The sequence below is a fragment of the Devosia soli genome, assembly GCF_000970455.1.
Taxonomy (GTDB): Bacteria; Pseudomonadota; Alphaproteobacteria; order Rhizobiales; family Devosiaceae; genus Devosia; species Devosia soli.
Genome location: NZ_LAJG01000048.1, coordinates 284,512 through 341,930, shown reverse-complemented (window position 1 = coordinate 341,930; position 57,419 = coordinate 284,512). Strand labels below are relative to the sequence as shown.

The following is a 57,419-nucleotide window of genomic DNA, read 5'->3' as shown; positions in this document are numbered from 1 at the left end:
GGCTACGCGATGCCGGCGCCGACATCGTAACGCTCGGCGATCACGCCTTCGATCAGCGCGAGACGTTGAGCTATATCGAACGCGAACAGACCCTGATCAGGCCGATCAATTTCGCTCCCGGCGCGCCAGGACGTGGCGCCATGATGGTCGAGGGCCGGAATGGTCATCGCGTCCTCGTCGTCAATGCCTTGGGCCGCGTGTTCCTGCAGCCGGTGGATGACCCTTTCCGGGCCGTCGAGGCCGCGCTTGCGGCAGCGCCACTGGGGGAAGTGGTGGACGCCGTCATCGTCGACTTTCATACCGAGGCGACCTCGGAAATCCAGGGCATGGGTCATTTTCTCGATGGCAAGGCGACACTGGTCGTCGGTACCCATACCCATATCCCGACTGCAGATCACCGCATCCTCAAGGGCGGTACGGCGCTCATGGCCGATGCCGGCATGTGCGGCGACTATGATTCGATTATCGGGGTCGATGCCGAAGAGCCGCTCAACCGGTTTCTGACGGGCATCCCCAATGGCCGGTTCACACCCGCCGAGGGGGAGGCGACACTCTGCGGGATCGCGGTCGAGACCGATCCCAAGACCGGACTTGCGAGCCGGGCCCTGCCAGTGCGGATCGGCGGCACGCTCAACCAGGCCTTCCCGGCTTTTTGAGCCTCTTGTCTCCGGGGGCGTTAACATCGCTAAGCGTCAGCTGCAGTCATGAAATGACGACACAGGCCCTGCGCGCCGCTTGTGCACACCCTTCCATTTTGCCCTGCCGCCCCCTATAAGCCCCATCAAAATACGAAAATCCGAGGTTCCGAATGGCTGGCCATTCCCACGCCAAGAACATCATGCATCGCAAGGGCAAGTCCGATGCTGCCCGCTCCAAGGTCTTTTCCAAGCTCGCGCGCGAAATCACCGTGGCGGCCAAGATGGGCCAGCCCGACCCGGCGTTCAACGCTCGCCTGCGCCTCGCGGTGGCCAATGCCCGTGCCCAGTCTATGCCCAAGGACAATATCGACCGCGCCATCAAGAAGGCCTCTGGTAGCGACGGCGAAAACTATGACGAAATCCGCTATGAGGGCTATGGTCCCGGCGGCGTTGCCGTCATCGTCGAGGCACTGACGGATAATCGGAACCGCACCGCATCCAACGTGCGCTCCTATTTCTCAAAGAACGGCGGCGCGCTCGGCGAAACCGGTTCCGTTGGCTTCATGTTCGATCGCGTCGGCGAGATCACCTATCCAGCTTCGGCTGGCTCGGAAGACAAGGTCATGGAAGCAGCCATCGAGGCTGGTGCCGATGACGTCGAGAGCGACGAAGAGGGCCACTACATCTACACCTCCTTCGAAGCGATGGCCGAAGTCTCGGCTGCGCTTGAAAAGGTGCTGGGCGAAGCAGAATCTGTGAAGGCCATCTGGCGTCCACAGAACCAGACGCCGATCGACGCCGAAAAAGGCGCGACGCTGATGAAGCTGATCGCCACGCTCGAAGAAGACGACGACGTGCAGAACGTTTATTCGAACTTCGACATGAGCGACGAAGACGCGGCCAAGCTCGCCAGCTGACCGGTGCCCTCAAATGCATGCGAAGAAAAGGCGGCCCAGGCCGCCTTTTTTCATGCCGTTTTTCTCAATGCGATGGATGGATGATCGAGGGCATGGACGATCACCGCCTGGTTGCGCCCTGAATGCTTGGCGCCATAGAGGCGCTGGTCCGCGATGCGGAAGAGTTCGGCAAAGCTGGTGCGGTTATTAAAGACTGCGCCACCGATGCTGACCGTCAGTGGATAGGCCTGGCCGCGTGGAGCGAACTGGGCCAGCTGGACCACCCGCCTGATCCTTTCGGCGATCGCCTCGGCATTTTTCTGATCGACGCGCGGCAGGAAGACGGCAAACTCTTCGCCGCCCATGCGGCCGATGAGATCCCCGGCCCGCAGAACGGAACGGATCGAGCGGGAAAGAATGGTTAGCGCCTCATCGCCGGCATCGTGGCCGAAGAGGTCGTTGATGGCTTTGAAATTGTCCGCATCGATCATGAGGAGCGCGCCGGCCTCGAGGGCGGCTTCCCCATCGAGCACAGTCTCAACGCGTGCCGTAAACGCACCCCGGTTGAGACATGAGGTGAGGCTATCGGTACGTGCCACGAGCCCCAGCCTCCGGTTAGTGATGGCGAGGTTGCGCAGACGCACTGAAAAATAGAAGAACAACGGGCTCGCCACAAGGGCCGGCAGAATCGTTGCCGACAACAGGGATCGCCGCAACGCTTCGGGGCCAAGGTCGGCAAAGGCGATGGCATTGTAGACCAGCGCGATAACCATGCAGGCTACAGGGCCGAACACTGTCCACTTGGCAACGCTGGACCAGCCCTGCAGTGCATGGATCGTGCGTGGTGACGTCATGGTGTGCCCTGTCCTCGATACTGCAAAATGGCGAAGCTGGGCCGAGGCCCCTAGTCAGATAGTGCAAGACTGAACCGGCGATCGCCAAGGCGATCCCCATCTACTCCCGACGATTTGAGAAGTGTTGACGAGCGAGCCGAGGCCTTGCGCCATCGACTCGTTGCATCATCCGTCCCTGCGTCCCGGAAGCGACGTTAGGCGGCAGTTTATGAAATACGGGTTTCGCCGATGCGTAAACTTGCAGATATCCCCAGACCATGCTGCCATCGGGTTTCTGCTTTGTTCACTTAAGTCTTGGTAGGTTCGGCGAAGCTGATAGAAAGAGCCCCATGAGCAGAACCGTTCGAATCATCGGTATCGACCCAGGCCTGCGCCGCTGTGGCTGGGGCGTGGTCGATGCGCAAGACAATCGCCTGAGTTTCGTCGCCGCCGGAACCGTGACCCCGCCGACCGATGGCGCGCTGGCCGATCGGCTTGTGGCACTTGCAGCAGGGCTTGCCGAAGTGCTGATGGCCCATCGCCCCGATGAAGCAGCGGTGGAAGAAACCTTCGTCAATGCCGGTCCGCGCTCGGCGCTGATTCTGGGGCAGGCGCGTGGTGTGGCGCTGGTGACGCCGGCCCAGCACGGCCTGTTCGTTGCGGAATATGCGACGAACCTCGTAAAGAAATCCGTCGTCGGCACCGGCCATGCAGAAAAGAACCAGGTGGAATTGATGGTGCGCACCCTTCTGCCGACCGCCAGTTTCAAAGGTGCCGACGCTGCCGACGCGCTGGCCGTTGCGATTTGTCACGTTCACCACCGCGTATCGTTGAAGCGGATGGGAGCGGTGGCATGATCGGCAAGCTCAAGGGGCTGGTAGACGGTTTTGGCGACGATTGGGTGCTGATCGACTGCGGCGGCGTCTGTTACCAGGTGCATTGCTCGACGCGCACGTTGCAATCGCTGCCGCGCGTAGGCGAAGCAACAGTCGTCTTCATCGAAACTATCCTCCGCGAGGATCTGATCCGCCTTTTCGGCTTTGCGACCGAGGCGGAAAAATCGTGGTTCCTGCTGCTCACCACCGTCCAGGGTGTCGGCGCGCGCGTCGCTCTTTCCATCCTTTCGGTCCTGACGCCATCCGAACTATCGAGCGCCGTGGCGCTGCAGGATAAGGCCATGGTCGGCCGCGCCAATGGCGTCGGGCCAAAACTGGCTGTCCGCATCGTTACAGAACTCAAGGGTAAAGTCCCCGCCATCGGTGCGGTCGACGCAGGGACGCTGGGGCTGCAGAGTGCTCTTGGCGAAGGCGTGGCATCGAGCAATGTCGCCGATGCCGTTTCGGCGCTCACTAACCTTGGCTACTCCAGTGCCCAGGCTTCGGCTGCGCTTGCCCGCGTCGTCGCCAAGGAAGGTGAGGACACCGCCACTGAAAAGCTCATTCGCCTCGGGCTGCGGGAGCTTAGCCAGTGACGTCTTTCACCTCTCCTGCCGCGGGTCGCGATGAGCCGCTCGATGTCGCACTACGCCCTTCTGGGTTTTCCGATTTCGTCGGGCAGGCTGATGCGCGCGCCAATCTCGAGGTCTTCATCGAGGCAGCAAAAAAACGCGGTTCGGCGCTCGACCATGTGCTTTTTGTCGGTCCGCCGGGGCTCGGCAAGACCACCCTGGCGCAGATCATTGCCAAGGAGCTCGGCGTCGGGTTTCGCGCCACGTCTGGACCGGTTATCGCCAAGGCGGGCGATCTTGCTGCGCTGCTGACCAATCTTGAAGAGCGGGACGTGCTCTTCATCGACGAAATTCATCGCCTTAATCCCGCGATCGAGGAAGTGCTCTATCCGGCGATGGAGGATTTCCAGCTCGATCTCATCATCGGCGAGGGGCCTGCTGCCCGCTCGGTGCGGATCGATCTCGCCAAGTTCACGCTTGTCGGCGCGACCACCCGCGCAGGCCTCCTGACGACACCCCTGCGCGACCGGTTCGGCATTCCTGTCCGGCTCAATTTTTACACGCCGCAGGAGCTGGTGCAGATCGTTACACGCGGCGCCCGGCTGATGGGCATGCCCATGGCGCCTGATGGCGCACTCGAAATTGCGCGCCGATCGCGCGGCACGCCGCGTATCGCCGGACGGCTCTTGAGGCGCGTTATAGATTTTGCGACGGTCGATGGCGCTGCGGAGGTCAACAGCAAGCTGGCCGACAAGGCGCTGCTGCGCCTCGATGTCGATGCGCGTGGCCTCGACCAGCTCGACCGGCGCTATCTGACGACGATTTCCGATTTTTATAATGGCGGTCCTGTCGGGATCGAGACCATCGCGGCCGCGCTCAGCGAGCCTCGGGACGCCATCGAGGAGATCGTGGAACCCTATCTGCTTCAACAGGGCTTTATCCAGCGCACGCCTCGCGGGCGTATGTTGACCGCCATCGCCTTCCAGCATCTGGGCAAGGCGGTGCCGCAAGGATTTGTCGGGATGCAGGCCAGCCTCTTTGAGGGCGAAGAGGGGCAGGACTGACCCATGGGGCATCCCATCCAGCGCCTTCTTCACCTTTTCGGGGCGCATAGCTGGATCGAAAACGACGGCATCAGGATAGTGCGCTATGCGCCTTCGGTCTTTAACTGGCCATCCGATCTTCCCTTGCGCATCGCCATGTTGAGCGATTTTCATGTTGCCGAACCCTGGCTCGGTGTCGATGCCTTGGAAACAATCGTCCGAAAAACCAATGCGCTTGGAGCCGACATTGTCCTGCTCCTCGGCGATTTCGAGGAAGGTCCACGGTTCAGCCGCCATCTGACCGCCGATGCCTGGGCCAAGCCATTGGGCGGCCTCAAGGCGCCACTTGGTGTCCATGCGGTTCTCGGCAATCACGATTATCCGCGTATCGCGCGAAAGCGGCACCGTGTGCTCGAACGTCCGGAGGCGCTTGTTGCGCTCGAGAGCGTCGGCATCCCTGTCTATGTCAATCAGGCCGTCCGTCTTGGAACAGGCGAAACGTCCTTCTGGCTTGCCGGCCTTGGCGATCAGATCGCCGAACATGAAGATGGCCGTCGCCTCGCCGATCTCGATGGTACCCTGGCCAAGGTTGGTGACGATGCGCCCGTCATCCTCATGGCGCATGAGCCAGATATTTTTCCCGAAGTGCCGGAGCGGGTGGCGTTGACCCTGTCGGGTCATGTTCATCATGGGCAAATCCGCTTTTTCGGATATGCGCCAGTCGTGCCGTCGCGCTACGGGCGCCGCTATCTGCATGGCCATATCGTCGAAGAGGGCCGCCATCTGATCGTCGGCGCAGGCCTCGGGCATTCCGGGCTTCCGTTGCGTTTCGATGCGCCACCCGAAATCGTCCTGATCGAACTTGGAGCCCGACATGGTTGAGCGGCACGTCATCAGCTTCCCGCTCTCGCATGGTCGCTTCAATTATCGCGTGGCGGCAGTCATTGTTGTCGACGGCCATGTGCTGATCTGCCGGGAAGATGACGACGATTATGCCATGCTCCCAGGCGGGAGAGTCGAACTGGGTGAGGATAGCCGGCTGAGCCTCACCCGCGAGATTGCCGAGGAAATCGCTCTGCCGGCTGAAATCGGCGCTATGCTGGCTACGTCCGAGAGTTTCTATCGTCGCGAGGGCGAAGATTTTCATGAGCTCGGTTTTTTCTACGCCGTAACCTTGCCGGGAGAGGGGCCGAACGGCGCTTCCCCGTGGCTCGAGCGGCGTGACGAGGGGCATGACCTGTACTTCTACTGGGTACTACTGGAGGGCGATGCTCTGGAGAAAGCGAATCTCCTGCCGCGCTGGCTGCCCGAGTTTTTGCGTAAGTTGCCATCGGGGCATACCCATATCGTCTTCGACGAGCGCTCGGCATGACAATCCACGCCTTTCCGGTGCGCATCTACTACGAAGACACCGATTTCTCGGGAAATGTTTATCACGCGGCCTATTTGAAATTTTTCGAGCGCGGCCGCACCGAGTTCTTGCGCGATCTCGGAATCCACCATTTCGAGTTGATTGAGAAGGGCATCGCATTTGCCGTGCGGTCGATGGAGATCGATTTCCTCGGCGCCGCGCGTATTGACGATCTTCTCACTGTGACCACTGAAGTCACGGACACGAGCGGCGTTCGCCTATCGCTCAAGCAGACAATTCTGCGTGACCAGACGGTGCTGACAATAGCCAAGGTAGTGGTCGTGGCGATCAAAACCAGCGGTGGGCCCGCGCGTCTTCCTGCGGAACTGCGTGCACGTTTCGCAGGCGACCATTGACTTCCTTGTCAGCGGAATCTGTTTCTTAACCACTTGGTCACCATAATCGAGTCAAAGGAGCGATTGCGCTGAGGGCGGGGCCGAGAAGCCCGGCTTTCAGGGCATTTCTCTTAATTTTGACAGATTCCGCCCCCATCGCACCAATGTATGGGGCCGGGCGCTTGGGCCAGGCCGAAAGGATCACTTCATGGAAGCCATGGATGCAGTGGGAGCGGCGGCTCCGCATGCCGACCTGTCCATTTGGGGACTGTTCTGGGCGGCCGACATCGTCGTCAAGTCGGTGATGCTGGGCCTGCTCGGCGCTTCCGTCTGGTGCTGGGCCATCATTGTCGACAAGTCGATTGCGTATCGCCGGACGCAGGCCGAGATGAATCGCTTCGAGCGCACCTTCTGGTCGGGCCAGTCACTGGAAGAGCTTTACCAGCAGCAGTCTGAAAAATCCTCGGGTGGCATGGGAGCAGTGTTTGTCGCTGCCATGAAGGAATGGAAGCGCAGCCACGAGCAGAATGCGGCAAGCTTTGTCGGCATGCAGCAGCGCCTTGATAAGGTGCTCGATGTCGCCATCGCCCGCGAAAGCGAATTTTTGGAAAAGCGCCTGGGCTTTCTCGCCACGGTCGGATCTGCTGGACCCTTTATCGGTCTTTTCGGGACAGTCTGGGGCATCATGAACGCTTTTACCAATATCGCGGCATCGTCCTCGACCAATCTGGCGGTTGTTGCCGGGCCGATCGCCGAAGCGCTCTTTGCGACGGCTATCGGTCTTGTCGCGGCTATCCCAGCCGTTATCGCCTACAACAAGCTTTCTGCTGACGCCGGCAAGATGATTGGCCGCCTCGAAGGCTTTGCCGACGAATTTTCGACCATTCTGAGCCGCCAGCTCGAAGCCCGGAGCCGCTGATATGGGCATGGGTGTAGCAGGCGGCGGAGGCGGGGGCGGCGGACGCCGCCGTCGCGGTCGCCGGAAAGCGGTAATGAGCGAAATCAACATCACGCCGATGGTCGACGTGATGCTGGTGCTGCTCATCATCTTCATGGTTGCCGCGCCCATGATGACGGCCGGCGTGCCGGTCGACCTGCCGCAATCGGCGGCGGCAGACATGCCAAGCCAGACCCAGCCGATCACCGTGGCGGTGACGCCGGAAGGCGCCATCTATGTCGATGAAACGCCGGTCGACGAAGCCAACCTCATCACCACCGTTTCTGGCCTAGCGACGCCTGAGGATCGCATTTTCCTCCGCGGCGATACCACGGCCAATTATGGGGCGGTAATGCGCGTCATGGGGCTACTTTCGGCGGCAGGCTATTCAAAGATCGGGCTCGTCACCGAACGCGGCGAGCAATAGGCCGATGCGGACAGGCGTTGTCGTCTCAGCTTCAGTCCACGTGCTGCTGATCGTGCTTGGTTTGATCAATCTTGGATCGACCGAGCCGCTGACGCCTGTCGTTGAATCCATCTCGGTCGATCTCGTGCCGGTCGAGGAATATTCCAATATCCGCGCCGGCCAGCTCGACAGCACCGTGGTCGATACCGAAACGCCGTCCATCGTCGAGAGCGATCAGCCCGCCGAACTCGCCCAGCCAACGGGCAATACGGAGCAGGACCAGCCGACGCCGTCGCCTGCGGACGTTCCGACGCCTGCCCCGGTGACCGAATCCGCACCGGCGCCCGAGCCTACCCCGCAGCCCCAACCCGTCCCCGAGCCGGCGCCCGAACCTGAACCGGCGCCAGAGCCTGATCCGGCGCCAGAGCCTGAGCCCGCACCTACACCCACGCCGGCACCGACCCCAGCGCCGACGCCGGCGCCACCGATTCCACAGACTCGCCCGACGCCGGCTCCCGCTCCCGAGCCAACCCCAACGCCTGAGCCGACGCCGGCGCCGACACCTGAACCTGCGCCAACGCCTGAGCCGGCGCCAGAGCCAGAGCCCCAACCGACGCCCGAACCCGAGGCGCCCGCCGTCAACGCGCCGACCCCGGCTGCGCGTCCAAGCAATCTTGCCCAGTTGCGTCAGCAGTTTGCTGCCGCCGAAGCGGAGCGCAAGAAGCGGGAGGAAGAAGAGCGCAAGCGCCAGGCTGCTGCCGCGGCTGCACAAAATACTGCCCAGAACGATACGCCAACGCCGACCCCGTCTGGCCCGACCGCCCTTAACTCTGACCTTGCCGACGACATCAGCGCCATCATCAACAATGCGCCCACCACCGGTGGCACGACGGGGCAGGGTGGTTCGCCGACGCTTGGCGACACGACCGGCACCTCGGCGCGCCTTAGCCAATCGGCGATCGACGGGCTCGTCGCCAAGATCAAGACCTGCTGGAATCTGCTCCCGAGCGATTTCAACTCGGGCATGAACGTGACCCTGCGCATGTCGATGAACCCCGACGGCAGTGTCAACGGCACGCCGCAGATCGTGTCGGCTGACCCGACGCCGGCGGGCCAGGGCATTGCCCGCGCTGCTCAGCGCGCCGTTGTCCAGTGCGGTCCATATTCCATGCTGTCCTCGGATTCCTACAACGAATGGCAGTCGATCGAGGTGGAGCTTCGTCCATGACCCGTCTCGCCCCGCTAACCGCGCTCGCCATCGTCGCGCTGTTGTCTCCTGGCGCTGAAGCTCAGGAGGTAAGCCAAGTTGAACTCGAGGCGTTTGTCGAACAGGTGAAATCCTGCTGGACGATCGCCCCTGCCGATATCGGCAGCGGCCGCAGCGTCAAGCTGCGCGTGGCGCTCGCGCTAGACGGCGCAGTGACCGACGCCTCGGTTATCGATCCGGATAAATCCGAAGCCGCGCAGCGCCTCGCGACCGGTGCCATTCGTGCCGTGGAACGTTGTGCGCCTTATTCCTTTTCCGCAGAGAGCTACGACGTCTGGAAGACGCTCGAAGTCGACCTGCAACCCTGACCTTGAATTTGCCTTTGTGCTGGCCACAATTCGGCCAACAGCGAAATTGGAGACAACAAAGACCATGACGCTTCTTACCCGGCGTTCTGCACTCAAGCTTGGCCTGGCCGGCAGCGCTCTTCTCGCCACCTCGCAAATGACCATGGCGCAGTTGCGCATCGTCGTCGAAGGCGCCAACTTCCAGCCGCTGCCGATCGCCATTCCCGATTTCGCTTCGTCCGACCCCAATTTCGGGCGCGAAATCGCCGATATCGTGCGCAACAATCTTCGCCGGTCCGGTCTTTTCCTGCCGCTCGATCCGGCCTCGCTGCCGGTGCAGGTCGGCGACGTCAACGGGACGCCGGATTTCAACGTCTGGCGCACGGCAAATGTCGATGCGCTCGTCATGGGCTCGGTCGAGCGTGGTGGCCAGATTTCGTCTTCGGTGCGCGTCTGGGATACGCAGCAGGCCGCGCAGGTTGTCGGCAAGAGCTACAATACCGATCCCAATTCGGCGCGCCGCATTGCCCATATCGTGTCGGACGCCATCTATGAGCAGCTCGCCGGCGGCACGGGCTATTTCGATACCCGCGTCATCTACACCGCGGAAAGCGGCCCCAAGGCCAACCGCACGCGCCGCCTTGCGATCATGGATCAGGATGGCGCCAACGTGCAGTATCTGACCGATGGCTCGACCATGGCGCTGACGCCACGGTTTGCGCCCAATGGCGATCTGGTCACCTATATGAACTTTGCCGACGGCAATCCGCAGGTCTATCTGCTGCAGCTTTCTTCGGGCCAGCAGCAGCGCCTCGCCAATGTCGGCGCCATGACGTTCGCGCCACGCTTTTCTCCCGATGGCGGCACCGTCGCCTTTTCGGTCGAACAGGGTGGCGCGACCAACCTCTACGCCATTTCCACCGGTGGCGGTTCGCCCGTGCAGCTGACCTCCGGTGCTGCGATCGATACCGGCCCATCCTATTCGCCCGATGGCAGCCGCATCGTCTTCGAGAGCGATCGCGGCGGCTCGCCCCAGATTTACATGATGGGCGCCGGGGGCGGAAATGCGCAGCGCATCAGCTTTGGCCAAGGCAGCTATTCGACGCCAGTTTGGTCGCCCAAGGGTGACCTTATAGCCTTTACGCGCCAGTCGGGTGGGCAGTTCCATATCGGCGTCATGGCACCCGACGGTTCAGGCGAACGCCTTCTCTATTCGAGCTTCCACGCGGAAGGTCCGACCTGGGCACCGAATGGTCGCGTCATCATGTTTTTCCAGGATCCGGGTGGCAATGACGGCCCGCGCCTCATGAGCGTCGATATCTGGGGTCGTAACCCGCTGACGATTGCAACTGAAACCTACGCTTCGGACCCATCCTGGTCCAATCTTCGCAGCTAGCACGAAAGGGGGGCTTCAGCCCCCCTTTTTGTCATCTGTTGCCGGGCGAGCTTAACCTTAACGTGATTGATGCCAAAACCTGTTGCGCTTTGGCAACGCCACGGAAAAGCCCGGATTTCTGCCACATTCGCGCCGCGATAGGCAAAGATTAACCATGCCGACAAACCCGGCCTTAAGATTAAGCGCGGTAAATGCTGCTCTTAAGATTGTTGCCTTTTCTGGAGCTAACCGTGGCCCTTCCCGCACCCCTGAACACTGCGTTGCGCGCTGCCGCGATGCTGTTTTTCGTCGTCGTCGTCGCTGCTTGTTCGCGCAGTTCCAATGATGCCGTTGGCCTGACCGGCGCCGGCAATCTGGGACCTGGCGGGGGTGCGCCGGGCAGCCAGCAGGAATTCATCGTCACGGTCGGCGATCGCGTGTTCTTCGAAACCGATTCGAGTTCGCTGACCTCGGAAGCCATGGCTACGCTCGACAAGCAGGCAGCCTGGCTCAACCAGTATCAGAACTACCGCATCCTCATCGAAGGCCATGCCGACGAGCGCGGCACCCGCGAATACAACATCGCGCTCGGCGCCCGCCGCGCGTCGGTGGTCGTGAACTACCTGACGTCCAAGGGCGTCAATGGTGGCCGCATCACCAGCCAGTCCTTTGGCAAGGAACGTCCGGTGGCCATCTGCAACGACATTTCCTGCTGGAGCCAGAACCGCCGCGCCGTTACCGTGGTGCAATAACCAGAATTTCCAGTCGCAAGAACTGGAGGCAAGAACGCCCGGCGCCACGAAAGTGGGCCGGGTGGTTTGTTTTGGCCAAAATTGGCCTTTATCGGCAGGCCAATGATACCCATGTAGGCGCGGTATCATCGAACGGAGGCAGAGGCGTGCAGCTTGGAACGTTGAACAGAAAGGCGCGCGCCGGTTTGTGCGCCGTGGCGATGGGATTGGGGCTCTATGCGCCAGCGGCCAATGCCCAGAGCATGATCCTTCCCGGCGAACTGGGCGGCTTGGCCCTCAACAATACCCAGCCGGACCGGATGCTGGTGGCGCAGGCCGATCAGGCACAATTGCTTGTCCGCATCCAACAGCTCGAAGAGCAATTGCGCGTCCTCAACGGCCAGGTCGAAGGCCTGACTTTCCAGCTCACGCAGATGCAGGAAATCATCAACCGCATGCAGGAAGACAATGAGTTCCGCTTCCAGCAGCTGGAAGGCGGTGCTGGGGGAAAAACTGATGCGGTGACCCAATCTGGCGGCGCGACGCCGCCCGAGGCGTCGCCGCAGGCCCAACCCCAAATCCAGACCCCGGCCCCAACGGGCGAAGACGCCGTGCCTCTGACTGACATTCCCGAGCAGGGCGTCAAGCCGCTGCCCGGCGAAGTCGAGTTCGATCCGACTTTCACGGACACAAATGCCGCGCCGATGGACGATCTCGGCCAATCGGGCGATCCGCTGGTTGGCACCGGTCAGGCCGGCGGTATCGATCTTGCCACCGGCCAGCCGCTGGACCTGAGCTATAATCCTGGCGCAACGCCTTCGGGCAATGCCGATGCCGATGCGCAGTTTGCCGCTGGCTATGAAGCCATGGTTTCTGGCGACTATGCCTTTGCCACCGATCAGTTCGAGCAGTTCGTGTCGCTTTATCCGGACAATCCGCAAGTGACCGACGCGGCAAACTGGCTTGGGGAATCGCTCATTTACCAGCAGCAGTACGACCAGGCAGCCGAGGTACTTCTCGATGCTTTCCAGAAGCATCCTGATCATGCCCGTGCCCCGGACCTGTTGCTCAAGCTCGGCATGGCTCTTTCTGGGGCCGGCGAGCGCGAGACGGCCTGCCGCACCTTCTCCGAAGTCGATAAGCGCTACACCACCCTGCCACCGGCCTTCCTGACGCGGTTGGGCGAGGAGAAAGCCAAGGCCGAATGCCCGCCGGCTTGACCCCGGACCTCGCAGATCCCGCGGCGCTTGCTGCGCTCTTTGCCCCGGTCGCCGGCGATGCCGTTATCGGGCTTGCCGTTTCGGGTGGACCCGACAGCCTGGCGCTGATGCTGCTGGTTCGGCGCTGGACGGAGCAACTGGCGCAGGGTCCAGTCATCATCGTCTACAGTCTCGATCATGGCCTGCGGCCCGAAGCCGCTGGTGAAGTCGCCATGGTTGGCGCGGAAAGCGAGCGTCTCGGCTTCGCCTTTCGTGGCCTTGTCTGGGACGGTGACCATCCCGAAAGCGGATTGCAGGAAGCTGCGCGGCAGGCGCGCTACCGGTTGATCGGCGAGGCCATGGAGCGCGATGGCGCCAAGGTATTGCTGACGGCGCATCATCGGGCTGATCAAGCCGAGACCATTCTCATGCGCCTTGCTCATGGTAGCGGGCTTGATGGCCTGAGCGGAATGAGCGTCTTTTCCGAAGTCGAGGGGGTGCGCGTCTTTCGCCCGCTGCTCGATGTGGAGCCGGCCATGCTCGCTGCAATCGTCAGCGACGCTGGCCTCACACCGGTGCATGATCCATCCAATGACGATGAAAGCTACGAGCGCGTCCGCTGGCGGCGCCTCCTCCCGGCTCTAGCGCGCGAGGGGCTCGACGGCGCTGCATTGGCCCGCTTCTCTGCCCGCATGGCGGAGGCCGATGAGGCGCTATCCCAGCTTGCCGATGGCGCCTTCGCTGAACTTGTGACGCTCGATGGTTTCGGGGCGGCCTCCATGTCTCTTGCAGCGCTCGGCCAACTCGGTCCTGCCGTCGGCCGTCGTATCCTGAGCCGGGTGCTCGCCGTTGTCGGTGGCCGGCAGAAAACCCGGGCGCTGGGGCAGGTCGAACGGCTCTTCGAGCAACTGACAAGCGGGACGCTGCCCCGCGGCACGACGCTTTTGGGCACGATCATTCGTGTCAAGGATGGATCAGTGCTCGTGGCGCGGGAGCCGGGCAGGGCGCTGCCCGAGCAAAAGCTCCTTACCCCTGGCGAACCGATCGTTTGGGACGAGAGGTTCCGCATCACCAATGTTTCGGCCGAAACCGGCCTCTTTGCCGCCCCCACCGACTTCTTTCCACGTCACCGGCTCGAGGAGGTTTTGGGCTTCAAGGTGACGACGCCCGCAGAGGCTATCCGCACAGCGCCGATCGTGCGCGACGCGACCGGAGCAGTTCTCTCTTTGGGCGGCTGGTCGTTCGACGAGCGGATCACGGTGACGCTGCTCGTGGATTGATGGCGCGAAATCGTTGAACGTCGCCATCTCACCGGAACCGGACACGCTACATCCCGTTAACCCCGTCGCGACAATATGACTGGACGTTGCGCCCTGAACGCCGCAGGTCTTGCCCTTGTAACGCCCCAATAGGGGTCTTACATTCGGCCCAATGCTGCCGCGTCGCGCGCTGGCTCCCTCCGGGACAGGATTGATGAACGGAAATTTCCGCAACTTTGCCATCTGGCTCGTAATTCTTTTTATGCTGATGGGCCTGTTCCAGGTCTTCCAGTCGTCGACCCGGACAATGTCGGTCGGTGAAAAAAGCTACAGCCAGTTCATGAGCGATGTCGATGCCGGCCGCGTGTCGAGCGTGACGATCACCAACGATATCGTTTCTGGCGTGCTGCAGGATGGCACCCGGTTCGATACCGTCATTCCCGATGGCGCCGATGTCGTCTCGCGGCTTGAAACCCAGAACGTGTCGATCACGGCGCGCGCGCCTGAATCGAGCCCGTTCTGGTCGATCCTCCTGTCGTCCTGGCTTCCCTTTATCGTCATCATCGGCGTGTGGTTCTTCTTCATACGCCAGATGCAGGGCGGTGGCCGTGGCGGCGCGATGGGCTTTGGCAAGTCGCGCGCCAAGCTGCTGACTGAGACCCAGGGCAAGGTGACGTTTGAGGACGTCGCCGGCGTGGATGAGGCGAAGCAAGATCTTGAGGAGATCGTCGAGTTCTTACGCGATCCGGGCAAGTTCCAGCGTCTTGGCGGCCGCATTCCGCGCGGCGTTCTGCTTGTCGGTCCTCCGGGTACCGGTAAGACGCTGCTTGCGCGTTCGGTCGCCGGCGAAGCCAATGTGCCGTTCTTCACGATTTCCGGTTCTGACTTTGTTGAAATGTTCGTCGGTGTCGGCGCGAGCCGCGTCCGCGACATGTTCGAACAGGCGAAGAAAAATGCTCCGTGCATCATCTTCATCGACGAAATCGATGCCGTCGGTCGCCAGCGTGGTGCGGGCCTTGGCGGCGGCAACGATGAACGCGAACAGACCCTCAACCAGCTCCTCGTCGAGATGGATGGCTTTGAAGCCAATGAAGGCATCATCCTGATCGCCGCGACCAATCGCCCCGACGTTCTCGACCCTGCGCTCCTCCGTCCCGGCCGTTTCGACCGTCAAGTCGTCGTGCCGAACCCGGATGTGTCGGGCCGCGAAAAGGTTCTCAAGGTTCACGTCCGCAAGGTGCCGTTGGCTCCTGACGTCGATCTGAAAGTTCTCGCTCGTGGTACGCCTGGTTTTTCGGGCGCGGACCTGATGAACCTTGTCAATGAAGCCGCCCTGATGGCGGCGCGCAAGAACAAGCGCTTCGTCACGCACCAGGAATTCGAGGACGCCAAGGACAAGATCATGATGGGCGCAGAGCGCCGCACCATGGCCATGACTGATGACGAAAAGAAGCTGACTGCCTATCACGAAGCTGGCCACGCCATCATCGCGCTCAAGGTTGCCGGCATCGACCCGATCCATAAGGCGACGATCATTCCGCGCGGCCGCGCGCTGGGCATGGTGATGACCCTACCCGAGAACGACACCTATTCTTTCAGCCGGGAAAAGGCGCTGGCGCGTCTGACCATGCTGTTCGGTGGTCGCGAAGCCGAGATCATCAAGTTCGGCCCCGCAAAGGTTACTTCGGGTGCATCTGGCGATATCCAAATGGCAACGAGTCTTGCCCGTTCGATGGTAATGGAATGGGGCATGAGCGAGCGTCTCGGCCGCGTGCGCTACAAGTCGAACGATCAGGAAGTCTTCCTTGGTCATTCGGTGACCCAGTCGACCAACATGTCGGATGAAACCGCCAAGCTTATCGACCAGGAAGTGCGCAAGCTCATTGAAGATGGTGAAGCCTCGGCGCGCGATATCCTGACCACTTACCACGATCAGTGGGAAGCGATTGCGCAGGCGCTGCTCGAATATGAAACGCTGACGGGCGACGAGCTGCGCGCCCTTATGGATGGCAAGCAGCCGATTCGTCCGGACGATAGCGGTCCTGCTGTTCCCAAGGCGACGGGCGTGCCCACCGCCGGCAAATCCGGGAAGAAGCGTCCCGACGCCCCGCCCGAGCCAGGCATGGAACCGCAGCCTGAGAGCTGAAGGACTTCGTTAGGGCCACCCCAGGGTGGCCCTTTCCTTATGCTGCGGCATGCGCTACTCCGGGCAAAAGTGGTATTAGCCGCATGAGACCATTTCTCGGGAGACCAAGATGGCGCGCAAGTATTTCGGCACCGATGGCATTCGCGGCATGGCCAATGGCGAGAAGCTGACGCCAGAGCTCGCTATGAAGGTCGGCATGGCTGCCGGCACCAAGTTCGTACGCGGCGATCATCGCAATCGGGTCGTCATCGGCAAGGATACGCGCCGCTCCGGCTATATGCTCGAGAGCGCGCTGGCGGCTGGCTTCACAGCCGTGGGGATGGACGTCTACTTCCTTGGTCCCATGCCGACGCCTGCCGTCGCCATGCTGACGCGCTCGCTGCGCGCCGACCTTGGCGTGATGATTTCGGCGTCGCATAACCCTTACGAAGACAATGGCATCAAGTTCTTCCGCCCGGATGGCTACAAGCTCAGCGACGAGATCGAGGCCGAAATCGAGCGGCTGATCGATACGGACATGACCAAGCTTCTTGCACATGGCATGCAGATCGGCCGGGCTCACCGCGACGAAGCCGCTAGCACCCGCTATATCGAATATGCCAAGCGCACATTGCCGCGCAGCATTGACCTTTCCGGCCTTCGCGTCGTTGTCGATTGCGCCAATGGTGCGGCCTATAAGGTTGCTCCGGTCGCCCTCTGGGAACTGGGCGCAGAGGTCATTGCCATTGGCGATGAGCCGAACGGTTATAACATCAATCACAAGGTCGGCTCGACCGCGCCGGAAGCGGTTTCGGCCAAAGTCAAGGAAGTGCGTGCCGATATCGGTATCGCGCTCGACGGCGACGCGGATCGCGTCATCATCATCGACGAGAAGGGCAATGTGGTCGACGGCGACCAGTTCATGGCCGTTATCGCACACAGCTGGCTTGAGCGCGAGATGCTGGTCGGCGGCGGGATCGTTGCGACCATCATGAGCAATCTCGGGCTCGAACGCTATCTTGGTGGCTTAGGTCTGACACTCGAGCGGACGCAGGTGGGCGATCGCTACGTGCTTGAGACCATGCGTAACAAAGGCTTCAATGTCGGCGGTGAACAGTCCGGCCATATCATCCTTTCCGATTTCACGACGACGGGCGACGGTCTTGTTGCGGCGCTGCAATTGCTGGCTGTGCTCAAGCAGCAAAATCGCCCGATCTCGGAAATCTGCCACCGCTTCGAGCGCGTGCCGCAGCTCTTGCGCAATGTCCGCTTCAAGTCCGGCAAGCCGCTCGATGACAAGCACGTCAAGCAGGCCATCGCCGACGCACAGTCCATGCTCGGCGCCGCTGGCCGTATTGTCGTTCGTCCGTCGGGCACGGAGCCGGTGATCCGTGTCATGGGCGAGGCCGATGATGCCGCGCTGGTCGAAAACGTGGTCGGCCAAGTCGAGGCAGCGATCCTCAAGATCGCCTGAGATGCGTATCAATCCTATTAGGGTTAAACAGGAGGGTTAAGCCGGGCTTAGGGTTAAACGTGCTTTAACGAGTTTGCCCGATATTTGCCGTTAATCGACGAAGAGTCGTGGCAAATAAAGGACTGAATTCATGCGCAAGCTCATTGCTGCGTTCCTGCTGGCGGGTTCAGCAGTCGCAGGCCCGGCAATTGCCGCGGACCTCGTTCCCTATTATCCCCCCGTCATCGAAGTGCCGGATGTGGATTATGGCGTCTCGGGCGGCCTCTACCTCCGCGGCAGCGTTGCCGGCGGCGCCTGGACGGCCCAGGACGCGATCTATTGTAACTGCGCGACCACCACGTTCGACAAGTGGGGCTACGGCTATAGCGTCGGCGCTGGTGTCGGTTACGATAGCGGTCACGGTATTCGTGCCGACGTCACCATCGACTACCTCAACTATGGTGGCCTTGCGACCACCAACGGGTACTCGGTAAACCTGCGTTCGGGTCTGGCGCTCGCCAACCTTTACTACGACTTCAGCCTATCGGGTAACGGCTATGGCGCGGGCGGCTTCGGCGCTTATGTCGGTGCCGGTCTCGGTGTCGCCAAGAACTATTCCGAAGTCATGGATGGCAGCACGCAGCATGCCTGGGGCACCTCGCTCGAAGGTGCCGGCGCTGTCATGGCCGGCGTGAGCTACGATTTTGGCTCCCATGTGGCCGATCTCGGCTATCGCGGCATCTACATGAACAAGGTGATGAGCCAGCCGGCGAACCTTGCCAACGCCTATATCATCAACAACAACTTCATTCACGAACTGCGCGCCTCTCTGCGCTACCGCTTCTGATCCGAAGCGAGATGTGAAAAGCTCGGTCGGCGCCTTCGGGCGCCGATTTGCTTTGGAGGATGGCATGAAGGTTTTGGTGATCGGCTCAGCCGGTATGGTCGGCCGCAAGCTGACGGCGGCCCTGCTAAAGAACGGCAGGATTGGCGATCGCGCGATCGCGCAGATTATACTGGCCGATATCGTTGCTGCCGAAGCGCCTGCAACGAGCATTCCGATCGCCTCTCATGCCGTCGATCTTTCCGCTCCGGAAGCTGCCACCAAGCTCCTAGCCGAGCGACCGGACTTGATCTTCCAGCTCGCCGCTATTGTGTCCGGCGAAGCAGAGGCCGATTTTGAGAAAGGCTATCGCATCAATCTCGACGGTACGCGGCATCTTCTCGAAGCGATCCGTCAGCAGCCCGACTACTGTCCACGCCTCGTGTTCACTTCCTCGATCGCCGTTTTCGGGGAGCCGCTGCCGCCCGAAATCCCCGATGAATTTCCACTGACCCCGCTGACCTCCTATGGAACGCAAAAGGCGATCTGCGAGCTGCTGCTCGCCGATTATTCCCGCCGCGGCTTCGTGGATGGGATCGGCATTCGCCTGCCGACCATCACTGTGCGGCCGGGCAAGCCGAACAAGGCTGCATCGGGCTTTTTTTCGGGCATCATTCGGGAGCCTCTCGCTGGTCTTGAAGCCGTGCTTCCCGTCGACGAAGGCGTCCGCCATTGGTTCGCGAGCCCGCGCGCGGCCGTGAATTTCTTGCTCCATGCCGCTCAGCTCGACACATCGGGCCTTGGCCAGCGCCGGAGCCTCACCATGCCGGGGCTGGCTGCTACGGTTGGCGAGGAGATAGAAGCGCTGCGGCGCGTTGCCGGGGATAAGGCGGTGTCGCTCATCCGCCATGTGCCGGACGAAACCATCGCCCTTATCGTCGCCGGTTGGCCTCAGGCCTTTTCTGCCAAGCGTGCGGAAAGCCTTGGCTTCGTCGCCGAGAAAAATTTCGATGACATTATCCGCGCCCATATCGAGGACGAACTCGGCGGACGCATCGGCTAGAACAACCGGCGCTGCCCGCCTATAACCCGTCCATGACCGAAACCGAACTCACCCTGATTCCTGACTTCGACCTCTCAGGCCGCAACACTCTCGCGCTGAAGGCGGCTTCGCGGTTCGGTGTTGTGCTCGAGACGACAGAAAGCATCGCGGCGTTGTTCGCGCTTGCCGAGGCTCGTGGCCTGCCACTGCGCATCCTTGGGGGTGGGAGCAATGTCGTTCTGGCCCCGGAGTTTGATGGCATTACGGCCATCATCGCATCGAAGGGAAAGTTCCTTGTCGAGAACACGGATGGTCACGTCGTTGTCGAGGCAGCGGCCGGCGAAGTGTGGCATGATTTCGTGGGCTGGACAGTCGCGCAGGGTTTTGGTGGCATCGAAAATCTTGCCGGCATCCCTGGTACCGTTGGCGCGGCGCCGGTCCAGAATATCGGCGCCTATGGCGCGGAAGTCGCCGACGTCTTCGAGAGCCTTGTCGCCTTCGACACCAAGACCAGGTCGTTGCGGACATTTGCTCTTGACGAGTGCGCGTTTGCCTATCGCGACAGCGTCTTCAAGCATGAGCCGGGTCGCTATGTGGTCGTTTCGCTCCGCTTGCGGCTCAAGAAGCCGTGGACGCCGAACCTGCGCTTTGCCGGGCTCTCCGAACTCGCCGATCTGCCCCGGCTCGATCCCAAGGCCGTCATGGAGCGGGTCGTTGCCATCCGCAATTCCAAATTGCCCGATTGGCGGGTGACACCCAATGCCGGTTCGTTCTTCCAGAACCCGATTGTCAGCCTCGAAGAAGTGACGCCGCTGCTGGCGCGGTTTCCGAACGCCCCCAATTTTTCGCAAGCCGATGGCCGGACGAAGCTTTCTGCCGGCTGGCTGATCGAGCAGAGCGGATTGAAGGGTTTTCGGCTTGGCAAGGCGGGCGTTTCCGATCGCCATGCGCTGGTCGTGATCAACCTCGGCGGCGCCGCGGCCGAAGACATCGCGGCGCTGGCAGCGCATATCAAGGCGACAGTTATGGAGCGGTTCGGCATTGCCTTGCATGAGGAGCCGGTCTTCACCTGATCGAAAGCCGGACGACCCGGTTTGAGACAGGAGCGATGGTGGAACCGCGGGTGAGGCAAGCCGTTCTGTGGTCTCTCCTTTCTCGCAACCCAGTGCTCCATGCCCCCACCGTTTCAGTTTGGCGCGCTCCTCGGAAAGACCGGAACTCGGTTTTCCGCCTGGGCGCCTGGTAAGAAGTCGGCTGCCGTCGATATTGTGGGTAAGGGGCGTCATTCGCTCGATGCATTGGGCGAAGGCTATTTCGCCGCGACAATCGAAGATGTCGGCGCTGGCGCGCGCTACTTCTTCAGTTTCGATGATGGCAAGGATGTTCCCGATCTTGCTTCACGCTGGCAGCCGGAAGGAAGTGCTGGCCCTTCCGTAGTTGTCGATCCCGCCTTCCGTTGGACTGACGACCAGTGGCAGGGCGTTCCTCGTGACAACCAGGTCATCTATGAGCTCCACGTCGGAACGTTCACGCCCGAGGGAACATGGCGTGCCGCAACGGACAAGCTTCAACACCTACGCGAGATCGGCGTCACCGTTATCCAGATCATGCCGATTGGCACCTTCAAAGGGGAGTTTGGGTGGGGATACGACACCATCCTGCCCTATGCGCCATTTGCGCCCTATGGATCGCCCGAAGAGATGCGCCGTTTCGTCAACGAAGCGCATGCGTGCGGCATCGGGGTTATCCTCGATGTTGTTTACAACCATGTCGGGCTTGGCGAGCATTATACCGCTTATGGCGATGGGTATCTGACCGACAAATTCGAAAGCGAATGGGGCGCGAGCTTCAATTTCGACGGCCCGGAAGCGCGCGCGGTGCGCGAATTCGTCATCGGTAACGCTGTCTATTGGATCGAAGATTTTCACGTTGATGGCCTGCGGATCGATGCGGCCCAGGCCATGTTCGATGACAGCGAAGAGCACATTTTGACCAAATTGACGCGAGCGGTGCGAAACGCGGCGGCTCCGCGGTCGGCCTATATTGTCGTCGAGAACCAGCCGCAGGAGCGGCGGATGGTCCTGCCGGCAAGCGAGGGTGGGCATGGCGTCGACGCCATGGTCAGCGACGATTTCCAGCATTCTGTGCGCGTTGCGAGCACCGGCCATGATGATTTCTATTACCGCGACTACCGCGGCACTCCGCAGGAACTCGTCTCGGCGCTGAAGTATGGGTTTCTTTATCAGGGCCAGCGCTCGGATATGCGCGACAAGGCATATGGCACCTACAATCTCGACACGCATGCCCAACATTTCGTGCATTTTCTCGAAAACCACGATCAGGTGGCCAATTCCGCGCGCGGGTTCCGGCTCAGCACCCTCCTGACGCCTGCACGTCTTCGCGCCGTCACGAGCCTTCTCCTTCTCGGGCCGCAAACACCGTGCCTCTTCCAAGGACAGGAATTCGGGGCGACCAATCCTTTCCTTTATTTCTTCGGCATCGATGGCAACGAGGCCAGAGCCGTCGCCAAAGGGCGCAGGGAGTCTCTTGAGAATTTCCCAGGCGTTCGCGATCCGGCCATGGCTTCGAAACTGCCTGATCCTTCAGACCGGACGACCTTTGAGCGCAGCAAGCTTGATTGGTCGGAAACGCAAAAGCACGATGGCTTGCTCGCGCTACATCGCGATCTTTTGGCATTGCGGCGCGGTGATCCGACGTTTTCTCACAGGACAGAGCGGCGCATCGATGGAGCTGTGCTTGGCGATGCAGCGATCCTCCTGCGCTTCCTGACCCCGGAGCCCGGCGGCCATCGCCTTCTGCTTCTCAATCTCGGGCGGGACTTGCACATGTCGGTTATCCCCGAACCGCTTCTGGCGCCGCCTGATGGCCATCGCTGGCTGCCAACCTGGTCAAGCGAACATCCGGACTATGACGGCGCCGGCCGGCGTCCCGTCGAACCCGATAAATTTTGGATCCTGCCCAGCGACTGTGCCGTGTTGCTGCGGAGCGAGGTAAATGCATGACTAGTCTCCGCGCGACCTATCGTTTGCAGCTAAACCAGGATTTTACGTTTCGGCATGCCATTGCGCTTGTTCCATATCTGGAGGCGCTCGGGGTCAGCCATGTCTATCTCTCGCCGATCCTCAAGGCGCAGCCGGGCAGTACGCACGGCTATGACACGGTCGACCACACCGTCATCAATCCTGAGCTCGGCACGGAGGAGGAGTTTCGCCAGCTCCATGCAGCGCTCAGCGCCCGGGATATGGGAATCATCCTCGATTTCGTGCCAAACCACATGGGCGTTGGCGGCGCCGATAACCCGCTCTGGCTCGATGTTCTCAAACGCGGACCGAATAGCCAATACGCCGATTGGTTCGATATCGACTGGAATCCGCCACGTCCGGGCATGGCCAACAAGCTCTTGGTGCCGTTTCTCGGCACATCCTATGCTGAAGCCCTGGCGGGGGGCGATCTTGCTCTCAAGGCCGATGGCGACGGCTTCGCGGTTTGGGCTTACGACAAGGAAAAGCTACCGATCCGTCCCGAAGATGCGCAACGTCTTGTTAAAGCACATAGGTCGGTTGAGGCGGTTATCGAGGCCCATTCGTCTGCCGATAAGCTCGATGAACTGATCGGCCAGCAATATTGGCGGCTGTCGCATTTCGCGGTCGCGCCGGATGAGATCAACTATCGACGCTTCTTCATCAACAACGAACTTGCCGGGATCAGGATCGACCGGGAAGACGTGTTCGATCATGCGCACCGGCTCATTTTCCGGCTCATCACCGAAGGGTTGGTCGATGGTTTACGCATCGACCATGTCGATGGCTTGCGAGATCCGACCGGCTATCTCCAGACGCTGCGGGCCAAGGTGCCGCGGCCGATCCTCCTCTACATCGAGAAAATTCTCGCCCCGCACGAGTATCTGCGGGCAGACTGGCCGATCGAGGGGACGACAGGCTATGAGGTCGGGGCGCAACTCACCCGGCTTTTGACGCGGGCCGATGGGGAGGACGCGGTCACGCGCGCTTATACCGAATTCGTCGGCGACGTAACCGAGGCTGAAGAGGAAGCTTATCGCAGCAAGTTGCGGGTGATGGATAACGAGCTCACCATCGAACTCGATAATCTCGCAAGACGCGCTGCCGCGATTGCATGGTCAGTTCCCAAAACTGGCGACCTCACGCAGGCCTCTATGCGGCGGGCATTGCGCGAGGTGATCGCGCGGCTTTCGGTTTATCGGACCTATGTCGAAGGTGAACCCGCGCCGCGCGATCGCCGGGAAATTTCGATTGCCTTGGCAAAAGCGCGGCGCGGCCAGCCTCAGGTTCCGCCAGCAGTCTTCGACTTTGCCCAGAGCCTGCTCCTCAAGGCACTGGGATCAGGTTACTCGTCGAGCGATATCGAAGCTATTCTCGGCAAGTTCCAGCAATATACCGGGCCGGCGATGGCCAAGGGGCTCGAGGATACGGCGCTTTATCGCTACAACCGTTTGGTGTCGCTCAATGAGGTTGGCGCTCATCCCGACAGGTTCAGCGTTTCCATCGCGGCCTTTCATGACGCAAACCGACGCCGTGCCGCCAATCACCCGTTTTGCCTCATTGCGACATCGACCCACGACACGAAGCGCGGCGAGGATATTCGCCTGATTATCTCGGCTATCGCCGACGAGCCTGTGCTCTGGAGTGAGGCAATTGTCGATTGGCGGGAAAGGCTGGGATCAGCGGTCGAAAAAATTCACCCCAACGACCTCTATCTTTTCTTCCAGCAGTTACTGGGAGGCTGGCCACTGGCCGGTGAACCAGAAGGTCTGGCCGATCGCCTAAAGGCGGCGCTGGAAAAATCGGTGCGCGAGGCGCGCCAGCGCAGCGACTGGGGCGTGAACAACGAAGAATATGAGGGACGCCTCAAAGACCTCGTCGACGCCGCGATTGGCAACGATGTGTTTCTCGATACTTTCCTGAAGGTCCAGAAACAGTTCGCTGAAATCGGCCGGCGAAAGGCGCTTATCCAGGCCGTACTGAAGATGACCATCCCGGGTGTTCCCGATATCTATCGTGGCGCGGAGGATTGGGAGCAGAGTTTCGTCGATCCCGACAATCGACGCCCGCTCGATTTCAATACCTTGGAAAAGCGACTGGCCAGTCCAAATGGCGAAGCCGACAGCAAGCTATCGCTGACGCAGGGGCTCCTCCATTTCCGTCGTGAGCAGCCACACGTTTTCGCCAATGGGAACTATGAGGCATTCGACGCCGGAAAGGAAGTTCTGGGCTTCCGCCGCTGCGCTGGGGGCGCGGAGCTCACGGTCGTCGTCGACCTCTCCAAAAGGCACAATGCGAACCTTGGCGAACTGCCGGTTGCCGGAAGGGTGATCTTGGGCGGGCCGGCAGATCCATTCCGGGTTACATTCTCAGAGCGGTAGCCGCGGGCCGCTTCTGAAACCAATCGCTGTGCGCATTAATTCTTCTCCATGCGCGGGCTTGCCGGTTGTAACCTGCGTTGTAGCTGACGCGCGGCAGGCGCAGGATGTAGGAGCAAGCGATGCAGATAGCGATGGTTGGGCTCGGACGGATGGGCGCAAATATGGTGCGGCGGCTGATCAAGGCCGGGCACGAATGCGTCGTGTTCGATGTCAGTCCGGAAAATATCGCGGCGCTGGTCAAGGAAGGCGCGGTCGGCGCCAGCTCCATGGAAGAGATGATCGGCAAGCTCCGGGCGCCGCGCTCGGTCTGGCTGATGCTGCCGGCGGCGATCACCGGCAAGATCGCCCGCGAAGTTGCGGGGCATTTGCAGCCGGGCGACACCATCATCGATGGCGGCAATTCCTATTATCGCGATGCGGTTGATCTTGCGCGTGAGTTTGAGGCGCAGAATATCAGCTTTGTCGATGTCGGGACGAGCGGCGGGGTCTGGGGCCTTGAGCGCGGCTATTGCCTGATGATCGGCGGGCCAAAAGAGAGTTTTGACCGGCTTGAGCCGATCTTTGCCTCGCTTGCGCCGGGCAAGGATGGTACCGGCGCCGAGGCCGGGTCGGGTGACACGGCGCCGCTCGGCTATCTCCACTGCGGGGCGAGCGGCGCGGGGCACTTCGTCAAGATGGTGCACAATGGCATCGAATATGGGCTGATGGCCGCCTATGCCGAAGGCCTCAATATCTTGAAGGCCGCCGATGCGGGGAGTGAAGCGCGGGCGGCGGATGCCGAGACGGCGCCGCTCCATGATCCGCAATATTATCAGTTCGATATCGATGTCGGCGGGGTGGCGGAGGTCTGGCGGCACGCGAGCGTCATAAGTTCGTGGCTGCTTGACCTGACGGCATCGACGCTGAAGACCGATCCGGAACTGACCAATTTTGGCGGCAAGGTTTCGGATTCCGGTGAAGGGCGCTGGACGCTGCGCGCGGCGGTCGAGACCGGCGTGCCGGCGCCGGTTTTGTCCTCGGCGCTCTTTGGGCGCTTTGCCTCGCGCGATGCCGACGAATATTCAAACAAGCTGATCTCGGCCATGCGCTACGCCTTTGGCGGCCACAGCGAAAAGCACTGAGGGGGGCAATATGCGCAGGACTTCCTCGGACGCGCTCGTCGTCTTCGGCGTGACGGGCGATCTCGCCCACAAGATGATCCTGCCCTCGCTCTACCAGATGGTGCGGCGAGGGCATCTCGATAAGCCGGTAGTCGGTGTTGCGCTCGACGATTGGAGCGAGGAGCAATTGGCCGAGCGGGCGCGCGATGCCGTGACCAAGCAATTTGGCACCGTGGACGAGGCCGTGTTCGGCAAGCTGATGGGCCTGATGCATTATGTATCGGGGGATTATAAGCAGACCACGACCTTCGAAAAGCTGCGCGCGGCTTTGGGGACGCACAAGCATCCGCTCTATTATCTTGCCATTCCGCCATCGCTGTTCGGTCCGGTGGCCGATGGGCTGAAGGCGGCGGGGATCGCTAAGGGCGCGCGGCTGATGGTGGAGAAGCCATTTGGCCGGGACCTGGCCACCGCGCAGGCGCTGAACGCGACGCTGCATCAAGTGTTCGAGGAAGATGCGGTGTTTCGCATCGACCATTTCCTCGGCAAGGAGGCGATCCAAAACCTTCTCTACATCCGCTTCGCCAACGCTTTCATCGAACCGATCTGGAACCGCAATTATGTCGAGAGCGTCCAGGTTACGATGGCCGAGGATTTTGGCATCAAGGGCCGCGGCAAATTCTATGACGAGGTCGGGGCCATTCGCGATGTGGTGCAGAACCACTTGCTCAATGTCCTGCTACTGCTCGCCGTCGAGCCGCCGATCAATGGCGAATCCGATGATCTCAGCGATGAGAAAGTGCAGGTTCTGAAGGCTATTCGTCCGCTGAAGAAAGAGGACGTCGTGCGCGGCCAGTTCGACGGCTATCTCGACGAGCCGGGCGTGGCGCCGAAATCCGCGCGCGAGACGTTCGCGGCGCTGCGCTTTGCCGTCGATACCTGGCGCTGGGAGGGCGTGCCCTTCTATATCCGCGCAGGTAAGGAACTGCCGGTCAAGGTGACAGAGGTAATCGTGCGCTTCCGCCGGCCGCCGATTGCTGTCTTCGATGGGTTTCCCAAGGATCAGGCCAATTATGTGCGCTTCCGGCTCGGGCCGGAGGTGGTGACGGGGATCGGCGTGCGGCGGAAGAAAGCGGGCGGCGACATGGTCGGCGAGGCTGTGGAACTGACCGCGCTCGACGATACGACCGACGACATGATGCCCTATGAGCGGCTGATCGGGGACGCGATGGCGGGCAAGCGGCAGCTTTTTACGCGGCAGGATGCAGCGGAGCTAGCCTGGCGGATTTTCGACCCCATCCTCGACGATCCCGAAGCACCGGCACGCTATAAGCCCGGCACTTGGGGACCGAAGGCGGCGATGAAGGGTTTTGAACCGCCCGGTGGCTGGGTGGATCCGGAGGCTTGATCATGGCAGACAAAAAGGTTCTCGCCGTCGATATCGGCGGCTCGCACGTCAAGATCATGGCCAATACCGGGGGCCAGGTGCGGAAGGCCGCGTCGGGTCCGACGATGAATGCCGAAACCATGGCAACGGACTTGGAGACGCTCTGGGACGGGCTCGATTTCGACGTTATCGCCATGGGCTACCCCGGACCGGTGGTGCACAATAAGGTCTTGGCCGAGCCGCACAACCTTGCGCCAGGCTGGGTCGGGTTCGATTTCGAAAAGCGCTTCGGCAAGCCGGTACGGATCATCAATGACGCGCTGATGCAGGCGATCGGCAGCTATAATGGCGGGCGAATGCTGTTTTTGGGGCTCGGCACTGGGCTCGGGGCGGCGATGCTGGTCGAGCACGTGGCGCAGCCGATGGAACTGGCGCACCTGCCTTATAAAAAGGGCCGGACCTATGAGGATTATCTCGGCGAAGCGAGCCTTGAAAAACGTGGCCACAAGAAATGGACGCGGCATGTGTTCGAGGCGGTCGAAACACTGACGGCGGCTCTGCAGCCGGACTATGTGGTGATCGGGGGCGGCAATGTTGATGCGCTCGATGACCTGCCGCCCAAGGCAAGGCGCGGCGACAATGCCAATGCCTTCAAGGGCGGGTTTGCGCTTTGGACGGATGAGAAGCTGGTGCTTTAGGTCACGGCCAGCGCAATCGCAAAATCCTTGCCTTCCCACTCCCCGTTGCCGCTGCGGAAGGTGAAATCCAACGTCTTGTGACCTTCGAGGTCGGCAGTGGTGAACAGCACGCAATGCATCCCGAGGCCGTTGGCGACGGAGGCTTTGTCTTGAGCATGCTCCCAGCCATCCAGGCCGAAGTGGAGGATGAAGGGGTCGCAGGCTTCGATGGAGATGGATTTTCCCGCTGCGATTTCCGTAAAGGGGCTCGATTCCCGCCAATGCCAGGTCATGGCAGATGGCCGCTTGCCGGCGTAGCGGGAGGCGATGACATCGAATAGTTCGGCGGGGCGGCGGGTCGTCTGCGTCGCAAGGAGTTTCAAAAGTTCGCCATGGGCCCAGACGAGGGGCATGGCGCTGCCGGAGGGTTCGCCGGGGACAAGGCCGTGTTCGGGCATGGGTTCGCCGTCCCAGACCTGTTCGGGGATGAGACCGCCCTTGCCCGTCATGCGCAGCATGGAATTTAGGTAGGGCATGGGGTCTTCCCCGATCAGTGCCGCATAATGTCCGCGTTCTCCAGCAAGCAGCGGCCAAGGGCGGCCGACGCCGAGGCCGTCGAAAGGTTTCCCGTCTTCGTGCTCGCCATAGCCATCGCCATTATAGCGATAGTAGGCGATGCCGGTCGGGAGTTCGACGCGCAGCTTGGCGTCGATCAGCTTGACCGTATCGACGATGCGGCGATCCTCCGCCGTGCGTAAGCCGGTGCGGACGAGGTACAAGAACTCAAGGCCGATGAGATCGCCGGCCGGGGTTTCGCCGTGCTGGACATTGCGGCGGCTGATGATGCCGTCGATGCCGCCATCGACCGCGCGGGGTCCAAGGCGGATGTAATAGCCGGGGAGGTCGAGACCGGCGCAGAGGTGGCCGTTGACTGAATAGGTCCAGTCCTCGATGCGCTCGTTCCAGCTATCGGCGAGGGAGAGGATATAGTCGCGATCGTCGCCGGTGAAATAATCGGCCGAAACAACGAGCGCGACGATCAGCATGGCGAGGGTAAAGGGGCTGGCTCCCGCATTTTCTTCCCAGCGGTCCTGATCGCTCATCGGGCCATTGCGGACGATGAAGCGGATGGCGCTGCGCACCATCTCTTCTTCGGGTGGGGAATTGGTGAGATGCCCCACAGCGCGGAGTTTTGCGGCGAGCATGACGGGGAGCGCAACCTCGTCCATCTGCTTGCCGCTCCAATAGCCGCGGCCATCCGGAAAGTAGTTTTGCGCCCAACTGCCGTCCTCCGCCTGGGTGCCGATTAGATAGTCGAGTGTGCGGCCTGCATCTTCGTATAGGCCAACGGTGATGAGGGCGAAGGCGGCTTCGACCGTGTCACGCGTCCAGACCAGATGATAGCCGCCGGCATCGTCGTGGCTCGAGCCCCAGGGCACGGAAAGGCTCGCGACCATAGCGCCCGCATAGGTACGGTCTTCATGGCATTTGATGACCATGGCCGAGCGGCGGGCGGCTTCTTCGAGCTCGGGCGAAGCATAGGGTATGCGGAGGTGCTGGGCCCAATCCTCCCAGCTCTTCATGAAGATATCGCGGCTCTCGTCGTAGGAGTCCGCAAGGCTTGATCGGGCGAGCGTGCGCGCGCCCTCGGGCGTTTCGGAAAAGCCGAGTGCGAGGACGCCATTGTCCGAGGCGAGTTCGCCCATGAGAGCGACATTGCCGCCTTTGGCCTCGGGAAAAGTCCAGGTCATGCCCCCATTGGCGGAAAAATCCTGCCAGCCATCGGACGTACCGACAAAGCCGGCGCTGGTGCGCAAAAATCCGCCATCGGCGCGGAGACAGAGAGCCGTGGCATTGTGGGTGGCCGAAAGATCCTTGCCGGCCACCGCATCATTTTCGCGTGCACCATCGAGATGGGGCGCGAGGAGGACGTAGAGCCGCGCATCTTCCCCCGAAAGGGCATATCGGATGAGGAGACAATCGCGCAGCGGGTGCGGCAGGACTTCCAGTTCGAGCCGGTAATGTTCTCCCTCATGAACGACAGTCGGCAGCGGAACATAGGGTTTTGGAAGCGAGAAGAGATAGGTGTCGGCGCGCTTGACTTCGGTCCATCCGCCCTTGTGCGCAATGATGAAGCCGAGATCTCGGATCTGTGGGCGGCCTGTCGAGGGCCAATAGACCTCGTTTACGATGCCATGACCGAGGGTTGCCCAGACACGGCTCGCGCCAAGCTCGGTCGTGATCATGTCCTTGTCGCTGGAAGACCATGTGGGGTTAAGGCCCGGGGCGCCGGGGGCGGTAGGGGTGGTCATGACGCTTTACTCTGGGCCCCGTGCAGGGCAATTCCGAAAGACGCTAATGCGGCGGTTCACAACGCGCAATGGTGACCCAGCGTCTCACTCAACAACGACGGGCGGGACAGAAAGCTGCTGCGGCAAGATCGTCGGAAATGGATGTTTCAGGTTCCGGAGAGCATTCGCGAGATGCGAAGCGCATAGCGGTCCGTCATGCCCGAGGTGAAATCAGCAAGAGCATGCAGCGCCTGCGACGGGCTCGTTATCTCCCGCAGATCGAGATCCAGCGCGCGCTGGAGTTGGCGGCTGTGGTCGCTGAGTTTGTTAGCGTCCCATTTGACCCGCGCCAGGTCTTCGTAGACTGGCAAGATGCCCGACATGACATTCCCAATCGTGCGGCGTCCGGAAAGCTCGAGTTCAGTCTTGCGACGGGCGGTGAAGATCTGATCGCGCGATAGCTTGCGGATTTTTTGAAACAGCGGTGCCAAGGGGCCTGCTTCAGTCAGCGATTGGGAGAAGGTCCCCGCCATGATGGCGTCGTAGTTGTCGATGAACGCTGTAACGCAACTATCGATCGCCTTTCCGATACCGAGGGCGCGAAGCAGGGCGATGTGTTCGGCCTGGCTGTAGCCAGTAACGTCGCGATTGGGCTTGCCGGCAACTTCGTGGAGCAGTTTCCTGACCGTGTCGAAGGGCAGTTCGCCCGTCGTGAAGGCATCTTCGAGGTCGACAATATTGTAGCAGATGTCGTCTGCCGCCTCGACCACGAAGACCAGAGGATGCCGACGCCACCACCGTTCTGAGCCCGATCCTTCACTGACGAGGCCAAGCGAATTGGCGACCTCCTCGAAAAGGGAAAGCTCGGCGCTGAAGACCCCGAATTTCTTGAGGCCGACATAGGCTGCTTTTGGCCGGATTTGGTCGAGCGCGTGCGCCGTTACCGGGTATTTCGTGAAGGCTCCAAGCGTTGCTTTGGAGAGGCGCATGCCGCCCATGTTGCGGTACATTTCGAGCCGGGTGACGATGCGAAAACCTTGAGCATTGCCCTCAAAGCGCGTGAACTCGCTGCGAAGCGCCGGGTCCAGATCAGCCAAGTACCCGTTGGTCTTTTCAAAGTGTTCTGCAAACCACGACCCCATGGCTTCTTCGCCCGAATGGCCAAAAGGCGGATTGCCGATATCGTGCGCCACGCTCGCCGCCTGCACGATATTGGCAAGGCTGCTGACATCCTCTGGCGCGATATGCTGTTGTTCTTCGAGCCAATGGCCGATTTTCATGGCAAGCGAGCGTCCCACGCTGCCGACCTCAATGGAATGGATCAGCCGATGATGCACATGGTCATGCTCATAGAGCGGCTGGACCTGAGTCTTGTTGGCGAGACGCCGAAAGGGCGCGGAGAATACGATCCGGTCGTGATCCTGGACGAAGATCGAGCGTCTGAACCCGGGCTGGTAATTCTTGTCGCCCAGCCTCTCGCTCGACAATAGCTTGTCCCAATCCATCGACATCTCCCGCTTGTCGCGGTCATGCCTACTATGGTCCGTGATCTGGGGCAAACCGCCGACGCAGGATTTCTGTGGGCGCTCAGGCGATCGGATTATGGCCTTGAGCCCCGCCCGGGATGCGCTACCCTAACGGCAAGCATATCGATCCCGATCAACCAGGCATCCCTGGAAAAGCTCGGGTCATCCGGAGGACTGAATGCGGCGTCTATTTACTACGCTTGGTGCGTTGTCGGCTGATCAATTGGGTATGATCCTGCCGCACGAACATGTGTTCGTTGATCTGCGAACGCCGGACCAACCGAGCTATGCGGAGGCCGATGTGGAAGATGTTCTGGCGCTGATGGTCCCCCAGATCGAAGCGATCAAGGCCCTCGGGGTGACAGCGCTTGTCGAATGCTCAACCGGCGGTGTCGGGCGTCGGGCCGATTTCGACCTTGCCGTCAGCCGCGCCACCAATTTCCCCATCGTCGTGCCGACGGGCAATTATCGCGAGCCATGGATTCCGGAATGGGTCGCGAGAGCTAGCGAAAAGGCGCTTGAGGAATGGATGCTCGGTGAACTACGGGACGAGATCGAGGTAACGGGCTTCAAGGCTGGCTGGATAAAGCTCAGCGCCGGTGACGATGGCATGACGAGGCTTGAAGAGCGCATTCTCCGCGCCGCGACGCGGGCCGCCATTGCAACCGATGCACTCATCGGTAGCCACACCATTCGCGGTCGCGTCGTGATGGACCAACTAGACATGATCGAATCCGAGGGCGGTTCAGCGAGCCGCTTCGTGTCCATCCATACGCAAGCCGAACCGGATTTCGGACTTCACCGCGCCGTTGCCGAGCGAGGCGCCTGGATCGAATACGACAATATCGGCGCCGTGCCGGTAGAGGAGAGTGTCGATCTGATCCTGCGGGCGCTTGATGCCGGACTTGGACCGCAATTGCTGATCAGCCACGACCGCGGCTGGTTCGATCCCGCTTTGCCCAAGGGCGGCCAGCCCAAACCCTATACCGTCGTCAACACCGAAGTTCTGCCGAGGCTCTCGGCGGCAGGTGTCAGCGAAAGCGATATCGCGATGCTGACGCGACACAACCCGTTCAAGGCGTTTTCACGGGCTGTTGCTATTTGATGAAGGAACGAAGCCGGCGGGTGGACCGCCGGCTTTTTTTGAATCATGCGTCCGCCTTACTGAGGCGGATGATACTCGAAGTTCCACCGTTTGGATTCTCGGTCACTGCATAAACCGCATCATCCGGCCCGACCTTGACGTCTCGAATGCGCGCTTGCAGTGGCACCCGCTCTTCGAAGGCAACGCTATTGCCATCAAGATGGACGACGACAACGCCCTGGGACACGAGACCGCCGATCAGGAAGGCGCCCTGCCATTCGGGGAATTCGTCGCCTTCGTAAAAGGCCATTCCAGAGGGGGCGATCACCGGATCCCAATAGTAGACCGGTTGGGTGGTGCCTTCCATTGCGGTGATGCCATCGCCGATTGGCGCGCCGCTGTAGTCGATCCCGTAGGTCACTTCCGGCCAGCCATAATTGACGCCGGGTTCGGGACGGTTGAGTTCGTCGCCCCCTTTGGGGCCGTGTTCGACAGTCCACAGCCGGCCGTCGCCATCGAGCGCTGCCGACTGCATGTTGCGGTGGCCAAAGCTCCAGATTTCGGGCAGGGCGTCCGCGGTCGAAACGAACGGATTGTCGGGCAGGGCATCGCCATTGACATCGATGCGGAAGACCTTGCCGAGGCCGCTCGAAACGTCCTGTGCTTGATTGCGGGTTTCGACATCCGAGCGTTCGCCGACCGTCACGAACAAGGCGCCATCAGGCGCGAAGACGAGGCGCGAGCCAAAGTGCTTGTTGCCGTCATAAGTCGGCATCTGCTGGAAGATGACGCTGACATCCGAAAGAGCGCCGCTGTTCTGGTCATTGGGCGTCAGGACGGCGGAAGCGACGCTGGTTCCGTTTCCGCCTTCGCGCGGCTCGGCAAAGGAGAAGAAAATCTTGCCTGAGTTTTCATAATCGGGTGCCAGAGCAACATCGAGGAGACCACCCTGGCCGCGCGTATCGACCGCGGGAACGCCGGAAATGGCCTCGCCCACTTCGCCCTCGGGCGTAACGATATGCATCGCTCCAGCCTTTGTGGTTACCAGCATGCGACCATCGGGCAGAAATTCCATTGCCCAAAGCTGGGGCAGATCGGCCGCGATGACGGTCGTCTCAATCTCGGGTGTTTCGGCCGGCTGGGGGGCGCGCGTCTGCCCATCAAAAGCTGGCTGCTGACTGGGCGCGTTCGGCGCTTTGGTTTCAACGGGGGTGTTTTCCTGCGCCAAGGCGAGGGCTGGCAGGAAGGCGGCGCAAAGAGCCGTGCTGGCAAGCAGTGTCTGAAGGGGGCGCATCGGGGCTCCTCTGTCGGCTGAGGCGCAAACGCACGTCGCAAGCAGTGCGTTCGTCGGTTGTCGGGCAGGATTGCCTGATAACAGAAAGCCGGGGTCCGACAGCTCGTTGCATGCCGGCAGATCACATGGCGGTGTGCCGCAAAGCATCTGAAAAACAGAATCCGAAATTTTGATCTATATCGAAAATGCAGATATTGTGATCCGCGAGGAAACGTATCGCGGGGGAGGATTGATTTGTCTTTAGGGACGTGGACTGCGGACAATGGGGACGGGACCTACGCCAACCCATTGTTCTACGAGGAATTTTCTGATCCCGACATCATCAGGGTCGGCAATGATTTTTACATGACCGGCACCACGATGCACACGATGCCGGCGTTGCCCGTGCTGCATTCGACCGACCTCGTGAACTGGACCCTGCTTGGATATGCCCTCGACGCGCTCGATCTTGGCCCGTCCTATCGCCTCGAAGGCGGGGAAATCTATGGGCAGGGCATCTGGGCGCCGTGCATTCGCTATCGCAACGGGACGTTTTATATCTTCTCCAACGTCAATGGTCAGAAGACGCAGATTTTTACGGCCACGGATCCGCGCGGGCCATGGGTCCATACCGAGGCTGAATACAATTATCACGACCTTGGCGTGTTCTTTGACGATGATGGACGTGCCTACGTCGTTTGGGGATACCGCAACCTCAAGATAGCCGAACTCGACGAGACGCTTCACCGGATTATCCCCGGCACGGAGCGCGATTTGACAGGTGCAGATAGCCTGATGGGTGAAGGTGCGCATTTTTATAAGGTCGACGGCAAGTATCTGATCACCAGCGCCTGGTTTGTCGGACAGATGCGCATGCCCTGCGCACGCGCCGAGAGCATCGACGGGCCCTGGGAGATCAATCCGGCGATCTCCGTCGATGAAGATTTTGGCCTGATGGAAGGCTACAAGATCAAGGGTGCGGGCATTCCGTTCACGCTCGACCCTCCATTCGAGATCTTTCCTCCGAACCCCGCTTCCAATGGTCGGCTCAACCTGCACCAGGGCGGCATCGTCGACACGCCGGCGGGCGAATGGTGGGGCTGGTCGATGATGGACTATAATTCCCTGGGACGATTGACGGCGCTTTCCCCCATCACTTGGCATAAGGGCTGGCCCTATTTCGGCCTGCCTGGAAATCTCGGACGCACCCCCCGGACCTGGATCAAGCCAGCGGTTGAAACGCCATCAGACATCGCTGTTCCATGGCCGCAGCGCAGCGACTCGTTCGATCAAACCGAGCTCAATCCGCTTTGGCAGTGGAACCATGTGCCGGTTGCCGGCAAATGGTCGCTAAGCGAACGGCAGGGCTTTCTTAGACTTCATACCATGCCCGCCGAAAGTTTCTGGTGGGCCAAGAATTCGCTGACGCAGCGCGCCATCGGTCCTATTTCAACCGCGACAGCCGTTCTTGACGGGACTGGTCTTGCGGTCGGCGATGTTGCCGGGTTGGCCTTGCTCGGTATGCCCTGGCGGTGGATTGGTATCGAACGCAGTGAAAGCGGGTTTTCCGTCGCGAGCTTTGATTTTCAAACCGGGCAGAAGCTCAGTATGCCGATTGCGGCGCCACGCATCTGGCTGCGTGCTCAATGCGATTTTCTTTCCGAGGAAACGCATTTCAGTTTCTCGACGGACGGCCAGCATTTCGAGCCCCTCGGCGACGTCATGATCATGCTCTTCCAGCTCAAGACGTTCCAGGGCATTCGCTATGCGCTCTTTGCTTACAACGAACGCGGCGAAAACGGTGGCCATGCAGACTTTGATGGCATCACGGTAGACGAACCACATCCAAAGGGTCTGATGCATCCCATTCCCGCTGGACAAGTTGGGCAGCTTGAAGTGGCAGGCAGGTCAGGCTTTGGTCTTACGGTTGAGGTTGGCACCGTCCGCGCTGGCGTTCCTATGACGTTGTCTGTGGAAGGTGTTGGGCTTGGACGCGTTATGTTGAAGGCGGGAGAAGCGCCGTTTTCTGTCACTGCCGGAGGCTATGTCACCGTCGGGGGAGCGAAGGGCCAGGCCAGTCACTTCCAGTGGATGGAAACGCCAACCGGCGACGTGGTCCTGATGTCACTCGCGACCAACAGGTTCTTGCGCGTGCAGGACGATGGCAAGGTCCGAGCCGACAGCCCCGGGCCGAGGCCGGATGGTCTTGACGGAACGCGGTTCCGCTTTATTCCGAGTTGAGAATTGAGGGGCGCCATCAGTGGCGCCCTTTGCATTTCAGCTGCGCAGTGCATTTGCCGATTCCGTTTGACGCGGCTTTGGCCGAGGAGTATCCCGGTTCTCAGGACACTCTGCCCTAACGCAGAGCGCATAGGCCTGGGAGGGCCGCTTGAGATGGCTGAAACGCCCCAAACCGCACCGTCGGTCAAACCGGCTAATCCAAATTTTTCGTCGGGTCCGTGTGCCAAGCGTCCAGGTTGGACGGTTGAAGCGCTGGCTGGCGCGCTGACTGGCCGCTCGCATCGCGCCAAGATCGCGAAGGCGCGCATCCAGCAGGCGATCGACCTGACGCGCGAGCTTCTCGAAGTCCCCAGCGATTATCGCATCGGCATCGTGCCGGCGTCCGATACCGGCGCCGTTGAGATGTTCCTCTGGAGCGCGTTGGGCGCTCGTGGCGTCGACATGCTGGCCTGGGAATCGTTCGGCGCCGGTTGGGTGACGGACGTGCAGAAGCAATTGAAGCTTGCCGATTGCCGCGTGCTTGAAGCGCCCTATGGCGAACTGCCCGACCTGACGCAGGTCGACTTCAACCGCGACGTGGTCTTTACCTGGAATGGCACGACCTCGGGTGTACGCGTGCCAAACGCAGACTGGATTCCGGCGGACCGCGAAGGGTTGACGATTTGCGACGCGACTTCGGCGGCCTTTGCGCAGAAGCTTGATTTCGCCAAGCTCGATGTGGTGACTTTCTCCTGGCAAAAAGCGCTGGGCGGTGAAGCTGCGCACGGAATCCTCATTCTCAGCCCGCGCGCGGTCGAGCGTCTCGAAACCTTTAAGCCCGACCGTCCGTTGCCCAAGATTTTCCGTCTGACCAAGGGCGGTAAGCTGATCGAAGGCATCTTCAAGGCTGAAACCATCAACACCGTCTCGATGATCTGTATCGAAGATGCGATCGATGCCATGCAGTGGGGCCTCGGAATTGGCGGGTTGAAGGCCATGCAGGCGCGTGCCGATGCGAACTTCAAGGTGCTGGCGGATTGGGTGGCAAAGACCGATTGGGTCGAGTTCCTTGCCAAAAAGGCTGACCAGCGCTCGAACACCTCTGTGTGCCTGTCGATTGTCGATCCCGATATCACTGCGCTCGACGATGAGAGTCAGGCGGCCTTCGCCAAGGCCATCGTTGCGCGGCTCGACAAGCTCGGCGTTGGCTATGATTTCGGGTCCTATAAGGACGCTCCGGCAGGGCTCCGTATCTGGGCCGGCTCGACGGTCGAGGCATCCGATCTAGCGGCGCTGACCCCTTGGCTCGACTGGGCTTTTGCCCAAGAGAAAGCCGCGCTTAAGGTTGCTGCTTAACGTTCCCGACTTTCAGTCTCCGTCATTGCCCCGCCTGTCCGGGCAATCCATGGACCACCCGGACAAGCCGGGTGGTGACGGTGGCTGAGATACCTAGCCTCATTCATGCGGCGCTGATTGACCTGCTGCCGCACTCAAATTGGAAGCTCAAAAATGCCAAAAGTTCTCGTTTCCGACAAACTGAGCCCGACCGCCGTCCAGATTTTCAAGGATAACGGCGTTGAGGTGGACTACCTGCCCGATCTTGGTAAGGACAAGGAAAAATTCCTTGAAGCTATCGGACAGTATGATGGCCTTGCCATTCGTTCGGCCTCGAAGGTCACGGAAAAGATCATCGCCGCGGCGACCAATCTCAAGGTCATCGGCCGTGCCGGTATTGGCGTGGATAATGTGGATATTCCAGCTGCGACCAAGAAGGGCATCATTGTGATGAATACGCCCTTCGGCAATTCGATCACGACAGCTGAGCATGCCATCGCCATGATGTTTGCGCTCGCCCGTCAGTTGCCGGAAGCGGACGCCTCGACCCGCGCTTCGAAGTGGGAAAAGAACCGCTTCATGGGCGTCGAAGTCACCAACAAGACGCTGGGGCTGATCGGCGCGGGCAATATCGGTTCTATCGTTGCCGATCGTGCCATCGGGCTTCGCATGAAGGTGATCGCGTACGATCCGTTCCTGACGCCGGAACGCGCTCAGACCATGGGTGTAGAAAAGGTGGAACTGGACGAGCTTCTCGCCCGTGCCGATTTCATCACGCTCCATACCCCGCTGATCGACGCGACGCGCAATATTCTCAATGCAGAAACCCTCGCCAAAACCAAGAAGGGCGTGCGCATTATCAATTGCGCCCGCGGCGGTCTCATCGATGAGGACGCGCTTTATAACGCGCTGAAGTCGGGCCATGTCGCTGGCGCGGCGCTCGATGTGTTCCTTGTCGAGCCCGCCGAGAACAATCCGCTGTTCGAACTGCCCAATGTCATCTGCACGCCGCACCTCGGCGCCTCGACGACGGAAGCGCAGGAGAACGTGGCGCTGCAAGTTGCCGAACAGATTTCGGCCTACCTGATGACCGGCGAGATCACCAATGCCCTCAACTTCCCATCGATTTCTGCAGAGGAAGCTCCGATCATCACGCCATGGGTGAAGCTTGCCGAAGCGCTCGGCTCCTTTGCCGGCCAATTGACCGAAACCGCCATCACCGGCGTCAAGATCGAGTTCGAAGGCGTGCCTGCCGGGCTAAACACACGGCCGATGGTGGCTGCCGCCATCAATGGCGTGTTGAAGCCGTCGCTCGGTGACATCAACATGGTCTCGGCGCCCCAGATCGCCAAGGATCGCGGCATCACGGTCGAAACCACGACCCGCGACCAGCAGGGCGCTTATGAAGGCTACATCCGCCTGACCGTCACGACCGAACGGCAGACCCGTGCCGTCGCCGGCACGATCTTTGCCAATGGCAAGCCGCGCGTCATTCAGGTCAAGGACATCAACATGGAAGCGGAACTTACCCCGTCCATGCTCTATGTTACCAATGAGGACAAGCCGGGCCATATCGGTCGCCTCGGTACGTTGCTCGGAACGCTCGGCATCAATATTGCCAATTTCAACCTCGGACGTGCCGAAGTCGGCGGCGATGCGATCGCGCTCGTTTCCATCGATGGGACGCTGACCGAGGAGCAATTGGCCAAGATTGCCGCGCTTGAAGGGGTGAAGCAGGCCAAGGCCGTCCGCTTCTAGTTCAGACAGAATTATCGATAATTGCCCCGCCGGCTCTGTCGGCGGGGCTTTCTTTTTGGGCTCGTGAGGCGTTAGTCTCGAATTGTCCCTCGCGCCGGCTCCTGGCGCCAACCCCAAGAAAATCGAGGTTCTGATGAAGACCTTCAAGGTGCCGCACACCGATCTTTCCGTGTCCAGCGTCGTGCTCGGCCTCATGCGCATCGCCAAGATGAGCAATAGTGAAATCCAGGCGCTTTATAGCGCGGCCGTCGATGCAGGTGTTACCGTCTTCGACCATGCCGATATCTATGGCGGTGAGCGCCATCGCTGCGAGGAGCGCTTTGGCGAGGCGGTCACGCTTTCGGCTGCCGACCGCGAAAAAATCCTCATCCAGAGCAAGGTGGGTATCCGCAAGGGCTACTTCGATTTCTCGTCCGAGCACATCCTGCAGACCGTTGACGAGTCGCTAAAGGCGCTGAAGACCGAGTATCTCGATGTGCTGCTGCTGCATCGCCCGGACACGCTGGTCGAGCCCGAAGACGTGGCTTCGGCGTTCGACAAGCTCGCGGCCTCCGGCAAGGTGCGCCACTTTGGCGTCTCCAACCATACGCCGGGCCAGATCGAGGTATTGAAGACGGCAGTGACGCAGCCGCTGCTGTTCAACCAGGTCCAGCTCAGCATCACCCACGCCAATCTCTTCGCGCAGGGTGTCGCCGCCAATATGAATGGGCTGGATCAGTCGATCAGCCGCGACAACGGGCTCCTCGATTATTCGCGCCTTAAGGGCATGATGCTGCAGGCGTGGTCGCCCTTCCAGAAAGGATTCTTCGACGGCGTCTTCGTCGGCGACCGCGAGGCGTATGCGGAACTCAACGACGCCATGGATGAGTTGGCGGCCAAGTATGGCGTGACGCCAACCGGCATCGCGGTCGCCTGGATTACGCGGCATCCGGCCAATGTGCAGGTTGTGCTGGGGACGACGAAGCCCGAACGCGTGCGGGAGTCTGCGGCGGGATCGTCGGTGCCGCTTACACGAGAAGAGTGGTATCGGCTGTTCCGCGCGGCGGGGCATACGTTGCCATAAGGATCACTATAACTATTCCTCCATCGTCACCACCGGGGCTGTCCCGGTGGTGACGATGGAGGTGAGATCGATTGCCCGCACAAGCCGGCAATGACGATGGATCGGGGTTTGGAGGGGAAGGTCTACTGTGTCGTTCGCTTCCGCGCCGCCCATTCGGCGAGCACGATACCGACAACAATGATGCCTGCAGCAATGAAGTGATAGGTCTGGAGGCTTTCGCCGAGGATGATCACCGAGCCGAGCGTCCCGAAAACCGGGATAAGATTATGGCTTGGCGCTGCGCGGTTGGCGCCGACCAGTTCTACGCCGCGGGCATAGGCGATCTGGCTGAACATCGAGGGGAAAATGGCGACATAGGCGATTACGGCCCAGACCGTGGGAGAGGCGTTGGCGAGGGTGCCGACCGACGTCAGGCCGTCGTTGAACAAACCCAGCAGGACAAGGCTTGCCAATGCTGCTCCGCAAAACGACACGGCCATGAAACTGAACATGTGCACTTTCGGGCGGAAGCGGAGCGCAAGCGTATAGGCAGTATAGGCAAGGCAGGCGAGGATGACGAAGCCGTCGCCGAGATTGACGTCCATGCGCAAAAGGCGCAGCGGATCGCCATGCGTAGCGGTGAGGATCACGCCGAAAATGGCGAGCACTACCCCGGAAATCTGGATAGGATTGGCGCGAACCCGAAAAACCAGAAAATTTGCACCGAGAATCAGCATCGGCAGCGAAGCCTGCTCGATGGCGGAATTGACGGCCGTGGTCATGGTGAGGCCGATATAAAGAAACGCGTTAAAGAGCGCATAGCCGATGACGCCAAAGCTCATCAATACCGGCCAAGTGCGCTTCACCTCTGCCCAATCATCCTGCAAGTATCGGAACGCAAAGGGAAAAATGAACAACGTCGCCAAGACGCAGCGGCAGGCTAGCAGGAGGAATGGGCTGATTTCGCCGACCACCAGCTTGGCCGCAACGACGTTGCCGCCCCAGAAAAGCGGCGCCAAAACGAGGAGCAGGTAGGGCTTGTCCAGAATTGAAGCGGAATTGCCGCGCTTTTCGTCGGTCTGCGGCTTTGTCATTGGCGCTTGGGTGATGTAAGGACAATCGGACTTATCAGTTATTCGGCCGCAATCAAACCCGACAGGGTGGCCGGGGGGACGACGTCCGTAACCTGGGTAAGGGTGCTGCCCAAAGCAGCCGGCCCAATTCTGTCGTGCCGCTCTAGGGCACGCCTTTCGGTAAGGAAGACTGGACTATGGCGAATGTGGTTGTCGTCGGCTCGCAGTGGGGCGACGAGGGCAAGGGCAAGATCGTGGATTGGCTCTCGGAGCGCGCCGATGTCGTCGTACGCTTCCATGGTGGCCACAATGCCGGCCATACGCTGGTGATCGATGGTGTAAGCTACAAGCTCGCGCTGCTGCCTTCCGGTCTTGTCCAGGGCAAGCTTTCGGTGATCGGCAATGGCGTGGTCGTCGATCCGCACCACTTCGTCCAGGAGATGGAAAAGCTGCGCGGGCAGGGGGTCACGATCACCCCCGAAATCTTGCGGATTGCCGATAATGCGCCGCTGATCCTGTCGCTTCATCGCGAACTCGACGGCATTCGCGAAGATGCCAATTCCGGCCTCAAGATCGGCACGACGCGCCGCGGCATAGGCCCTGCCTATGAAGACAAGGTCGGCCGTCGCGCCATCCGCCTTATCGATCTTTCCGAGCCCGACACGCTCATGCCCAAGATCGAACGACTCCTGTCGCATCACAATGCGCTGCGCCGGGGAATCGGTCTTGCCGAAATCGATGCGCAGACGATCTATGCCGAACTCACCTCGATTGCCGACCAGATCCTGCCTTTCATGGATCAGGTTTGGCGCGTTCTCGACGACAAGCGTCGCGAGGGTGCCCGTATCCTCTTCGAAGGCGCGCAGGGTGCCTTGCTCGACAATGATCATGGGACCTATCCCTTTGTGACCTCGTCCAACACCGTTGCCGGCCAGGCCGCCGCCGGTTCGGGCCTCGGGCCGACGGCGATTGGTTATGTGCTCGGGATCACCAAGGCCTATACGACCCGCGTTGGCGAGGGCCCGTTTCCATGCGAACTGGACGACGACATCGGTCGCCATCTCGCAACCGTCGGCAAGGAAGTTGGCGTCAATACCGGCCGCCCCCGCCGCTGTGGCTGGTTCGATGCCGTGCTCGTGCGCCAGACGGTCAAAACCTCGGGCATAACCGGGATCGCTTTGACCAAACTTGACGTTCTCGATGGTCTGAAAGAGATCAAGGTCTGCGTCGGCTATGAACTCGATGGATCACGCATTGATTATTTGCCTGCCTCAATGGGAGCACAAGCGCGGGTTACACCCATTTACGAGACGCTTGAGGGGTGGTCTGAAACAACGGCCGGTGCGCGCTCCTGGGCCGAGCTGCCAGCCCAGGCTGTCAAATATGTCCGCTATATCGAAGAGCTGATCGGGGCCCCGGTCGCGCTTTTGTCGACCAGCCCTGAGCGTGCAGATACCATTCTGGTGGTAGACCCGTTCCAAGACTGATTATTTTTGCTAAAAGACGACGCTGCAATTGTGAGTACCCAGTAGCCGATGGCGGACTATAAGGAGCTGTTGCGCCGAGCGATCTCGGCGCTGCCGGAGAACAACGGAGCTGCGCGACGCGCAGTCTACGAGAAGGCGCGTTCGGCATTGGTGGGGCAGTTGCGGGCAATTCAGCCGCCACTGCCGGCCCGTGAAATCACGCAACACCGGCTACAGCTCGAAGATTGCATCCGTCAGGTTGAACAGGAAGCGAGCGAGGCCGTTATCAGCCTTGGTCGCGATCCGATTCTCACGCCAAAATCAGTCCCGTCTGCTCCAGCTCCAGATCTGGCGCCCGAACCGATAACGACACCAGTCGAACCGCCGCCTGTTGTCGAGCCGCTCGTGAGGGTAGCTCCGTCGAGCCCGGTCAATTTGTCCCCGGTTCCCAAGCCGGCGGAAAAACCTGCTCCAGAGTCCGTCGCTTTCGCGCCGGAAGTTGAGCCGGGCCCGGAACAAGTCGTCGAACCCGTCGAGGAAGCTGACCCGCCGGCAGTTGATCCAGAGCGGGATGGCCCGCTTTCGATCGAAGAGATCATCGGGGAAGCGGCATCGACCACGGGCGCGAAGGTCGAGCCCGTCGAAAAGCCATTCGTTAATCCGTTCCTGGCGTCGAGTGGCGACGCCGACAGCATGCCAAGTGCTCCCGCTGCGCCCGTGCCCCTCAAGCGCCCGAGCATTCTGTCACGGCGCGACGCTTCGGCAGCGGTGACCACTGCCGCCAATGTGGTCTATCCGTCTTCACCGATCACCACTCGCGTCGAGCCGTCGCTTGGTTCTGCAGCCGCTTTGGCCCGTCAGACGATCGTCGAACCTGAAATCGTCGCTCCCGCGCAGCCGGTCGAAACCGCTCTTTCGAGCGTGCGCGAAGTTGAAGTCGATCAGGACGATGCGCGGGAAGCTGAAACCGTTATCGAGCGTGCCATCGAGACGCTCGATCGCGAGGCGCGTGGCGAGCCGACAGACATGCTGCCTGAGCAACAGGTGGCGCGGCCTCCACTTGGCAGCTTGGCCGATGAGGCTGTTGAAGCCACTTCTGATGACACAGCTGCCGAAGATGAGCGTCGCTCGGGCGCGGGCCTGACTATTTTCCTGATCGTTTTCGCACTCCTGCTCGTCGGCGCCGGCGGCGCAGGCTTCTGGGCATGGCGGGAAGGCTATATCGACCTCAATCAGATGTTCGGCCAAAACACCGAGCCGGCTGTCGCGGAAAATTCCGATATTCCGACGCCGACGACGCCCACGCTCGATGCACCTACTGTCTCCGAGACGACGACTGGTCCGGGGAACACAGCCACGACGACGACAACCGAGCCAACCACGGCTATCCAAGGCATCGATACTGAAGATCGTCTTGAGCCTACGCCGGATGCGGTGACACCGAACGGGACGGAAACCGTGCTTCCTTCCCTTGATGGCGGCGAGACTAAGACGGAAGAGCGCCTGTCCGGTGCCGATACCTCCATAGCCAATGCAGACGATCCCGCCAATAGCGTCGATCCGAGTGTATTGGCGGGCAGCCAGTCCTTGCTGCTTGAAGCTTCCGCAGACGGGCGCACCGGTGCCGTACCCTTCTCGGGCACGGTCGAATGGAGCAAGGGTGAAGACGAGCTCGGCCTGCCGACGCTTGTTGGCGAAGCCAGTATTCCGGCCCGCAATCTCAACGTCACATTGACGGTTCGCAAGAATTCCGACCCGAGCCTACCGGCCAGTCATTTGCTTGAGGTTAATTTCGATGTGAACGACACCTTTGTCGGCGGGTCGATCTCAAGCCTGCCCGGCGTTCTGCTCAAGAACGAAGAACTGGTGCCCGGTACGCCGCTGGTCGGCGCTTCGGCCCGGATCGTCGGAAACTCGTTCCTCTTCGCGCTCAGCGCCTCGCCGGACGATCTGACGACGAACACCAACCTTCTGGAGTCGCGCCGCTGGCTTGACCTCGCCATTGTCTATGGCACAGGTCGGAACGCTATTCTGACCCTTGAAAAGGATCAGGAGGCGCAAAACCTCTTCACTGAAGTATTTACGGCCTGGGGCGAGTAGCCTCAAGCAGAAGCCAGCACGCCGTCCTTCAGTTGATATCGCCGCGACGCGAGCGCTGCGATGTCATCGGCGTGGTGGCTGACAAGAATGGTGTGCCAGCATTGCCGAACCGTCAGGTCTCTCACCAAGGTTCGGATTGATCGCCGCGTGTCGTCATCGAGAGCCGAAAACGGTTCGTCGAGAAGTAGGACCGGTCGATCACGGAGAAGGGTTCGGGCAAGAGCAACACGCTGCTTTTGCCCGCCGGACAGCGTCGCGGCGCGCTGATGGGCCAGGGCGCTCAGACCCATTTGCCTTAAAACGTCAGCGATGCGGCGCCTTGCTTCCGCCTTATGGGTGCCGCGCGAAAGGCCGAGCGCAACATTGTCCTCCGCACTCAAATGATCGAAAAGATTGTCGGCCTGAAGAAGCAGCGACACCGGCCGGGTTTCCGGCAACATGTGGATGAGGTTCTGCCCATCAAGCGCGAGTGTTCCGCTCTCGGGCTTCAGAAAGCCTGCAACGAGATCGAAGAGTGTCGACTTGCCCGAACCGCTTGGACCGGAGATGGCCGTGACCTCGCCAGGTTCGGCGGTGAAGCTGAAATCGTAGCTGGTGCTTTGGCCCGGATGGGCGAAAACGAGATGCTCAGCCTCGAGCATGAGCGATCCTTTCAAAAAGCCGCGGCAGGCCAACAAAAGCAAGGATGGTTCCGATAAGGAGGATGGCAGCAATCGCGGCAGCATCATTGCCGCGGTAGGCGCCGAGAGCGCGGAACATCATCAGCGGCAGGGTCTGGAAATCCTGGGTACCGAAAAGGGCGATGACGCCCAGATCGCCGAGTGAGAAGCAAAAGGCCAAAGCCAGCATCAGCCCGATATCCTTCCCGAGAAGGGGATATTCAACACTCCAGAACTGCTGCCAACCGGAGAGCCCGAGCGAGCGGATCAGTTTTCCGCGTGCGTGGGCGATGGCGTCGAGTGGCGGGCCGAGCGTTGCAACGGCAAACGGCAGCGCGAGAAGACTGTTGGCAACGATGACCACGAAAGGCGCGGCCCGCTCCGGCGCAAGCCCGAGATTGCGGATGAGCAGAAAGAAGCCGAGCGAAAGTACGACGGCGGGAACGGCGAGATAGGCGAAGCTGGGTGTTCCGAGCAGCGTCCGCAACGCCTTGCCGCTACTCGCGGATCGGCCGAGGCAAAGGGCAAGGGCGAGCACAAGCGTAAGAGCGGCGGAGGCGCTGCCGATGATCATACTTGTCCCAAAGGCCCACCAGAATGTCGGCTGAACCAATACCCTGCCGAAGCCACCCGTGACGCCATCGATCAACACCGAAAGAAGCGGCAGGACGAAGCCGATCGTCGAGAGCGCCAGCACGAGCCATTGTAGGGCGCGGGCAAAGGCCCCGTCGCGCCAGAGCGGCGTCGTCGAGCCGCCATGAGGAGGCGCAATGACATTGGTGCTGGCCGACGCGAGGAGAATGACGATGGCGCAAACTCCGATCTGGGTCAGGGCCAGCCGGACAGCGCCGACAAGATCGAAATCGAGGCGCACGGCGGAATAGATCGCGACTTCGAGCGTCTGGTTGGCCGGGCCACCACCGAGCAACAAAACGATCGGAAAACTGGTGAAGGCCAGGAGAAAGATAATGGCGCCGAGGCCCGGCAGGCTTGTGCGCATTGCTGGCCAATCGATGAGACGAAAGCGTTGGGATGTGGAGAGCGCAAGGGACTGTCCGACCTTGAGGCGGCTCGCCGGGATGGCATCGAGGCGCGCCAGGAGGATGCGCGCGGCAAAGGCCCCATCGAGAATGACATGGGCGAGGAGAATGCCCGAAAGCCCGAAGGCGGGATTGCCGAGCGGAAAGCCGAAAATGGCCTTGCTCGCTTCGTTGATCCAGCCATTGCGCCCCCAGATCGACAGGAGGCCGAAAGCGACGACCATGCCGGGCGTGACGATCGCGGCGGAGAAAAGCCCGACGACGAGATCGCGGCCAGGGAAGCGCAGGCGATTGAGCGACCAGGCGAGCGCCATGCCAACGGCGAGGGAGAATATTGTTGTCAGCCCTGCCTGGATGGACGTCATCCGGAGGAGATGCGGAATGTCGACGCGGGAGGGGGTGGCGGTATCGGTCGCGGCTGCGAGAATTGCCCAGAGAACGGCGATGATCAGGCCTGCGATAGCGAGGGCGAGAGTGATTGAGAGGGCGATCCGGACGGGGCGGTGTGGGAGGGTCAGCATGGCGAGATACCCGCCGGTGTGCTGTTTACCCCCTCCCAACGTCCCCTAGTAAGGGCAAGATGCCGTATCCGGTGCGTCGCGAGCTGGCTCCCCGACAGGGCTACATCTCCCCCGTGGTGGGGGAGGCTGAGCGGGGGTGATGGTTCGCGCAAGTGCCGGAAGCTGGTCACGTCGTTACTGCACCGCCGCCAGCATTTCGTCGATCCAGGCTGAGGAATTGGCAAGAATATCCTCGTCACTGAGATGCAGCGTTTTCTCCGGCTGCGGCAGGCCTGCAAAGGCCGGGTCAAGATCGGCGCCGAGGTCTACCACTGGGAACATCCAGTTTGTCGTCGGAATGATCTTCTGGCCCTCAGATGAAGCGAACCAGGCAAGGAATTGCTTGGCCAGTTCCTGCTGATCGGAGGATTTCAGGACGCCCGCGACCTCGATCTGCGGGTAGTGTCCTTCCTCGAACAGCGCCGCCTTGATGGTCTCGTCACCCTCTTCCTTGATGTGGTAGGCGGGCGAGGTGGTGTAGGAGAGTGCCATGTCCGCTTCGCCATCAAGGAAGAGCGAGTAGCTCTCGCTCCATTCGCGCGTGACGGTGAGGATGTGCGGCTTGAGACCCGCCCAGATTTCGCTGGCGCGGTCGCCATAGGCGGCCTTGATCCAGAGAACGAGGCCAAGGCCAGGGGTTGCCGAGCGCGGATCCTGAATGACGATCTTGAAGTCGTCGGGCAGGGCGATCAGCTCTTCAAAGGACTTCGGCGGCGTCGTGGTCCTATCGGTGTCGTACATGAAGGCGAAGTGCGAATAATCGAACGGGACGAACTGTTGGTCCGTCCAGGCCTCGGGCAGCGCCAGATCATCGAGCGTCAGGCCATGGTCGGCGAAGAGGCCGGTTGCGCGGGCTTCGCCGGCGATGGCTGTGTCGAGGCCCACGATGAGGTCGGCTTCGGTTGTTGCGCCTTCGAGCTGGACGCGGCGCAGGGTACCGATCGAGGAATCGGCGGCGACCCAATTGAGCCTGCAGCCGCAGATCGGCTCGAACGCGGCCGAAAGTTGCGGGCCGGGGCCCCATTCGGCGGCAAAGCCGTCATAGGTGTAGATGGTGAGCGTGGGCATATCCTGCGCGTGGGCAGGAAGGGCAGACAATCCAAAAAGGACCGCAAGCGCCATGGAAATGGATTTGACCATCGGGTCATCCCTTCAACGGTTGCGGCCATGGGAGAAGGGGATGTGTCAATGGTGAGGACGCGAAAAGGCGACCTTGCCATCTCGAACTTCCTCCGCCAGCATGACCTGGTTCAGGTTCTATGGGTAACTCTCAGCTCCGGCTTGCATCCGGAACACCCCAGCGAGACGGGTCGGACCATATTGAGAGAAATGTGACAGTGCAAGTGACTTCAGAACGCAGCCCGGGTGCGCCCCCGCTTGTCTTCGCTCGCCCCATGGCCATTGTCGGTGGCGGCACGGTTGATACGGCGTTGCTGCGCGAACTGGCAGCGAAGGGCGTCGCTCTGGTCGGTGCCGATGGCGGGGCAGATACGATCGGGGCTGCAGGACTTTTGCCCGAGGCGATCATCGGCGACCTCGATTCGCTTGAAGATCGGGCCAGTTGGGAAAGCCGCACGCGGGTAATCCATATTCCCGAGCAAATCACCACCGATTTCCAAAAGGCGCTTTACTCGACCGAGGCGCCGGTAACGCTGGCTCTGGGCATGACCGGCAAGCGGCTCGATCATACGCTCGCGGCGCTCAGCGCCGTGCTACAATATGCGCCGAGCCGCAAGCTGATGCTGGTGGATGAGGTGGATGTAGCTCTGGCGGTAACCGGACCCATCGCGTTTGACGCTAGGGTCAAGGAGAGGGTGTCGATCCATCCGCTGGTGCCAATCCGGTTTCAACGCTCAAGCGGGCTGTTTTATCCGATGGATGGCTTGTTGCTGGAGCCGGGCGGGTTGATCGGAACGTCCAACGAGGGGACCGGGGGAAGGGTCGAGGTTGAGCCGGAGGATGGGACGCCGTGGCTGCTGATCCTGGGCAAGGAGCGGCTTTGGGATTTGGTGGGTGTGGCCTAGAGAGCCGTGGCTCCCGTCACCCCCTCCTAGCCTCCCCCATCAGAGGGGGAGGTGCTGCATCGAGTACGTGACTAGATTTTGCCAAATCCGCTGTCCCAGCACCTCCCCCTTGATGGGGGAGTTTGGGAGGGGGGTGCCACACGCCCAAATTTCAAAAACAAAAACTCCCGCGCTTCTTTGGAAACGCGGGAGCCGAATTATTTCAGTTCTAAGCCTTAGTGCGCGTGTGCGGCCTGCTGCACGGCTTCCTGGACCTTTTCGAACGCCCGGACTTCGATCTGCCGAATACGTTCGCGGCTGACGTCGTATTGTTGGGCCAGTTCTTCGAGCGTCGCGGGGTTGTCCTGCAGGCGGCGGGCCTGGAAGATGGCGCGTTCGCGTTCGTTGAGCACATCCATGGCTTGCGTCAGCATGCCCATGCGCTCACTGAACTCCTGGGTTTCGCCCAGGCTCGTTTCCTGATCCGGCGTGTCGTCGACCAGCCAGTCCTGCCATTCCGATGAACCCTCGTCCGCCCGCATGGGCGAGTTGAGTGAGGCGTCGCCCGAGAGGCGCGCGTTCATCGAAACGACGTCGTCTTCGGTGACGTTCAGCGTCGTCGCGATCTGCTTGATCTGGTCCGGATGCAGGCTGCCGTCGTCCAGGGCGGCGATCTGACCCTTTACCTTGCGCAGGTTAAAGAACAGCCGCTTCTGGGCGGCGGTGGTGCCGATCTTCACGAGGCTCCACGAGCGCAGCACATATTCCTGGATGGCAGCGCGAATCCACCACATGGCGTAGGTCGCGAGCCTGAAACCCTTTTCGGGTTCAAAGCGCTTGACCGCATGCATGAGGCCAACATTGCCCTCCGAAATGACTTCGGAGATCGGCAGGCCATAGCCACGATAGCCCATGGCGATCTTGGCGACGAGGCGCAGGTGGCTGGTGATCAGCTTCTGGGCCGCGCCTGGATCGGCATGTTCCTTGTAGCGCTTGGCGAGCATATATTCTTCATCCGGCTCCAACATTGGGAACTTCCGGATTTCCTGCAGATAGCGGCTAAGGCCGCCTTCCGAGGAGAGAACGGGCAAATTAGTCTGGGCCATGGACGCACCCCCTTTCTATCCCCCGCATCCCGCGGGCGGAAAAATCTCCCCCTGTCCATCCGGCACAAGGGCAGACGCCTGCCTAATATAGGTGGCAGTTTGGCAATTTTAAGAGGCAGAAACGTATCCGAACGTTACAATTTGGATAAGGTTCCCGCCGCCGGTGGCTCTTGCTAGAAATACGCGCTAGTGGGCCAGATGGTTCTATCACCGTTCGGTGAATCCAGTCTCGCAAAGTTCTATCGCGCAAAGGCCTTGTCATAGGGATCGAGCGCATCCTGCAGAGCCTGCAGGTCGTCGGGCATCTCGGCCTCGAACGTCATTTCTTCGCCGGTCACGGGATGCTCGAAGCCAAGCTCAGCGGCATGAAGGGCCTGGCGGCCCAAGGCGCGAACGCAGTTGGCAAGCTCTTCGGGCAGGCGGTTGAGCTTGGTGGCATAGCCCGAGGCATAGACCTGATCGGCGACTAGGGGATGGCCGATATGGGCCATATGCACGCGGATCTGGTGAGTGCGGCCGGTTTCAAGCTGGCACTCGATACGGGTGATGTCCCAGCCCTCATCGCCATAGCGCGCTTGGACGGCATAGTGGGTAATCGCCTCGCGCCCGTCCTTGCGCACGGCCTGCTTGAGGCGATTGCCGGGGTCGCGGCCGAGCGGCGCGTCGACTGTGCCAAGCGCGCCCTGCGTCGTGCCCCAGGCATAGGCAATATAGGCGCGATGGAGCGGGCCGGTTCGGCCGTGATCGGCGAACTGGGCGGAAAGATGCTTGTGCGCCTTTTCGGTCTTGGCTGCGACCATGACACCGGATGTGTCGCGATCGAGCCGGTGGACAATGCCCGGGCGCTTGACGCCGCCGATGCCCTTGAGGCTATCGCCGCAATGGAAGATCAGCGCATTGACAAGCGTGCCATTGGGCGAGCCAGGGGCAGGGTGCACCACCATGCCGACCGGCTTGTTGATGACGATGAGCTGGTCGTCCTCATAAAGAATATCGAGTGGGATATCCTCGGCCTGCGGCTCGGGATCTTCGGGGGGTGGGGCAAGAAGGACGATTGTCTCGCCCGCCTTGAGCCGGTAATTGGGTTCGGTGACGGTCTTGCCGTCGATGGTGACGGCGCCTTCAAGGATCAGGTCCTTGATGCGGCTGCGGCTCAGAACGGCGTGTTCCCTTGCGAGCACGGCATCGAGCCGCCCGCCGGCGTTGGCTTCATCGACCGCAAGCTCGATCGGCTCGCCCTCGAATTCTAGATCGGTATCGTCCGCCATGAGTGATCCTGACAAGTCCGGCAATACGCCCCACGCGGCGGAGACAGAACTCTCGCCCGAGGCCGTCGCCACTTTGGGAAAAGCACGCCGCTCGGCCGGTGTGGCCATGGGCATCATGTTGCTCGGCTTTATGGCGATTGGCGTCGCGGTTGTCTATCGCCTGATGCGCGATGCACCGCCGCCGACCATTGCGGCCAGTGTCAGCGTGCCGGCAGGGTCAGAGGTCGTCTCCGCGCTGAGTGTCGACGGCACAATCCAGGTGACTTACATAGCCGGCGGGGCAGTCATGCTGGCGCTGTTTGACGCTGAAACGGGCGAACTGCGGCAAACAACTGCCATCAGCGCCCAATAGCCAGTCCGTGCCTCAACGTCCCTGAATTTCGCGTAGGGCTGCTAACCGGTCCGACACGGAGCCGCGCCGGGCCGTCCCGCTAGGTGGCTCAAGCGTGCCCATGGACTCTCCATCGTCGGCAAAACGCTGCACGCGCTCGAAGAGGCTTTCTTCGGGGTTGTCGTTGAGCGGCGCGTCGTGATCAACTGCATAGACCAGCCGGCTGACGCTGGCGGCGATGTCATTGAGCTTTTCGCGCAAGTGCGCTTCTTCCAGTCGCTCGGTTTCCCAATCGGCCATGATCGAGGCTTCGACATTGCCGATCTTGCCACGCAGGCGCTCGACTTCTTCTTCGAGGCTGAGCTTGTCGGCAAGCAATTGTTCGGCGCGGCCCTCGCTCTCGGCGATCGCCTGATTGCTTTCGGCAAGAAGCGCATTGAGTCTGTTTTCGGCGCTCGCGATACGGGCCTCAGCCGTCACCAGAGCCTCGGCGTTGTCTTCATCTTTGGCATCGCGACGCGCCAGGGCGTCGCGCATCTGCGCTATGGCGGCCGTAGCATCGGCGGAGCGGCGATCGGAATTTTCAAGACGGTCGATGAGGCTGCGCGCTTGGTCCTCAAGGAAGCTCGCGCGCTTGCGCTCGATCGCGAGAGCTGCAGTCAAACGATCGACGTCCTGGTCGTAATCGCCGAGCAGATGCACGCCCTCGACGCTGGACGCCGGTAGGCCGCCGCGCATGTTAAGGCGCAGCTCTTCGAGTTCGCTCTGGCGCACTTCGACGTCGCGGTCGCGCATACGCAGACGCTGGGCGAGATCGGTGCCTTCCTTTTCGAGCTCGAGAATGCGCGCTCGCAGCTCGGTCTGCCGCGCTTCAAGCTCGGCGACGACCGCCATGTGCTGCTCGCGCTCAGCCTTGAGAGCGCCGAGATCGGTGCGCTTTTGGTTGACGTCGCTGAGCTGTTCGGCAAGGCGCTTGCGCAGCGTCTCGACGTTCATTTCGAGCCGGCGGGTGGAGAGGGCGAATTCGGCGCGCAACTGATCCTTGTCGGCGCGAAATTCGGAAAGGGTGATTGGCGTTGCCGCCTCGATGCGGCGCTTGGTAAGGCGCACGGCGCGTTTCCACACCGCCGGCATGATGATGAGCGCCACGAGACCGGCCACCATCAGGCCGAGGGCAAAATACATCATGTTTTCGATCAGCATCGCGCTTTCTCCAGCCGCGGTCCGCACACCGGCTGGCAAGCCGGTTGGGCGCATTCTGCATTTAGTCGGCAGGATCTACCCTTGGCCACCTTTGCCAAGGATTAACCCTAACGCGTTTGCGCAAAGGCGTCACGAAAAAGCCGGGGACGAGGCCCCGGCTGCCAGGACTTGTGATGGATGCCGATCAGAACGGGTTCCAGGTCGGTTCGCTCGTGAAATTGAGATAGCCGACATTGATGCCGAGCCGCGCGCCGACGCCGGAGCGGATGGGGACGATCACGACATTGCCGCGCTTGGTCACGGTCATGCCAAGGCCGCCGAGCACATAGGCAGACCCGTCGACACCTGGATATCGCCCGAGGATTTCCTGTATGTTCTGGAGATTATAGACCAGCATCATAACCTTCGAGCCATCGCCTCCGACGTCGAAGCCGATGCTCGGGCCCTGCCAGAAGATCGAGAACTCGCCGGCGTTGCGGGTATAGAGCTTGCCCTCGCCATACTTGGCGCCGACGAAGAGCGCGCCGCCGGCTTCCTCTCCCAGAATATATCCATTGGGCAGGCCGAACTGACCTACGGCCCGCTCGACGAGCGAAGCGAGCCCCTGCGCTGCTGAGCCGAAAAACTCCTGGCCGCTTTGGACGAGTTCGTCGCCGGAATAGGTGTCGCTCAGCGAGCCTTGGGCAAAGGCGGGAGCAGAAAGCGGTATGGCCAGGGCCAGCAGCAGCGCGCCAATCTTGGCTAGGCGTTTCAACATCGGTCCATCTCCCATGGCGGCTCAGCGTGGTTACGAAGACATTAAGGTCTTTGCGGCAAATTTGCCGTCGATGACGTGCCGGTTCCGGGTTTCAATCATGCAGCAAACCTCTAAACAAATCTTAACCATGTTCGCCGTCTTGCTGCCGCTTTTGGGTCTGGTTTCCGCCCATTTCACCATGAGCCAGGCGCAGTCGGTCGTCAGCTACATTACCACCGATCCGCTCACCGGCATTGCGATTGGCGGGATGGACCCGGTTTCATATTTCACCGAGCCGATGCCGCTCGAGGGCAAGCCGGACTATGAGTTTTACTGGATGGGCGCGCCCTGGCATTTCGCCAATGCCGCCAACCTTGAAATCTTCAAGCGGCACCCGGAAATCTACGCGCCCCAATATGGCGGCCATGGCGCGATGAGCATGGCCCGGGGCTTTGTATCTGATTCCGATCCGCGGCTTTACACCGTGTTCAAGGATCGGCTTTTTCTCTTTTATTCGGCCGCGAATCGCGAAGCGTTCCTGCTGTCGCCCGACGATGCCGCACGCCGCGGCGCTGCCAATTGGCCGGCGCTGTCCAAAAACCTGTCGACGCAGTAGTCCTCTGCGTCGCGCCCCACTATTGTTCCCAACACTGATTCCCCGCCCTGTCGGGGCCCAAGGAGATAGAGATGGATATCATTGAGCTCAAGGCAACAGACCTCGCGGCGATGCTGTGCTCTCGGGTCTGCCACGACCTCATCAATCCTATCGGGGCCATCGGCAATGGGCTCGAAGTGCTCGGCGATCCGAACCAGGCCGAAATGGCCGATGGTGCGCGCGACCTGATCGCCAGTGCCGCCAGGCAAAGCCGCGCCAAGCTCGAATTCGCCCGCCTCGCCTATGGCGCGTCCTCGACGGCTGGCACCGACATCGATACGCGCGAGTGCGAGCGCGTTGCCCGGATTTTGTTCGATATCGAGAAGGCCGATCTTGATTGGCAGGTGCCGCTTATCCTTCTGCCCAAGCACAAGGCGAAGCTGTTGATGAACATGCTGCTGATCGCGGCTGGTTCAGTGCCGCGCGGTGGCATGGTGACCGTCAAGGTTTCCGGTCCGGCGGGTGAAGAAAAGTTCGAGTTCCATTCCAAGAGCGATCCGGAAAAACGCCAGAAAACCCTGGTTCCCTCGGGTTCTGCCGGGCTTTTGTCGGGCATGCCGGAGGAGGGTTCGGTCGATGCGCGTGGCATCCAGCCCTTTTACACCGGGCTTCTCGCGCGTATGACGGATATGGAGCTCGATATCGGGCTTGAGAACGATACGTTCTTCTTCACGGCAGTTCCGAAGGCCAAAGAGGCTGCTGCCGATGATGAACAGCCGGTTGAAACAGTCAGTGAATAGTTGCCGTTTCGATAACCTTTCCAACACCACTTGGCTGGCATAGTCCGGGAATAGCACTCCCGGAGGCCTAGCGTGCCCACCTGTCTTATCGTCGACGATTCCAGCGTGGTGCGAAAGGTGGCGCGCCGTATCCTCGAGGACCTCGACTATATGGTCGATGAAGCCGAGGACGGTCAGGAAGCCTTCGAGAAGTGCCGGGTGTCGATGCCCGACACGATCCTGCTCGATTGGAACATGCCGATCATGAGCGGGCTCGAATTCTTGAAACTGCTCCGCGCCTTCATCGGCGGCGAAAAGCCCTATATCGTTTATTGCACGGTCGAAAACGACATCGGCGCCATTGCTATGGCGCGCAAGGCTGGCGCGGACGACTATATGATGAAGCCGTTCGACCAGCAGATCCTTGAAGCCAAGTTCAATCTGACGCGCCTTGAGGCTGCGATCTAGGCCTCAACTTCCGCCGCGCGGGCAAGGAGATAGGTCCTTTCGCGCTCGTTGCGGGTCAGTGCCGCTGCCTTGCGAAAGTCGAGATTGGCCTCCGTGTGCCGCTCGAGTTTGCGCAAGAGATCGCCGCGCACCCCATAAAGCAGGTGATAGTTTTCGAGCGCGCCATCTTTTTGGATTGCGTCAACGAGCTTTAGTGCTTCTGCGGGACCCGCCGCCATCGATACGGCGACCGCGCGATTGAGCTCTACCACCGGCGAGGGCATGATGCTGGCGAGCACCGCGTAAAGCCCGGCGATCCGGTTCCAATCGGTATCCTCCGCGCGCCGCGCGCGCGCGTGGCACGCCGCAATCTGAGCCTGCAGCGCATAGGGTCCGTTCTGGCCGCCAAGGGCCGACAGCCTGTCGATGCTTGCCAGGCCACGCCGGATCATCAGCTGGTCCCAAAGCGCGCGGTTCTGGTCGGGCAGCAGGATCGGTTCGCCCGTGGCATTGGTGCGGGCATTGGCGCGGCTATGCTGGATTTCCATCAGCGCCAAAAGCCCATGCACTTCCGGCTCTTCCGGCATCAGGCTGGCGAGAATGCGTCCCATCCGCATGGCTTCTTCGCAAAGCTGAGGCCGCATCCAGTCCTCGCCCATCGTGGCGGAATAGCCTTCGTTGAAGATGAGGTAGAGAACGCCCAGCACCGAGGCGAGGCGTTCTGCCCGCTCCTTGCCGCGTGGCACTTCATAGGGAAGGCCGGCGTCGGCGATGGTGCGCTTGGCGCGCACGATGCGCTGGCCGATGGTCGCATCATTGGCAAGGAAAGCCCGGGCAATCTCCTCGGTAGTCAGGCCCCCGATAAGGCGCAGCGTCAGCGCCACGCGGCTTTCCGCTGGCAGGATCGGATGGCACGAGGTGAAGATCAAGCGCAAAAGATCGTCGCCAACATCGTCGTCCATGCTGTCGTGGATGGCCGTTTCGACGTCAGGCACATCGTCCTCCAGACTGCGCCCGACTTCCTCGAGCTTGCGGGACGCCATCTTGCGGTGGCGGAAGTAGTCGATCGCCTTGCGCTTGCCTGCCTGCATCAGCCAGGCACCGGGATTGCGTGGCACGCCGCTTTCAGGCCAGTGCTTGAGCGCCGCCATCAGCGCATCCTGTGCCAGTTCTTCGGCAAGCGAGATGTCGCGGACGACACGCGTCAGCCCGGCGATCAAGCGCGCCTGCTCCTGCCGCCACACGGTGGCGATGGCTTTGTCGGTTTCGCTGCGATTGCTCATCGGCTCCTCCAGATCCCCGGCAAGGGTGCCAGCGAAAAGACGCGAGGAAAAGGCCGGAACGCATGGCGCCGGCCCCCGCTGTCATTGGTCGAACATGCCCTTTGGCGCTTCACCCTTGAGGAAAGGCTCGATAATGCCCATGAGCAAA

At 61.0% G+C, this 57,419-nt stretch carries 52 protein-coding genes and 1 riboswitch (2 of these 53 only partly in view); of the genes, 38 read left to right on the top strand and 14 right to left on the bottom strand.

The features are described 5' to 3' along the window. Positions 1-656 carry the 3' portion of a TIGR00282 family metallophosphoesterase gene (locus tag VW35_RS20125; RefSeq protein ID WP_046144847.1) on the top strand. 160 nt of this gene lie to the left of the window's left edge, so the window shows 656 of its 816 coding nt (coding positions 161-816); its start codon lies off the left edge, out of view; it ends in the stop codon at positions 654-656. 152 nt (positions 657-808) lie between these two features. Then, positions 809-1,555, top strand: a complete 747-nt coding sequence (locus VW35_RS20120) for a YebC/PmpR family DNA-binding transcriptional regulator (RefSeq protein ID WP_046144846.1) — start codon at positions 809-811, stop codon at positions 1,553-1,555. Positions 1,556-1,605: 50 nt separating this feature from the next. Here the strand turns inward: VW35_RS20120 and VW35_RS20115 are convergent, their stop codons facing one another. Continuing rightward, complete coding sequence (locus tag VW35_RS20115) at positions 1,606-2,388, bottom strand: GGDEF domain-containing protein (protein WP_083983079.1); 783 nt, start codon at positions 2,386-2,388, stop codon at positions 1,606-1,608. Positions 2,389-2,717: 329 nt separating this feature from the next. Between VW35_RS20115 and ruvC the strand changes: the two genes are divergently transcribed. The 24 genes from ruvC (at position 2,718) to VW35_RS19995 (ending at position 28,114) form a co-directional block, all read left to right on the top strand. Next, entirely contained in the window at positions 2,718-3,224 is a 507-nt protein-coding gene (gene ruvC, locus VW35_RS20110) for a crossover junction endodeoxyribonuclease RuvC (RefSeq protein WP_046144845.1), read from the top strand. Further along, entirely contained in the window at positions 3,221-3,838 is a 618-nt protein-coding gene (gene ruvA, locus VW35_RS20105) for a Holliday junction branch migration protein RuvA (protein WP_046144844.1), read from the top strand. Before ruvC ends, ruvA begins: the two co-directional genes overlap by 4 nt. Beyond that, positions 3,835-4,878, top strand: a complete 1,044-nt coding sequence (gene ruvB, locus VW35_RS20100) for a Holliday junction branch migration DNA helicase RuvB (protein ID WP_046144843.1) — start codon at positions 3,835-3,837, stop codon at positions 4,876-4,878. The genes ruvA and ruvB overlap by 4 nt, the downstream gene beginning before the upstream one ends. 3 nt (positions 4,879-4,881) lie before the next feature. After that, the gene (locus VW35_RS20095; RefSeq protein WP_046144842.1) at positions 4,882-5,739 is read left to right on the top strand and encodes a metallophosphoesterase; all 858 of its coding nucleotides are present in this window, start codon (positions 4,882-4,884) and stop codon (positions 5,737-5,739) included. Next, positions 5,732-6,229, top strand: a complete 498-nt coding sequence (locus VW35_RS20090) for an NUDIX hydrolase (protein ID WP_052951896.1) — start codon at positions 5,732-5,734, stop codon at positions 6,227-6,229. The genes VW35_RS20095 and VW35_RS20090 overlap by 8 nt, the downstream gene beginning before the upstream one ends. After that, a complete protein-coding gene (gene ybgC, locus VW35_RS20085) occupies positions 6,226-6,624 on the top strand; it encodes a tol-pal system-associated acyl-CoA thioesterase (RefSeq protein WP_046144841.1) in 399 nt (132 codons plus the stop codon). The genes VW35_RS20090 and ybgC overlap by 4 nt, the downstream gene beginning before the upstream one ends. Positions 6,625-6,820: 196 nt before the next feature. Then, a complete protein-coding gene (gene tolQ / locus VW35_RS20080) occupies positions 6,821-7,522 on the top strand; it encodes a protein TolQ (RefSeq protein WP_046144939.1) in 702 nt (233 codons plus the stop codon). Between the two features lies 1 nt (position 7,523). Next, a complete protein-coding gene (tolR, locus tag VW35_RS20075; protein WP_046144840.1) occupies positions 7,524-7,967 on the top strand; it encodes a protein TolR in 444 nt (147 codons plus the stop codon). A gap of 4 nt (positions 7,968-7,971) precedes the next feature. Beyond that, positions 7,972-9,174, top strand: a complete 1,203-nt coding sequence (locus VW35_RS21835) for a hypothetical protein (protein ID WP_046144839.1) — start codon at positions 7,972-7,974, stop codon at positions 9,172-9,174. Beyond that, the gene (locus VW35_RS20065) at positions 9,171-9,521 is read left to right on the top strand and encodes a hypothetical protein (RefSeq protein WP_046144838.1); all 351 of its coding nucleotides are present in this window, start codon (positions 9,171-9,173) and stop codon (positions 9,519-9,521) included. The genes VW35_RS21835 and VW35_RS20065 overlap by 4 nt, the downstream gene beginning before the upstream one ends. 64 nt (positions 9,522-9,585) lie before the next feature. Next, positions 9,586-10,896: a Tol-Pal system beta propeller repeat protein TolB gene (tolB, locus tag VW35_RS20060; RefSeq protein ID WP_052951895.1), complete on the top strand. Its 1,311-nt coding sequence runs from the start codon at positions 9,586-9,588 to the stop codon at positions 10,894-10,896. A gap of 230 nt (positions 10,897-11,126) precedes the next feature. After that, a complete protein-coding gene (gene pal, locus VW35_RS20055) occupies positions 11,127-11,627 on the top strand; it encodes a peptidoglycan-associated lipoprotein Pal (protein ID WP_046144836.1) in 501 nt (166 codons plus the stop codon). A gap of 146 nt (positions 11,628-11,773) precedes the next feature. Beyond that, on the top strand, positions 11,774-12,826 hold the full coding sequence (ybgF, locus tag VW35_RS20050; protein WP_152662675.1) for a tol-pal system protein YbgF: 1,053 nt from the start codon (positions 11,774-11,776) through the stop codon (positions 12,824-12,826). Further along, positions 12,811-14,085 carry a tRNA lysidine(34) synthetase TilS gene (gene tilS, locus VW35_RS20045; RefSeq protein WP_046144834.1) on the top strand — a complete coding sequence of 425 codons (1,275 nt, stop codon included), beginning with the start codon at positions 12,811-12,813 and terminating at the stop codon, positions 14,083-14,085. Before ybgF ends, tilS begins: the two co-directional genes overlap by 16 nt. 193 nt (positions 14,086-14,278) lie before the next feature. Next, complete coding sequence (gene ftsH / locus VW35_RS20040; RefSeq protein ID WP_046144833.1) at positions 14,279-16,210, top strand: ATP-dependent zinc metalloprotease FtsH; 1,932 nt, start codon at positions 14,279-14,281, stop codon at positions 16,208-16,210. 109 nt (positions 16,211-16,319) lie between these two features. Beyond that, the gene (gene glmM, locus VW35_RS20035; protein ID WP_046144832.1) at positions 16,320-17,663 is read left to right on the top strand and encodes a phosphoglucosamine mutase; all 1,344 of its coding nucleotides are present in this window, start codon (positions 16,320-16,322) and stop codon (positions 17,661-17,663) included. Positions 17,664-17,793: 130 nt separating this feature from the next. Beyond that, the gene (locus VW35_RS20030) at positions 17,794-18,489 is read left to right on the top strand and encodes an outer membrane protein (protein WP_046144831.1); all 696 of its coding nucleotides are present in this window, start codon (positions 17,794-17,796) and stop codon (positions 18,487-18,489) included. 64 nt (positions 18,490-18,553) lie between these two features. Next, complete coding sequence (gene denD, locus VW35_RS20025) at positions 18,554-19,528, top strand: D-erythronate dehydrogenase (protein ID WP_046144938.1); 975 nt, start codon at positions 18,554-18,556, stop codon at positions 19,526-19,528. A 32-nt stretch (positions 19,529-19,560) separates the two neighbouring features. Further along, entirely contained in the window at positions 19,561-20,580 is a 1,020-nt protein-coding gene (murB, locus tag VW35_RS20020; RefSeq protein WP_046144830.1) for a UDP-N-acetylmuramate dehydrogenase, read from the top strand. A 99-nt stretch (positions 20,581-20,679) separates the two neighbouring features. Continuing rightward, positions 20,680-22,530 (top strand): malto-oligosyltrehalose trehalohydrolase, encoded by a 1,851-nt coding sequence (treZ, locus tag VW35_RS20015; RefSeq protein WP_046144829.1) that lies wholly within the window; start codon positions 20,680-20,682, stop codon positions 22,528-22,530. Then, the gene (gene treY, locus VW35_RS20010; RefSeq protein ID WP_052951894.1) at positions 22,527-24,929 is read left to right on the top strand and encodes a malto-oligosyltrehalose synthase; all 2,403 of its coding nucleotides are present in this window, start codon (positions 22,527-22,529) and stop codon (positions 24,927-24,929) included. Before treZ ends, treY begins: the two co-directional genes overlap by 4 nt. Positions 24,930-25,048: 119 nt before the next feature. Continuing rightward, a complete protein-coding gene (gnd, locus tag VW35_RS20005; protein ID WP_046144828.1) occupies positions 25,049-26,050 on the top strand; it encodes a phosphogluconate dehydrogenase (NAD(+)-dependent, decarboxylating) in 1,002 nt (333 codons plus the stop codon). Positions 26,051-26,060: 10 nt separating this feature from the next. Beyond that, complete coding sequence (gene zwf, locus VW35_RS20000; RefSeq protein ID WP_046144827.1) at positions 26,061-27,437, top strand: glucose-6-phosphate dehydrogenase; 1,377 nt, start codon at positions 26,061-26,063, stop codon at positions 27,435-27,437. Positions 27,438-27,439: 2 nt separating this feature from the next. Continuing rightward, complete coding sequence (locus VW35_RS19995) at positions 27,440-28,114, top strand: ROK family protein (protein ID WP_046144826.1); 675 nt, start codon at positions 27,440-27,442, stop codon at positions 28,112-28,114. Here VW35_RS19995 and VW35_RS19990 read toward each other — a convergent pair. Then, complete coding sequence (locus VW35_RS19990) at positions 28,111-30,405, bottom strand: glycoside hydrolase family 15 protein (protein WP_046144825.1); 2,295 nt, start codon at positions 30,403-30,405, stop codon at positions 28,111-28,113. The two genes, VW35_RS19995 and VW35_RS19990, sit on opposite strands and share 4 nt — an antisense overlap. A 146-nt stretch (positions 30,406-30,551) precedes the next feature. Beyond that, the gene (gene dgt, locus VW35_RS19985; protein ID WP_046144936.1) at positions 30,552-31,889 is read right to left on the bottom strand and encodes a dGTP triphosphohydrolase; all 1,338 of its coding nucleotides are present in this window, start codon (positions 31,887-31,889) and stop codon (positions 30,552-30,554) included. Between the two features lie 199 nt (positions 31,890-32,088). Here dgt and VW35_RS19980 point away from each other — a divergent pair, with 199 nt between their 5' ends. Next, the gene (locus VW35_RS19980) at positions 32,089-33,015 is read left to right on the top strand and encodes a phosphotriesterase family protein (protein ID WP_046144824.1); all 927 of its coding nucleotides are present in this window, start codon (positions 32,089-32,091) and stop codon (positions 33,013-33,015) included. Positions 33,016-33,058: 43 nt separating this feature from the next. On the opposite strand, the gene VW35_RS19975 is transcribed toward VW35_RS19980, so the two are convergent. After that, entirely contained in the window at positions 33,059-34,288 is a 1,230-nt protein-coding gene (locus tag VW35_RS19975) for a PQQ-dependent sugar dehydrogenase (RefSeq protein WP_046144823.1), read from the bottom strand. Between the two features lie 234 nt (positions 34,289-34,522). Here VW35_RS19975 and VW35_RS19970 point away from each other — a divergent pair, with 234 nt between their 5' ends. From VW35_RS19970 to VW35_RS19955, 4 genes are all read left to right on the top strand, one after another. After that, positions 34,523-36,508 (top strand): glycoside hydrolase family 43 protein, encoded by a 1,986-nt coding sequence (locus VW35_RS19970; protein WP_200896919.1) that lies wholly within the window; start codon positions 34,523-34,525, stop codon positions 36,506-36,508. A 153-nt stretch (positions 36,509-36,661) separates the two neighbouring features. Next, a complete protein-coding gene (locus VW35_RS19965) occupies positions 36,662-37,843 on the top strand; it encodes a phosphoserine transaminase (protein ID WP_046144821.1) in 1,182 nt (393 codons plus the stop codon). A gap of 153 nt (positions 37,844-37,996) precedes the next feature. After that, positions 37,997-39,580 carry a phosphoglycerate dehydrogenase gene (gene serA / locus VW35_RS19960; RefSeq protein WP_046144820.1) on the top strand — a complete coding sequence of 528 codons (1,584 nt, stop codon included), beginning with the start codon at positions 37,997-37,999 and terminating at the stop codon, positions 39,578-39,580. A 133-nt stretch (positions 39,581-39,713) separates the two neighbouring features. Continuing rightward, a complete protein-coding gene (locus tag VW35_RS19955) occupies positions 39,714-40,643 on the top strand; it encodes an aldo/keto reductase (protein ID WP_046144935.1) in 930 nt (309 codons plus the stop codon). Between the two features lie 122 nt (positions 40,644-40,765). Here VW35_RS19955 and VW35_RS19950 read toward each other — a convergent pair whose 3' ends face one another. Further along, positions 40,766-41,716: a DMT family transporter gene (locus VW35_RS19950; protein ID WP_046144819.1), complete on the bottom strand. Its 951-nt coding sequence runs from the start codon at positions 41,714-41,716 to the stop codon at positions 40,766-40,768. Positions 41,717-41,892: 176 nt separating this feature from the next. Here VW35_RS19950 and VW35_RS19945 point away from each other — a divergent pair, with 176 nt between their 5' ends. Further along, positions 41,893-43,182: an adenylosuccinate synthase gene (locus VW35_RS19945; protein ID WP_046144818.1), complete on the top strand. Its 1,290-nt coding sequence runs from the start codon at positions 41,893-41,895 to the stop codon at positions 43,180-43,182. Positions 43,183-43,230: 48 nt separating this feature from the next. Then, a complete protein-coding gene (locus tag VW35_RS19940) occupies positions 43,231-45,261 on the top strand; it encodes a hypothetical protein (protein WP_046144817.1) in 2,031 nt (676 codons plus the stop codon). 2 nt (positions 45,262-45,263) lie between these two features. Here the strand turns inward: VW35_RS19940 and VW35_RS19935 are convergent, their stop codons facing one another. The 3 genes from VW35_RS19935 to VW35_RS19925 all read right to left on the bottom strand — a co-directional run bounded on the left by VW35_RS19935 (position 45,264) and on the right by VW35_RS19925 (position 48,660). Then, entirely contained in the window at positions 45,264-45,902 is a 639-nt protein-coding gene (locus VW35_RS19935) for an ATP-binding cassette domain-containing protein (RefSeq protein WP_046144816.1), read from the bottom strand. After that, positions 45,889-47,481: an ABC transporter permease family protein gene (locus VW35_RS19930; protein ID WP_046144815.1), complete on the bottom strand. Its 1,593-nt coding sequence runs from the start codon at positions 47,479-47,481 to the stop codon at positions 45,889-45,891. The genes VW35_RS19935 and VW35_RS19930 overlap by 14 nt, the downstream gene beginning before the upstream one ends. Before the next feature lie 174 nt (positions 47,482-47,655). Then, the gene (locus VW35_RS19925; RefSeq protein ID WP_046144814.1) at positions 47,656-48,660 is read right to left on the bottom strand and encodes a thiamine ABC transporter substrate-binding protein; all 1,005 of its coding nucleotides are present in this window, start codon (positions 48,658-48,660) and stop codon (positions 47,656-47,658) included. Positions 48,661-48,728: 68 nt separating this feature from the next. Continuing rightward, a riboswitch (TPP riboswitch) is annotated at positions 48,729-48,830 on the bottom strand. Positions 48,831-48,863: 33 nt separating this feature from the next. Between VW35_RS19925 and VW35_RS19920 the strand changes: the two genes are divergently transcribed. Beyond that, positions 48,864-49,544, top strand: coding sequence for a thiamine diphosphokinase (locus VW35_RS19920; protein ID WP_152662674.1), 681 nt, complete (start codon positions 48,864-48,866; stop codon positions 49,542-49,544). A 215-nt stretch (positions 49,545-49,759) separates the two neighbouring features. Here VW35_RS19920 and rpoH read toward each other — a convergent pair whose 3' ends face one another. Next, a complete protein-coding gene (gene rpoH / locus VW35_RS19915; protein WP_046144812.1) occupies positions 49,760-50,629 on the bottom strand; it encodes an RNA polymerase sigma factor RpoH in 870 nt (289 codons plus the stop codon). A 239-nt stretch (positions 50,630-50,868) separates the two neighbouring features. After that, positions 50,869-51,897, bottom strand: a complete 1,029-nt coding sequence (locus VW35_RS19910) for an RluA family pseudouridine synthase (protein ID WP_046144811.1) — start codon at positions 51,895-51,897, stop codon at positions 50,869-50,871. On the opposite strand from VW35_RS19910, the gene VW35_RS19905 reads away from it, so the two are divergent. Then, a complete protein-coding gene (locus VW35_RS19905; RefSeq protein ID WP_046144810.1) occupies positions 51,896-52,249 on the top strand; it encodes a DUF6476 family protein in 354 nt (117 codons plus the stop codon). The genes VW35_RS19910 and VW35_RS19905 overlap by 2 nt on opposite strands. Positions 52,250-52,261: 12 nt before the next feature. Here VW35_RS19905 and VW35_RS20830 read toward each other — a convergent pair whose 3' ends face one another. Together VW35_RS20830 and VW35_RS19895 are read right to left on the bottom strand one after the other, a co-directional pair. Then, positions 52,262-53,431 carry a coiled-coil domain-containing protein gene (locus VW35_RS20830; protein WP_152662673.1) on the bottom strand — a complete coding sequence of 390 codons (1,170 nt, stop codon included), beginning with the start codon at positions 53,429-53,431 and terminating at the stop codon, positions 52,262-52,264. Positions 53,432-53,615: 184 nt separating this feature from the next. Continuing rightward, a complete protein-coding gene (locus VW35_RS19895) occupies positions 53,616-54,188 on the bottom strand; it encodes a DUF1134 domain-containing protein (protein WP_046144809.1) in 573 nt (190 codons plus the stop codon). A gap of 127 nt (positions 54,189-54,315) precedes the next feature. Here VW35_RS19895 and VW35_RS19890 point away from each other — a divergent pair, with 127 nt between their 5' ends. The 3 genes from VW35_RS19890 to VW35_RS19880 all read left to right on the top strand — a co-directional run bounded on the left by VW35_RS19890 (position 54,316) and on the right by VW35_RS19880 (position 56,009). Next, positions 54,316-54,783, top strand: a complete 468-nt coding sequence (locus VW35_RS19890) for a YHS domain-containing (seleno)protein (RefSeq protein WP_052951892.1) — start codon at positions 54,316-54,318, stop codon at positions 54,781-54,783. Positions 54,784-54,854: 71 nt separating this feature from the next. Next, the gene (gene chpT / locus VW35_RS19885) at positions 54,855-55,562 is read left to right on the top strand and encodes a histidine phosphotransferase ChpT (RefSeq protein WP_046144808.1); all 708 of its coding nucleotides are present in this window, start codon (positions 54,855-54,857) and stop codon (positions 55,560-55,562) included. Positions 55,563-55,634: 72 nt separating this feature from the next. After that, positions 55,635-56,009 carry a response regulator gene (locus VW35_RS19880; RefSeq protein ID WP_046144807.1) on the top strand — a complete coding sequence of 125 codons (375 nt, stop codon included), beginning with the start codon at positions 55,635-55,637 and terminating at the stop codon, positions 56,007-56,009. On the opposite strand, the gene VW35_RS19875 is transcribed toward VW35_RS19880, so the two are convergent. Together VW35_RS19875 and VW35_RS19870 are read right to left on the bottom strand one after the other, a co-directional pair. After that, entirely contained in the window at positions 56,006-57,271 is a 1,266-nt protein-coding gene (locus tag VW35_RS19875; RefSeq protein WP_046144806.1) for an RNA polymerase sigma factor, read from the bottom strand. The two genes, VW35_RS19880 and VW35_RS19875, sit on opposite strands and share 4 nt — an antisense overlap. Before the next feature lie 81 nt (positions 57,272-57,352). Continuing rightward, on the bottom strand, positions 57,353-57,419 hold the 3' portion of the coding sequence (locus VW35_RS19870) for an alpha/beta fold hydrolase (RefSeq protein WP_046144932.1). It continues 803 nt past the right edge of the window; the window shows 67 of its 870 coding nt (coding positions 804-870); its start codon lies beyond the right edge, outside the window — the gene reads right to left on this strand; the stop codon is at positions 57,353-57,355.

Coding starts and splice junctions, on each gene's coding strand:
- ruvA (WP_046144844.1), top strand. CDS start 3,221: ATGATCGGCAAGCTCAAGGGGCTGGTAGACGGTTTTGGCGACGATTGG.
- dgt (WP_046144936.1), bottom strand. CDS start 31,889: ATGGATTGGGACAAGCTATTGTCGAGCGAGAGGCTGGGCGACAAGAAT.
- VW35_RS19930 (WP_046144815.1), bottom strand. CDS start 47,481: ATGCTGACCCTCCCACACCGCCCCGTCCGGATCGCCCTCTCAATCACT.
- VW35_RS20065 (WP_046144838.1), top strand. CDS start 9,171: ATGACCCGTCTCGCCCCGCTAACCGCGCTCGCCATCGTCGCGCTGTTG.
- VW35_RS19995 (WP_046144826.1), top strand. CDS start 27,440: ATGGCAGACAAAAAGGTTCTCGCCGTCGATATCGGCGGCTCGCACGTC.
- denD (WP_046144938.1), top strand. CDS start 18,554: ATGAAGGTTTTGGTGATCGGCTCAGCCGGTATGGTCGGCCGCAAGCTG.
- chpT (WP_046144808.1), top strand. CDS start 54,855: ATGGATATCATTGAGCTCAAGGCAACAGACCTCGCGGCGATGCTGTGC.
- VW35_RS19890 (WP_052951892.1), top strand. CDS start 54,316: ATGTTCGCCGTCTTGCTGCCGCTTTTGGGTCTGGTTTCCGCCCATTTC.
- VW35_RS19940 (WP_046144817.1), top strand. CDS start 43,231: ATGGCGGACTATAAGGAGCTGTTGCGCCGAGCGATCTCGGCGCTGCCG.
- VW35_RS21835 (WP_046144839.1), top strand. CDS start 7,972: ATGCGGACAGGCGTTGTCGTCTCAGCTTCAGTCCACGTGCTGCTGATC.
- VW35_RS19935 (WP_046144816.1), bottom strand. CDS start 45,902: ATGCTCGAGGCTGAGCATCTCGTTTTCGCCCATCCGGGCCAAAGCACC.
- VW35_RS20090 (WP_052951896.1), top strand. CDS start 5,732: ATGGTTGAGCGGCACGTCATCAGCTTCCCGCTCTCGCATGGTCGCTTC.
- ftsH (WP_046144833.1), top strand. CDS start 14,279: ATGAACGGAAATTTCCGCAACTTTGCCATCTGGCTCGTAATTCTTTTT.
- VW35_RS19950 (WP_046144819.1), bottom strand. CDS start 41,716: ATGACAAAGCCGCAGACCGACGAAAAGCGCGGCAATTCCGCTTCAATT.
- VW35_RS19925 (WP_046144814.1), bottom strand. CDS start 48,660: ATGGTCAAATCCATTTCCATGGCGCTTGCGGTCCTTTTTGGATTGTCT.
- zwf (WP_046144827.1), top strand. CDS start 26,061: ATGCGCAGGACTTCCTCGGACGCGCTCGTCGTCTTCGGCGTGACGGGC.
- VW35_RS19980 (WP_046144824.1), top strand. CDS start 32,089: ATGCGGCGTCTATTTACTACGCTTGGTGCGTTGTCGGCTGATCAATTG.
- treY (WP_052951894.1), top strand. CDS start 22,527: ATGACTAGTCTCCGCGCGACCTATCGTTTGCAGCTAAACCAGGATTTT.
- gnd (WP_046144828.1), top strand. CDS start 25,049: ATGCAGATAGCGATGGTTGGGCTCGGACGGATGGGCGCAAATATGGTG.
- VW35_RS19945 (WP_046144818.1), top strand. CDS start 41,893: ATGGCGAATGTGGTTGTCGTCGGCTCGCAGTGGGGCGACGAGGGCAAG.
- VW35_RS20030 (WP_046144831.1), top strand. CDS start 17,794: ATGCGCAAGCTCATTGCTGCGTTCCTGCTGGCGGGTTCAGCAGTCGCA.
- tolB (WP_052951895.1), top strand. CDS start 9,586: ATGACGCTTCTTACCCGGCGTTCTGCACTCAAGCTTGGCCTGGCCGGC.
- ybgC (WP_046144841.1), top strand. CDS start 6,226: ATGACAATCCACGCCTTTCCGGTGCGCATCTACTACGAAGACACCGAT.
- murB (WP_046144830.1), top strand. CDS start 19,561: ATGACCGAAACCGAACTCACCCTGATTCCTGACTTCGACCTCTCAGGC.
- rpoH (WP_046144812.1), bottom strand. CDS start 50,629: ATGGCCCAGACTAATTTGCCCGTTCTCTCCTCGGAAGGCGGCCTTAGC.
- VW35_RS19965 (WP_046144821.1), top strand. CDS start 36,662: ATGGCTGAAACGCCCCAAACCGCACCGTCGGTCAAACCGGCTAATCCA.
- VW35_RS19975 (WP_046144823.1), bottom strand. CDS start 34,288: ATGCGCCCCCTTCAGACACTGCTTGCCAGCACGGCTCTTTGCGCCGCC.
- VW35_RS19910 (WP_046144811.1), bottom strand. CDS start 51,897: ATGGCGGACGATACCGATCTAGAATTCGAGGGCGAGCCGATCGAGCTT.
- tolR (WP_046144840.1), top strand. CDS start 7,524: ATGGGCATGGGTGTAGCAGGCGGCGGAGGCGGGGGCGGCGGACGCCGC.
- treZ (WP_046144829.1), top strand. CDS start 20,680: ATGCCCCCACCGTTTCAGTTTGGCGCGCTCCTCGGAAAGACCGGAACT.
- VW35_RS19905 (WP_046144810.1), top strand. CDS start 51,896: ATGAGTGATCCTGACAAGTCCGGCAATACGCCCCACGCGGCGGAGACA.
- VW35_RS19955 (WP_046144935.1), top strand. CDS start 39,714: ATGAAGACCTTCAAGGTGCCGCACACCGATCTTTCCGTGTCCAGCGTC.
- serA (WP_046144820.1), top strand. CDS start 37,997: ATGCCAAAAGTTCTCGTTTCCGACAAACTGAGCCCGACCGCCGTCCAG.
- VW35_RS19990 (WP_046144825.1), bottom strand. CDS start 30,405: ATGACCACCCCTACCGCCCCCGGCGCCCCGGGCCTTAACCCCACATGG.
- VW35_RS20095 (WP_046144842.1), top strand. CDS start 4,882: ATGGGGCATCCCATCCAGCGCCTTCTTCACCTTTTCGGGGCGCATAGC.
- VW35_RS20830 (WP_152662673.1), bottom strand. CDS start 53,431: ATGCTGATCGAAAACATGATGTATTTTGCCCTCGGCCTGATGGTGGCC.
- VW35_RS20120 (WP_046144846.1), top strand. CDS start 809: ATGGCTGGCCATTCCCACGCCAAGAACATCATGCATCGCAAGGGCAAG.
- VW35_RS19895 (WP_046144809.1), bottom strand. CDS start 54,188: ATGTTGAAACGCCTAGCCAAGATTGGCGCGCTGCTGCTGGCCCTGGCC.
- tolQ (WP_046144939.1), top strand. CDS start 6,821: ATGGATGCAGTGGGAGCGGCGGCTCCGCATGCCGACCTGTCCATTTGG.
- VW35_RS20115 (WP_083983079.1), bottom strand. CDS start 2,388: ATGACGTCACCACGCACGATCCATGCACTGCAGGGCTGGTCCAGCGTT.
- VW35_RS19875 (WP_046144806.1), bottom strand. CDS start 57,271: ATGAGCAATCGCAGCGAAACCGACAAAGCCATCGCCACCGTGTGGCGG.
- tilS (WP_046144834.1), top strand. CDS start 12,811: ATGCCCGCCGGCTTGACCCCGGACCTCGCAGATCCCGCGGCGCTTGCT.
- ruvC (WP_046144845.1), top strand. CDS start 2,718: ATGAGCAGAACCGTTCGAATCATCGGTATCGACCCAGGCCTGCGCCGC.
- glmM (WP_046144832.1), top strand. CDS start 16,320: ATGGCGCGCAAGTATTTCGGCACCGATGGCATTCGCGGCATGGCCAAT.